Raw genomic sequence first — 57,671 nt, 5'->3', positions numbered from 1 at the left:
ACCGGAAGTGACCAGCGTCAGGCGTGCAGACTTTACCCAGGCGAGGGCATTACTCAATCGCGCCTGATAACGGCCGGGGCATATCCATGATCAGCCCCGTCCATTCGCCGATCCAATGTGCAAGTGATGGCATCAACCAAATCCTGGATAATCACCCCTGATCAGCATCGCCACCTATGCCAGTTTTTCCTGATACTCGGAAAACACCTCCGTGATCATCTTGCGCTGCTCGTCATCTTCAAAGCACTCATCCGTCATCAACTTCACCAACTCACCCATTTGCCACACATAGGCGTACTGCAAATCCGGGTCAGGCACCCGGCGTGAGGTCTGTTGTTCGAGCCAGTCCACATGCATCCAGGACTGCTGAACAACTTCCAGCAAGGTACTGATCACCGCATTGCCATCCAGGCCTTCGATCGCCAGCGTGCGGGCAACGCGGTGACAGTGATCCTCCATGCCCATGAACATCATGATGCGTTTGAGGTCGGTGATCACCGAAGCCAATTGCACATCCATGGCCGGGCCCTCAGCCGAGAGTTCGAACGCTAGGGTGCGGATCAGCGTTTTCAGTTTGCGCTTGCGATCGTGCAGTTGGCGAAACTCTTCGAACCATTGCACCAGGCGTGTACGACGTGATGTCGCGCGCTGGTAGAGCTGCTTGAGGGCGACAAAACTGCTTTTACCCGCGCTGCCGAATTCCAGGCGGTTGAACAGTTTCAATGCCCATTCATCATCGTCCATCACCGCCGACAGCGCGTCTTCCAGGCGTTTACGCTGCGCGCCACCGAGGTTTTTCCGCCCCAGCAGCGAACTCAGCAGCAATGCCATTTCGCCGGCGCCGAGTCCGCTGTCTTCCATGCTTGCAAGCAGGTCAGACGCTTCATCCAGGGCCGAGGCGTGTTTATGCAGGTCCTCCATTTGTGCCGAGGCGGTTGCCGTGACGTGCTTGACCAGTTGCTGGAGCATGGCGCGGGCACGCGGGCGTTCGGACTTGCCATCACCTGTGCCGCGGCCTGTGGCGTTTTTATACGCGCCCAGGGCGAACCCCATGTTTTCCAGGGTTTCGGACAAGGCATCGCATGATCCGGCAATGGCCACGAAGTCTATATCCATGGCCTGCAGGTCGAGTTCAGCGCGCGCCAGTTCAAGAGCCGATTGCGCTGGCAAGATTTGCGTCGCGCCGGGCAGGGGACGAGGCACCGGGGTTTGCAGCACCGGGGTGGGTTGGAGGCTGACGGAGTCGGTCTTGGTGATCATCGGCAGGTGTCTCGTGCGGGACCTGCCGCAAGCGCGCCAGGAGGGATTGAAGGTGGGCGTCGAGGTCGATGCGCAGGGTGAACAGCCGGGTCTCCAGCAACGCTTGGGTCGTCGCCAGCGAAGCGCAGCCGAGCACTTGAACCTGAGGGTGATCGGCCAGGGCGTGTCGCACCTGCTGCTCGCCATTGGGGGCAACCCGGACCGTCAGCGCGCCCTGCGTCAGAAACGTCGGCAGTCGCTGCTGCACGCGCCGAACCATCAGTTCGACGCCATCCTGCTCGCCGATGAACTCTTGCAGCACTTGGGCGACCAGCTCTCGTAACCGCGTGTCGAGGTGCTGGGCCAGGTCGGCTTCCAGCGCGGTTTCGGCCACATGCCAGTCCAGGGTTTCCTCGATCAGGGTCTGGCGCATTGCTTGCCGTTCGCTGGCCGCCTCGGCGATGCCTTGATCTCGGGCCAGTGTGCGAATCTGCGAGGCTTCTTCTTCAGCCCGGGCCAGGCATTCACGGGCTTGACGCTGCATGGCCTGGGCTTGCGCGCGAGCCTCGGCGAGCACCGTGGTGGCGCTGAAATATTCAGCCAGTTGCGAGGCGGGAATGACCACGGCGTGCGGTGTGCTGCCCGGCAAGGCAAGGCACGGAATGTTCAGCGGGTTCATAGAAAACGTCCGAGCTTGGTTAACCATTGAACCGCGTTGTCCCGGACCGAAAGCGCGGCATCGGCAACCGGCGGCAAACGCAGGGCGAGCAGATCGCTGAGCGGGGCGGGTTCGACATCCCGCAGCCACCAGCGAGTGCCGGCGTGCAAGGCCGCCTGGCTCAAGGCTTCGGCGGGGAGTGCCTGTTCGGTGCCGCTCCAGTCTCGATGCAAGGCCAGCAGTTGATCGCAGTGTCGCTCATCCAGATAAGGCTCGAGTGCCAGCCGACGGTTTTTCAACAACAGGTGATCGGGACAATTCAATGCCACCACCCCAAGGGCGACGATGAGCTGGGGCAAGCGGGGCTCCAGGGCGAACATCGCCCGTTGTCCGTCGTCGAGGCGAGCGGGCAATGACGCCCAGGCGCTGCCACGGTGTTGCAGGATCAGGCGGTCGATACTCGGGCGACAGGCTGCTCGACTTCGGTAGACGCTGCGCCAGGGGGTGAGCCCGAGCTGGCGCCACCAATCCTCATGCATCCAGTGGCCAGGTTGCCAGCCCCATTGATGCAAGCGCTGTACGGTCTGGTCGACGGTTAGCCGAGTCATTGGCGTCTGGACCGCATCCACCTACCGACCATGATCGCCAGGGTCAGCAACGCCAATGCCACCAGCAACACTATGAGCGGCAGCCGATTGTGATCGAGCCATGGTAACGGTGCATCGGCTGACGTTGACGCTGACGGCTCCGGCAGCGGCTGATAGCGGTAATCGGCAGCCTGCAGGACGATGCTGATGTTCTCGCTCAGCAGGTTAGGCACGCTGTTGAAGATCAGACTCTTGATCGCGGTTTCGCGATTGAGCAGATTGCGTTCAGGGCTGTATTTGATGAAGACCGAGGCCGACGGCTTCGGCACTTCACGGGGGTTCTGGCTGATCCATTCACCAATCGAAACCTGGGCGATGATGACGCCATCCATGGCCTGCAACATCTTCTCCAACTGCTGTTCTTTCAGGTAAAGGATCTTCGCGTGCTCCTGAACCGGTGAAGTCACCAGTTGGCCGGATGGAAACAGGTCTTCCAGGGTCGCGATTTTTTTGCGTGGCAGTCCTTCCTGGCGCAACAGTTCAACGGCGTTGATGAACTGCGTCTTGTCGACCTTGATCGTGACCAGGCCGCCCTTGGTGATTTCCTTGCTGGCGTCGATATTGCGCAGCAACAACAGCGCCAGCATCTGATTGGCGTCGGCTTCGGACAACTCACTGTACAACTCGACTTTGCAGCCGCTGAGCATCAGCACCAGCACGCCGATGCAGCCCAGGCGTAGCCAGCCGCGGGTCATTGCATGCTCACCAGCTTGTTCACCCCTTGAGCCAGTGAGCCGGCGGTCTTGGCAATCAGGTCCACTTCGACGATGGCGTGCAACATGTTCGACTGTGCCGAGAGCATTTTCAGCGGACTGTCGAGCACGCTTTCACGGGCCGTCGCCACGGCGCTGCTCACGGTGCGCGATTGACTCTGCAGTTGGCTGAGTGCCGACATCTCGGGTGGATTGTGTGCCTGACCGAACATGGCCCGGTTGAAAGCGGCAATGTCATCCGCGGCGACAGTCGTGGGCACGGGATCTGTCGGCGCGTGGAGTGCGGCCATGCGCACAGCTTCGATTTCCATAGAAAGGTCTCAGGCAAGTCGGGTGTGTGAAGAAGGGGATGTGGCGATGGGCAGCGCTTCCCGAGACGCACTATCGATCAAGCGCCGCAGCGTATTGGCCTCATCCGAGGCGTCGCCGGCCAACAATTCAAGCGCTTCCTGTACGTGTGAGAGGCCGATCAGCAAGGTCGCCTGAAAAATCCGCTGCGCTGCTGGATCGCTCACCAGGTGCGGCAGGGCGCTACGAATCGTTTCGGCCTGCTCGATAAAACCGTGATTGACCGCCGCCAGGCCGGCCTCGCAGACAATGCGACAGACATCGCGCTCAAGGACGTTCATATCTTTTGAATGATCCCTGAAAGCATGTCCTTGACCGCTTTCATCACCGCACTTTGATACGTGACAAAGGTTGAATACTGCTGAATCGCAAACTGCGCCTGAAGCATCCGCGCCGGGTCGTTCATGTCGGCGGCGGTCAGCTTGGACTGGACGTCATTGCCGGCCTTTTCGACCATTTGCGAGAGCTGGTTATTGACCGTTTCGATGTCCATGATCCGTTATCCCGCATGGCTGATGGCTGGAGAGAGGGCTGCTTGGGCACGCAGGCGAAATTGCGTCGGGTTACACAGGTAACGTTTGCGAAAACTCTCGGTGAAATGCCCGTGATTGGAGAAGCCACATTCAAGGGCGATGTCCAGCACGCGCATCGGCGTCGACAGCAGCAGTTCCCGGGCCCGAGTCAGCCGCCGTTCCAGCAGCCAGCGCTTTGCCGAAAGACCGTATTTCTCCTGGAACAACAGATTGAACTTGCGCAGCGGTATATTGAATTCCAGCGCATAACGCGCCACCGACCACTGGTTCAGTGCGTGGGTTTCGATGAACTCGAAGAACGGTTCGTCGCCGGTCATGATCTGTTGCAGCAGTGCGGTGAAGTAGCGCCGGTCCACGCCCAGGCAATAGATATAGGCAAAGCGCAGCAACGTATCGGGGGAGCCCTTGGCCAGCAGTTCCAGCACGCTGATCACGTCATCCTGCGCCTTCACTGTTCTGATCGGCGCGCGCCAAAACAGGGAACCATGGGTGACGCCGAGCAAATCCACGACATCGGCGTACAGGTGCTTGAAGTCGGCGGGGTAGAAATCGAAGTACTGAAGGTCGCTGTTTGCACTGCACGGCGCCGTTGCACGGTTGGCCACGACGACAGAGTTTGGCGGTATGAGTTGTACTGTGCCGTCAACCTGTACCTTGCCGCCGTACTTTCCAAATAGAAGTCGTACTGCCTGCATCGGTCCTCCCTTCCTGGATCACTGTCTGAGTGAGCACCATGTTCACGCGAGCGCCGGAAAATATGCATCAGGTGATTACCTGAAAGATAAGGTGTGGCCGCAATCATTTTCATCAGTTATTGAGCAAATATGTAAGGCGACGGCGTTTCGGTGAAAACCGGAATGTTTGACGGGAATTCAGAAGAGTGAATGTGAGCGCGTTGTATGATCGGGGTGTCATTGTGAAAACCTTGGGAATCCGTATATGAATATGGCCGTAACAGCAACTACCCCGAAAAGTCCGCTGGAGGACGTGCGCCCAACGCCACAGTCCGCTGCCAATCCACAATCGATGTTCAGCAATGGTTTGATGAGCATGCAAACCATCATGTTGCAACTCACTCAGTCGGGTAATGACTTGTTTGCACAGATGAACAAGAAGTCCGAGATTGCCCGCGATGCGCAAGAGATGGCTAATCAGGTCGAGGCTGTCATGTCCAGGTTGGCAAAACCAGGGGACAAGTTGCCGTTGCCGGAAAGTACAGTAGCCTATATGCGCGCCAACAATATTCTGGTGGACGGCAAGACCATTGATGAGTTCATGGGAGAACGCTCCGGCGCCCAGGCCAGCCTTGAGACGCTGATGGCCAAAATTGCCGCATCCGGCCCCGACGGCATGGAAACCCGTTCATGGCAGGAAGTGATCACCTACATGGATGAGCACGGCATCACCGTTGAGGGCAAGAAGGCCTCCGACTATGTCTGGGGACTGCCGGAAGTCAATTTCCAGAGCGGCAAAAAGGTCAGCCTGGAGCACATGAACACCCTGCGCCAGGCGCTTGAAGACTCCATGGCTTTCGACAAGGGCGACTTGATGATGGTCACGTCTTCGCTGGAAACGGTGGCGGGCCGTGCCACCGATTTCAATCAGCAAAGCCAGTTGAAACTGCAGCAAGTCATGCAGAACTTCAGCACGTCCAACCAGTTGACTCAAAGTATGCAAAGTATGTTGGCCGAAATGACCAAAGGCACGGCATCGGCTATTCGTTAATCGCAATTGACTAATAAACCTTTCAATCGATCAATAGGCAAAAAAGTAAACCCTTATCGACTTCTATAAAAGCGGGCTTGGATAACGGGCTAATCTGCTTTTGTCCTGAGGGTGGAGTGCTGAATGGACGACATGGAAAAACTCAAGGCCATGCTGGCCGAACTGGCTAGAAACAAATCGATGTTTGCTCGTCAAACACAGGAATTCGAAAAGTTGCAAGCCGAAGTGTCTCAGCTTCAGCAGCGTGCGGAGTTTGATCCGCAGGCCAGGATGAAGTTGAACAAGTTGAATGACTACATGAATCGCGAGGGAAATGACTCGCAGCGTCGATTTTTCGAAAAAATGGCCACATCAGAAACAAGCCTGAAGAAAGTGGGAGAGCAACTGCACGCGTTGTCCGCGCTTCAACAAGACGTATCAGTAAAAGAAGTACCTGCGGTAAAAAACACTGCACTGAAAAAAATCAGTCGAAACTTTGCTTGAATCCTTTGGAGAAACACGATGGATCCTATTGCCAATAAATTTAACTCGATCAACTCCCTGGGCTCGGTGCAGCCAACACCGCAGTCGATCGTCAATTCGCAATCGATGTTCAGCAACGGCCTGCAGACCATGCAGAACATTATGTTGCAGCTGACCCAATCGGGTAATGACCTGTTCTCGCAGATGAACAAAAAATCCGAGATCGCCCGTGACGCCCAGGAGAAAGCCAACCTGGTGGAAGGCGTGATGGCCAAGCTGGACAAGCCGGACAGCACCGGGGAGCTGCCAGCGAGTGTCATTGACTACATGAAGGCCAACAACATCCTGGTCGACGGCAAGACCATCGATGAGTTCATGGTAGGCAAGGGCAGCAAGCTCGATAAGGGCGACCTGATGATGGCCAAGTCTTCGCTGGAAACGGTGGCGGGTCGTGCGACCGACTTCAACCAGCAAAGCCAGCTGAAGTTGCAGCAAGTGATGCAGAACTACAGCACCTCCAACCAACTGACCCAGAGCATGCAAAGCATGCTCGCTGAAATGACCAAGGGCACTGCCTCCGCTATCCGTTGATTGGATAACGCGCTGGCCACCGGTTTTTCCAAGGTGGCCAGTCAGGGAGGGCGGTTGTTTTTGCAAGGAGTCATCATGACACAATCTATTAGCAGCGCCGGTCAGGACGACCACGAAGTGCTTCAGCATTTCTTCGCGCGCGGTGGCTCGATTCGTATGTTGGCCGATGTCACGCAAGACGACATCGACAAGCTATACGCCTACGCGACGCAGCTGTTCCACAGCGGCGATATTCAAGCCGCGCGCAACGTCTACACCTTGCTGGTGCGTCTCGATCACTGGAACTTCGAGTGCTGGCTGGCCTTGGGGCTGTGCAACCAGCGGTTGGGCCTGCATGAAGAGGCGGTCAGCAGTTTCGGTCGCTCCGGGATGATCCAGGTGGATGATCCGCGTTCCGCCTATTTCGCCGGCATCAGCCATAGCCTGCTGGGGCAGATCGACTGCGCCCGCAAAGCATTCAATGCCGCGATCAAGTGGTGCAACCAAAAACCTGAACATGAGGTTATTCAGCACAGTGCCGCGCAGTTGCTGGCTCATTGTGCGGTGGAGGGATCGGCATGAGCATCACCTTGAATACGCGCCCGCTGACGGGGCCGCAAACCGAGCAGATGCTCGTCCCGGACACCCCGAAAATCCACGCAGAAGCGCAAACAGGCACCACGGCTTCGCGCGGTCCTTCGACGGCGTTCGGCGATATCAGCCAGCAGCATTCGCGGGTCAATACCCCGCCGCCGCCCAAGCTGCAGGTGTCGCAACTTGAAGCAATGAAAGCCCTGGACCGGATCTTTGCCAACGTCCCGGCGAAGAACGACTGCGGCACACCGATCAGCCTCAAGGATCTGGAAAAGATCCCGATGGACTCGATCATGTTGGCCTCGACACTGCTGTCCAGCGAAATTCTGGGCAGCACCGCCATGGCCAAGTCCAAGGCCCTGGCGATCATGACCGATAAGCAGGAGCGGGTGCGCCAGCAAGAGGTGGTGGACTTCCGCGAGCAGATGGACAAAGCCGTCGAGCAGCAGGAGAAAGCCAAGAAGGCCGGCATCTTCGGGGTGATCTTCGATTGGGTGATCGCCGCCGTGGAAATTGTCACGGGCGTGGCGAAGATCGTCGGTGGCGCGCTGACCGGCAACGTCATGACCGCGGCCGGCGGGGCGATGGACCTGATGGCGGGGCTCGCCGGCGTGGTCAAGGCGGCCGCCAACACCATGGCCCTGATCGATCCCGACAATGCCGAAAAGTACCGGGCAATTGCCGATGTGGCGGGTAAGGTCCAGCTGGGCTTTGAAATTGCCGGGGCCGTGATCGACATCACCAGTGCCGCCCGCAACATGCTGATGACCAAGGTCATTCCCAAAGTCGCCGGAACGGTGCTCAGGGAAGGCGCCGAACAAGCGCTGGTGGCGGGTATCAAGGCCGGTAGCAAAGGCGCCATCGACCAGACCGCAAAAATGGTCGGCAAGGAAGTGGCCTCGCAGGTGTCCGCGCAAATTGCCCAGAGCCTGGGCAAGGTCGCCATGGAGGCGTCCAAGACCGCCGGCAAGGAAGCGGCGCAGAAGATCGTGCAACAGCTCGGCGTCAACCGGATGTTGGAGAAGTTTTCTCAGGAAGCCATCGAACAACTGGTGACCAAAGCGGTGCAAAAGGTCGGGCACGGTGCGATCGAAAAAGGCGTGGAAATGACCGCCAAGGAAGTGACCAAGGCCGTGACCAAAGAGATCAATCGCGAAGTGCTGCAAGTTGCGCTCAAGGCTTCGACCTATACCGCCGTTAACGTCACCCGCAGCGCGGTGGCCGGCGCCAGCCAGATCACCTCCGGAGCACTGGCCGTGGACCGCGCCAAGCTGCAGAAAGAGATCAGTCAACTGATGCTCGATCAACAATGGCTGCAATCGCTTTTCACCTTCTACAAAGACGAAAAAGACGCCGCCATGAAGCGCATTGGCGAACTGATCGAAGGACAGTCCCAGGTGGTGCAAGACGGCAGCAAAGCCATCGCACAAGCCGGTGCGGTGCAAGTACAGATTGCCTCGGCAATGGTTTGATACCAGGAGAAGAACAGATGACCACTACAGTGAATACTCAACCGTTGACCGCTGCTTTGTCCGCCCAGGACGCCGGGGACACACGTACTTTCGACACCGGGGACAACGCCTTCACGCGCATCAACGAAATCATCATGTTGATGAAGAAAATGAACATCGAGATGCGCGATACCTTGCGCGAGTTTCACGATGACATGCAAAAGAATGCTTTCGATAAACAGCTTACGGCGCTGGAGACCAAGCAAAACGCGATTGAATCGACCTTCAAGGCGGCGATGACCGGGGCGATTGGCCAGATTGTGTCAGGTGTCGTCAATTTTGGTGGCGCCCTGACCGGTAGCCAATTGGCATCGTCGGCCACCACGGGGCTTGGCAAAGTCAGTGAGGGGCTTGGCGGGGTGGCGGCGGCAGGCGTCAGTCGGGATGCGCAACAAGCGCAAATACTCGGCGAGTTCCAGGCCAATGCGGCGGAAAACTTTGCGAAAAACGTGGCGGCTACCGCCGACCGTGCTGCCGAGGCTTCGCGGCAACTGCGTGATGCAACCCGTGAACTGGTCGGCCTCTATGAGCGGATGGCCAATGCCGTGCAGATGAGGGCGAAGTGAAATGCCTGCTCTCCAGTCCATTGATCCGGTCACGCAGTTTCTCAAGTCGCAGGGTTTGCAGCCAGAGGTCGCCTATTTTGAAAACAGCGAATTCGTCATGGGGTGGCAGGTCCAGTTGGGAGATTTCGAACTGGTGTACCGGTTTGAAGACAGGATCTTGACGGTGTGTAACTTCACCGCCATCGAAAGCGCCAAAGGAGCAAGCGGAGCGGTTTCGCAGTTCATCTCGTTGATTCACCGGATCGAGCGCCATGTCAAAGAACTTTCTTCGGTGCGCGGCCGCTTCATCGACAGCCTTGCGAACGCCGAGATCAATCAGGTGCGTGAGCGACTGGCGAACGTAATGATGGCGCAGGGGGCATCCTGGGAAGAAGTCGAGGGTGAGTCCTGGCTGGTTTATCCACTCACCTCCACGACGACTCAAGCGTCATAACGTTTAAAAGGGAAGGGCACTTGAGTGGGCCCTCCACACTCTTATGCGTCATCCTCATTTACTAAAAATAATAGAAGAAATCTTGATGTCGTTTTTTCATATTGACTCCTTGCTTCGGGAAGCACTAGTGATCAGCGGTTGTACCGATACACAGATTGGGAGCTTCGATGGCTATAGCACTATCGAGTTGCGACTGGAGCAACTTCCGACGTTGAATGTTGGTAGGCTTGATAATGACTTCTGGTTCTGGAGCGAGCTGTCTGGGATTAGTGATATGCGGATGCTTCATCACTGCGAAGCATTGTTACGATTCTTAATGCACCGCTGTTGCTTTGCGCGCACCGAGCAGATGCAGTTGGTTAATTCTAATGATCAACTGGAATTGCGGGTTTTACTGGCCGACTCGGCACTCGTTGACGCCAAGGCTCTGGCCAATGCACTGAATATGTACTTGGCTGCACTGAAAGAAATTTGTCATTTATTTCGTGAATAAAAATGTTGCGTATTCTTTTATAAAAATTTTAAAGGTCGACCGTTATGCCTGTCGTGATCAACGCCTCTACGTCTAGCGCTCCGAATTTATCCCCGAAAGTTTACTCCGAAAATCAACACCTTCAGCCGCTCAATCAGCATTTGAACGGCGCTCATAATGCGACAGGCGCTAAGGGGCTGGAACGGGGAGAGCACCTAGCCCCTGCACAACCACTAACGCAATTAAAAGAAAAACTCTTGGAGGTGAAAAATCTCACGGAGCATAAGGAAAACAGCGTCGCTCTCGCGTTCAGCAAAACTAACAGTGTGCTGGTAAAGCATGATTCAATCAGCGCATCTAATAGCGTGCAAGGCCAAGGTGTCGAAGAACCTGATGCACCTGCTCGCGCCTTGCGCACAAAAGGCACCGTGAGTGTGGGTGATGCCCAGCGAGTGGCGAGCTCTGTAATGATCCTGCTGGAGAGAGCGTACCCCAAATATCCGGAAAAACTTAAGACCAGTCACTGCTTACTTGCTCATATCAACAAGATGCAGGCGGGTGTACCGTGCTCCAATAATGACCTGTATATATTTTATTCTTTTTTCAAGCGCGCAGAAGATATAACTAGTCAATTGGGCGTTATGAATAGGTTGACGAAAGAAAGCCTCGACACGATGGACCTGAGTCGCATCATGAAGTGGCACTTTCGCAGCGGTCTGACGGCGCAGATTAAAGAAGCACTTGATTTTAAACTCAATGAGCGACTTGCTTACATAGAGCAAGGCGGCAGTCGCTCAAACGACTTCGGCATGAAATATGTGCAATCATTGGATCCTGCAGGTGTGGTCAGTGCCACTGTGCAAGTTAGTAATAAAAAATCGTTATCAAGCACACCTGCGGGTGAAATAAGTGCCCGCACAGGTATCGAGTTCGCCGTTGGTGTTGAACTGTTGAGTGGCCTGGCTGAGCTAGGTCTTAACTTCGGAATGGCCCAAACCAAAAAGTACGCAAACCTGGCAGATTATGTAAGTGCCAACAGCGCCAAGCTAGGTACATGGTTCTCCGAAAGCAAATTTACCACGCTCTCTAATGTGTCCGAAATCATAAAGTTAGCCAGCAACTATGAGAAGGATATTTTCTACGTCAATATAAGTCGCCCTTTTCTAATGGAAAAGCTCACAGCGGCCAATATTAATGATGTAGAAGTCGAAACGGTCGCGTGTAAGATTCGACCGGCCGAGGTGCATTACACACAGTACAAAGTGGTGACAGGGCAAGCTTCAATTAGCTATTTTCTGACGGTTTCCGGGAAGCTCAGCATTAGTCAGGAAACGGGGACTAAAAATAAACGCATGGACCTCATTGATATTATGGCCGCCAGTAACGATGCCGCGTTGGTATTTGCAAAAAACAAGGGGACTGCCAAAGACGGGCAAGTACTGGTTCAGTCAATGCGCGATCATTCAAGGTTGCACAGCGCAGCTGTTACGACAGCGATCCTGAGGGGTGAAAATGTTTCTGTCATTAGGGCGCAAATTGCAAGTTGCAAAAACTCGGCGTCACAAATATTGGCTGACTATGTCGTATCCAAAGCGGCCAACAAAGTAGACATTGACTGTGAGCGAACCATCCAAGGCTTGCTATCAGATCACAGCATGTTACTGCGCCCTGAGTCGCTGAAGATCTATGACGTCAGTACGCCAATCAAGCGCAATGTGTGTTCGGCCACCGTAAACGTTACGGATCCGCTGAAACTCCTAGACGCTAAGGCACAGGCGAATCTCATCAGTGTGCTTCAACACGACGATCCTTACTGCGTGGGTGAGTACATCGAGCTGGAGCTGGCAGGCGAAATCAAAACAATGGATGGACTGAGTCTACTGGTCAATACATTGCTGAACAGTATGGGCAAGCCGAGCCCAGGTCTCGCTGAGCTACCTTCTTCATTAGGGGGAGCCGCGTTGCATCAGTCGCACGGGATCTCATCGACAACGCTGCTAAAAGTCAAAGATGGCACACCGATGATGCTTGTGCAGCAAATTTTTAAAACTGCCCATGATGACAGTAATGTCACAATTCCCACCACGCCAGGTAGCTCAGTAAAATTAATGACTGATGCCGCTTATAAAGTGATTTTAAACGAAACACTGGGGGCGGAGACGCTTGATTTTATTTTGCCAATTGCCAGAAAGAAAATAAAGGACAATGAACTCGGCAAAGAGTGGGATATGTATGTTGCTGCGCATATTAATGACTTCAAACAGATCATCCAGAATATCGCATCCCCTGATACACACCGTCCATTGAAATCTGAACTTGAAAAGATCAGTCAAAACAACAGTGCGGCTCAGTCTATTTATGCAGTGTTGATTGAGAGCGCGAAACAAGCTCAACAAGCACCTACAGACAAAAATTATAAAGTTGCGATTGCGCATTTAAAACATATTATCGCCGAGCATGTAGTGAGCACTTACAAGGGAAGCGTATTGGATAACTGGAGCATCCGCAAAGCATGACCCCCCCGTTACCAAATTGAGGGGACATCTAGGCTTTGTACGAAAAGTATTGTCGCAAACACCGCATGGCACAGGCCAGTGAGATCATTGCCGCAAAACTTTTTAAATGTTTGGAGAAATCCGGTGAATGTACTTCCGCGATAAGCTCTTGCTGCATCAGATAGTCAGGCGTACCGGGCTGTCGAGAAACACCATCCGAAAATTTATCGGAGTACCCGAAGCCACTCAACCAACGTACCAACGGTGCGCAACCTTCAACAAACTCAGCCCATTCCGCGAGACGCTGGGGCAGGCGCTCAAGGCCTATTCTTTCCGGCTAAAACATAACCGCAGGAGCGCCAAAGCACTTTTCGAGCAGATCAACGCCGGGGGGTATGAAGGCGGCTACAGCCAGCCCACCGCGTTTGTCCGCGCCTGACGAGGCGAGCAAGGCAAGTCTTTAGACGTATTTGTACCGATGACGTTTGCCCTCGGCGAGGCTTTTCAATTTGACTGGTGCGAAGAAGGTCTGCTGATCGGCGGTCTGTTTTGACGCATCCAGATCTCCCACAGAAAGCTGTGCGCCAGTCGCGCATTCTGGTTAGTTGCCTATCCCAGCCAAGGCCACGAGATGTTGTTCGATGCCCATACCCACTCTTTTGGTGCGCTACGTTCGTGGCGAGAGCGCTGAGATGCTGGGGTTGTTGCAATGCGTCGAGCCACATCGCGAGCAGCTTTATGGACGCTGCAAGCGATCTTGCGGAGCGCAGTATTCGGTCAGCACTTGACTTTCATCGGACACGTAGCACAGTAGGTCTGTCGGGACCGGAGGATAATGGTGTTGGCTTTTGTGACATGCGAACGGCCGTTCTTGAAGGCTCGACATTTGTTGCGCAATGCTTTTCCGGCTGGGCAGCGGTACTCCTCAGCCTCTTCATTCCAGTGGAAATCATTGCTCAAAAAACTGTCATTCTTGCGCTCGGTTTTGTCACACACCGGCACATACGGATCGATGTCTTTTTCCTACACCATACAGGCCAGCATCAGCGCGGTACCGTAAGCGATATCGCCAATGAGGCGCTCCGGTTTGATGTCGAACTGCGCTTCGACACGTGCGATCATGGTCTTGGTGCTTTCGATCTCGGCCATTCGATGAGCCGGTGTGGGTCCACATCCACGATGACGCCGTGCTCGGTATCGATCAGATAGTTGTGGAATAGGCGAAGAAAGCCGTGCCGCCTGGAGCTGCGGTCCATCGGACCTGCGGATCAGTCAGCGATAAACGCTTCGATAGAGTTTCGGCCAGAGCCTCTTCATCGAGTGCCTCAAGGTACTTACGCACGGCGCGGCTGCTCAGGGACGGATCGCTCCAGTTGACCGGTTCATCCCCTGGTACGCTGCGCTGCCGACTCGCATCCGCCTTGATGATGCTCGCGTCCACGGCAAAGCCTTCGCCTTTGACCAGACCGGCGCCATGCAGCGACGCAGCACTTCATTGAACAACCAGCGAAACAGATCACTGTCCCGGAAACGGCCGTGTCGATTTTTGGAACAGGTCGAGTGGTTGGGGAATGCATCTTCAAGGCTCCACCGGCAGACCAGCGATGCGCCAGGTTCAAATGGGCCTCTTCGCACAACCGCCGCTCTGAGCGAATGCCGTGGAATAGCTAACGATCAGCATGCGGATCATCAGTTCAAGATCAATCGACGGACGCCCAATCGGGCTATAGAAATCGGCGAGTTAATGGCGGAGGTCGCTCAGATCGAGACAGCGATCTATGCTGCGCAGAAGGTGAGTGGCTAGAATGTGATCTTCAAGGTTGAACGAGTAAAACAGCCGCTCCTACCCACTCGATAACTGCCCCATCATGCTGCGTGCTTCCCCGCTGGCCAATGCAGAGATTTTGCCGCAGGCCAGGCAGGGGAGCTACTTTTTCAACAAAGTCGGTTGTTCTCTGACTCTCGCGACGGGCAGAAAACGGCCAAAAGCGTTCATTCGCATTTTCATCGTAAATGTCGGAACCGACGAACTCGGCGGCACCTCTCTCAGCCGCAGGGCCCAACAGACAAGTAATCCGTGCGCAATTAGCGCCAGAAACGAAATCTGATGCCGAGGCAGGCTATTTTCTTGACTGTAAAGCATAGCACCCGCTTGCATAATGATGGGCTTATTGCCTTTAGTTATAGCGGCTCGCACTTAAATACAGCCCTGCTCGCACTAGGCTCAGGTTGTCTGCCAGTGACCGATGGCGACTCAAGTTATGAACGGCAGCGCTTTCTCAACGACTGCTGCCGCAGCCAAAGCAACATGCTCGTGCCAAGGCCGCGCGACGATCTGCCCCCCCACCGGCAACCCCATATCGCTAGTGCCGGCACGAATCACCACGCTGGGCCAGCCTGCCAAGCTGTAGGGCAACGTGTGACTGAAAAGGGTAGGCCGTGCTTCTCCCACGCACGGCGCCGGTGCGGCGTCGACCGGACAAAGGATGATGTCGTAGCCCTCCATAAACCCCAGCATTTCACTGCGAAATTGATCCCAGTCCGCCAACAACTGTACTAACTCCGCCCCGGAGCCTTTGCTCATGGCCCAATAGCGTTCGGTAATGGCTCTGGAGTTGGCCAATGCCTCCGGGAACGCCGTATAGAGTATGGCACCCGCTTCCTTCAATACTTCGGCCACCGACTTCAGAGTCGTCTGTGTTATATCATCAACACGCGCAATGCGCCCTCGCTGTACCAAGCCACTCTCAAACCGCGCAGTACGACAGTACCTATTGAGGGGGGCGGCATCGGTATCACGCCGGCATCCCGACCGTCCTCACCGGCGATCAACTGCAGCGCCAAAGCCAGATCCTCGACATGTCGGACCATTGGGCCAATCTGGCTGCGATAGTCACTGAACCAGCCAGGATGATCGAATACACCGGTGTTGGGTACGCAGCCACTGGCGGGTTTCAACGTGCTAACACCGCAGAAATGAGCAGGCACACGCAAGCTACCACCGGAATCACTGCCCAATCCCAATGGTGAAAGGCCAGCGGCAATTGCCGCAGCTTCGCCACCGCTGCTGCCTCCCGGGCTATGGAATAGAGAATGCGGGTTACGCGTAGCACCGTATATGGGGTTGTCGGTGACGACCCCGCCGCCCCCGGGTGGACAATTGCTTTTGCCAAGCAAGATCGCGCCGGCAGCTTTCATTCGCGTAACCACTACAGCGTCCTGCTTCGGTACTTATCGCACCCGATCGACCAAGCCGACTGCTGACACCACACCGCGAGTATCGATAACATCTTTGACCGTGAAGGGGACGCCATGCAGCGCTCCCCAGTACTCACCTTTGGCAACTGCTCGATCGGCTTCCCAGGCGCGCGCTAACGCCGTCTCGCCACACACCTGCACCAAGGCGTTGAGTGATGGGTTAAGCGCTTCGATACGTGCGAGGTAGGTGGACACAATGGATGTTGAGGAGAGCTCGCGCCGTTGAATCAATCTGGCAAGTTCAGAAGCTGAATGACGGAGTAATGAATATGGTAAAGACAATCGTGTTTGCTCCAATATTTTTACAGGCTTAAAGCATCATCGAAACGCGTAATTTCGGGCGAGGCCTGGCACCATCTGCCTGCTACGGGGCTTAATGCGGCTCATCTCGACAAAGTTTTGCGGAAAGGTTGCATTGCCGGCCTTGCTTTCTATCCTCAATCTTTACGTAACAGCACCCTCGTCACTTTCCGCTCTTCAACCTCGACAACGGTCATGCTCCACTCCTGCCAATTGTGCTTGTCTCCAATGATTCACAAGCGACCCGGCAGGTGCGTGACCAACCCTGCGAGCGTTTGTTAGTCATTGGTCGCCGTTGCTTGATAGCCATCGCGGGCAGCCCGCGATGCTTTTAACGTTTACGCAAACCTTCTAGCAACTTGGGTGTCGGGTAGCCATCCGCTGGCCAGCCGAACGACTGCTGAGCCGCACGGATCGCCTTACGGGTGTTGGTGCCGATGATGCCGTCAGCGTTGCCCGCTTCGAAGTTGTGGTTGCTCAACAGAGTTTGCAACTCCATTCGCTCTGAACGATTCAGCGGCAGGTCATCCTTGGGCCATTCGTTGGTGATTAAGCCTGCGCCTGTAAAACGCTCCGACAGCAAGTTCGCAGCTAATGCGTAGGACGACGAATTGTTGTACTTGACGGCCGCCCGGAAGTTGTCGAGGACCAGAAACCCCGGGCCGCGATAACCGGCCGGCAGCAGTAGGGCGGCAGACAGGTGTTCGGCACCTGGCGGCATGCTCGCGTTATTGGGTAGTTTCACGCCCAGTTGAATCCATTCGGCGACACTTTTGCGAATCTCGCCGTCGGCCAGCGAGTAATTGAATGTGTTCGGCAGCTCGATTTCGAAGCCCCACGGTTGACCTTTTTGCCAGCCCGAAATTTGCAAGTAGTGGGCGATTGAAGCCAGCGCATCGACAGGACTGTCCCAGATGTCTCGGCGACCGTCGCCATCGAAGTCTACTGCGAGATTGTTATAGGTGGTCGGGATGAATTGAGTCTGGCCCATGGCACCGGCCCAGGAACCGAGCATCTTCTCGGGCGTGATGTCACCCTGTTGCAGGATTTGTAGCGCCGCCAACAACTGCGCGTGGGCAAAGCCCTGGCGTCGACCTTCATAGGCCAATGTTGCCAGCGAGCGGATCACCGACTTGTTGCCCTGGAAGCTGCCGAAATTGCTTTCCATCCCCCAGAACGCCACTAGCGCCCGGCGGTCGACGCCATAACGTTGTTCGATGGTGGTCAGGGCGTCGGCGTATTGGTTGAGCAGCAGCTTACCCTTGCGAACGCGCAGTGCAGAGAGTGCGCCGTCGAGGTATTCCCACACCGGCCGGGAGAACTCCGGCTGGCTGCGGTCGGCGCGAACCACGCTCATGTCCGGTGTCACACCGGCAAAAGCACGGTCGAACAGGCTAGGATTAACGCCAGCGGCAAGTGCCTCCTTTCGGAAATCTGCCTGCCACTCCTCGAAGGTCTGCGTAGACTGGATGTCGATGTTGTCATCTGTTGACGTCACAGGCGCAACGATGGACGGGAGAGATGTGACAGGGACCGTCTGAAGCGGTTGGGCGTCGGCGACGGTTGGTTTTCCCGCGGAGACTACAAGCAAAATGAGGCTTGAGGCAGCAATCAGTTGGCACAAGTGCCAATGACGGGAAATACAAAAGGGCATGCTCAGGTCCAGAAAGTATGAATAGGGTGCCGACAATAACATATATGTGGCGTCTGTTTTAAGTAGGCGGAAAGTTATTAAGCTGAATCAATGGGGTTTTCGCTTGGATGTTGAAAAACAATAGCGGTAGTTATTTTTTGTATCAATGATCTGTATGAATTAATTAATCATTGTGATGCTTTTTTGAGACATGTCTTATAGCGCGGTGAGGCGGAGGGGTGATACTTTATTACATCTTTTTTTTCGAAAAAAATTTTAAGATGGTTTTCCCTGTGTATCGGCTATAACGATGAGGGCTTTGATCGTCTATCAGTATTGTGAGCAGCGGCGCTCAAGAAGTCGCTGGCCGAGTCAGGCATTTTTTCGCGCCACTGCCAGCGGCTTCTAAGGTTAATCGCATTGACGCATTCTTTATCGGCCTGTTTGAGCGCTTTGCCACGCTGATCGTAAACTCGAATATCTTTCCAGGCGTAATATTTATTGGTCTGATTGTCGACTTGAACAGGGGGGCGAGAGTTAGAGGGGCGAGCATTTTGATCAACTAGTTCGGCGAGCCTAAATCCCTAAGTTCTGGTCATGCTTGTTTCACTTATTGGTTTTCGATCCAGCTGTCGGGGTGGCTTTTTCTATTTACGTCACTAGCTTTAATATTCACTACAACGAGAGTGGCGTCGCGTGAATAATCGAATAATTATCGTTGAAGATCATCCAGCAGTCCGTATGGCGTTGCGCTTGCTTCTGTCGAGCGAGGGCTATGACGTGGTAGCAGAAACAGGAGACGGCGGCGAAGTGTTGGCCTTGGTCGAGCTGCATAATCCTTCGCTCATGATTCTGGATCTCGGTATTCCCACTGTCGACGGTCTGACGATTATTGGCCAATTGGCTGAGATGCAATCGCCGATAAAAATAGTCGTATTCACCGGGCTACCTTTGGAGGGGCTAGTCGTCCGCAGCAGACAAATGGGCGCCCATGGTTTTGTCCAAAAGAGCAGTGAGTTATCTGAATTGGTGTATGCCGTAAGAGCGGTACGGGCCGATGATGAGTATTTTTCGTCTGCACGCGGCTTGTCGCAAAACCACGAGATTGCGCAAGAGCAAGTATTGATAGAGCACTTATCGGCCCGCGAAAGTAACGTGATGAGGTGTCTGTTGCAGGGAAAGAAAAATAGCGAAATCGCCGAAATCATGAATTTGAACCGAAGGACGGTCAGTACATATAAAATGCGTATGTTCCGCAAGCTTCAGATCGCGGGAATGGCAGATTTGTACGCAATGGCAAAGCGCAACGGCATGCTTTGAACGGGGTATCGCCGTTCAAAGCTCCTTCAGGTGTTGATGCAGCTTGAATAATTCGATATCAGTACGGATGCCCAGTTTTCTGAAGGCGGACTGCTTTTGGCCGCTGATAGTTTTCCGGCTTCGGGAAAACTTCTCTGCCACTTGAGTGACTGACAAGCCCTCAAGGCAGCAGCGCAGGACCTCGCGCTCCTTGGGGGAAAGTCCGGGGTTGTCGACGAGGGTTTCATCCCAATTGTCGAGCTGTTTTTCTGCGCCGATGGGCTGTAGAGGTTGTTTGTCAAGCTCTGCCGTGGTGGTCGGAGCCATGTAAGTACGATCCATGGCCGCCATCCGCACGGCCTTCAGCAAATCCTCGGCCGGCTGTGTTTTTCCAACAAATCCATTGACCCCTGCGCGAATGCACATATTCACCGTGGCAGGCCTTTCAGTGGCCGAAAAAATCACGATCTTCACACTTGGGTGGCGCGAGCGTATCGATTGAATCAGGCGCAGCCCGTCAACCTCGCCGTCGGCCAGTTGATAATCGAGTATGAGCAAGTCCGGGGAGTGGAGGCGCAATCCTTCCAACAGGTCGCGGCTCGTGGTGTAAACGCCGGTTACTTTGAAGTCGGGTTCCATTGACAGGCGAATTTTCAACGCCTCACGAATCAACGCATGGTCATCCAATAGTGCAATTCGCAATGGTGAAATTACCGACCATCTCATCTTTTGGCCTCCTGGGCACGATGGGTAGGAATCGACTTACGTCGTTCGCAAGGCGTGAATCTTAATAGGGTTTAGCGTCGCCCTCAAAGAAATCAATAGCCTTCAGTGCCTCAGCTTAAGCGTTCTGTATTTTTCGTATCGTCCAGCAATGAGGTTTTCGTTCAATTTTGAGACAAGTCTCGTTTTTGCCTTGTTGTGCCTTAACCGGGCTGTGTCTGCGGCGACCGATAGCGTTTCCATGTTTTTGGTTGTGGTTGAACAGCCAACTCCCTGTTGGTAGTAGATCGCGGGGCGCAAGATGGGTGTCTACAATATTTATCCGCAGGCAACTTCATCCCGGCGACAGAAGACATCCTATTTTTGCAGTTAGGTGAGAGCAAATACGGCCGGCCTGTTCTGGATCGTAATCTGTCATACAAGACTTCGATCGAGAAAGGTCTGCGTTGTGGCCTGACCTGCTTCGACTCGACCATGCAAAGTAACCTGTCGGTGGGCATGCCTCTGGATGTGCTGGTGTGCAGAAAGGACGGCTTTGCCGAGGCAAAGAGCTACCGCATTACCAGCAGCGACTCGTACTTCGTTCGTCTCCGTGCGCAATGGGCCGCCGGACAGCATGACATGCTTGTCGAGCTACCTGATCCACCTGATGTTTACATGAGCACTTGCGCGGGATAGAGCTTTCTTTTACTGGATTTCAAAACAAAAACACCCGATGCACTGCATCGGGTGTCGGGGTTGCGTTTATTTATTTCCGGTTAGTCTTCAATGGCGGTCTCAGTCGTTGCGACATGCGTCAGCAGATCGCCTGGCTGACAATTCAGATAGCTGCAAATCGCATCCAGAGTCGCCAGTCGAAACCCCTTCACTTTGCCTTGTTTAAGCAGGGATAGATTCTGTTCCGTGATGCCGATGGCAATTGCCAGATCCTTGGATTTGACCTTGCGTTGAGCCAGCATCACATCGAGTTTTATTTCAATGGTCATGGCTTGGCCCTAGATGAATTGCTTGTTTTCTTGAGCCAAGGCGCTTCCTCTTTGATGAATGCGGGCAACGACCATCAGCGAGGCAGCGAGGAAGAGACTGAGCAGATCCGATGCATTAAAGGCGATCGTGAGAAACCCTTGGCCTGGAGGTTGAAGCAAGGTCATCCAGACGCTCATTGCCGGAGTCAGCACGAAACTCACAAGTACCCACAGGATCACAGCGAACCCTACCTTGCCGAGCAGAGTGGCTGATCTCTCCGCGAAATATTGCCCTTCACCGTACAGCTCAAACAAGCGGCACAAGGAGATCAAGCCATTAGCCAGAATCAGCAAAGGAATACTGGACAGGAATAAACCACCTGCAATTTGCCACCAAGGCATGTTCCCGACATCGACATTCAGGTTTGCATTTAGGCCTGTCGCCGTCAGGTTGAAGCCCATGTCGTACTGCCGCGCAAACTCCGGAAAAATCCAGAAGGCGGTGTTCAGTACGAGCATGCCGACTATCAAAAATTTAGTGAGCTTTGCCATCAAGCGACTGCGGCGGGCTAATTCATCATTGGTCATCGAAAAAGCATCCTGTTCGGTTCAGTTTTTGTTCCCTTTACTCCGATCTATCGTGCTCGTTCGCGGTGAAGACTGATAGAGGTGAGGGGATTGTTATGACTGTGTTGCAGTCATAAATTACTGTATTGCGATAATTTATCAATGTCAACGTGTTTGCCCGCTTCCAATCCACGCTGACTGCAAGCTTCTTCCGTTTACCTGCCGCGCGCATCTGTCTGGCTTGTTTTGAGACACGTCTCATATCGGCTGAGCCTCGCGCCAAAGATCATTGCCATCACTGACTTATGTATTAAGCAGCAATGTGAAATTTGATCAATCAAGCCAACCAATCACCTCGGATTCTTCAGGAGAGGCGGTTCGAAGACTTGGCTAATTTGGCCCGAGAGGTATCAAAGTTGAGCACAAACGCAGTCAACGTAGCCGTCGTGGATGGCAAGACTATTAGCGAAGCGACAGAGCTTCGAGTCGCGAAATCGGGTGAGCCCGTCCGGATCAAGGCGGTCACCAATGGCAAATACGTACTCGCCGAAGGTGATAAGGGGGTTGCGCCTGAAAACATTACCGTCAAACGGGTCGGCAAGGATCTGCATGTCGCGCTGGAAGGCACCAACCCGGATCAGCCACAGCTGATCATCGAAGGGTTCTACGATACTCAGGGCCAGTTGGTCGGCATGGCAGAAGACGGCTCTTTCCACGAATACGTTGCCTCGAACGCCTTGCAAGACCACAGCGCGGCGTTCCTCATCGAGGACGTAGCCGCACCGCAAGTGCTCGCAACGGAATCGATGGCCAGCATGAGTGGCGGCTTGGTTTCCGCCGGCGGTATGAGTTGGGTCGGCGGTATGGGATGGGTTGGCGCTGGCCTGATGGGATTGGCAGGCATAGGCTTGTTGGGGGCCGCTTACGCGATGACCAACAACGATGACGAGAAAGACGATTCGCCTCCGTTGAGCACGCCAAACGTCAGCGATATCACAGACGATGTCGGCAACAAGACAGGCCCGATCAAAAACGGTGACTCCACCGACGACACCACGCCCACTTTCAACGGCACGGGCAACCCGGGAAATATCATCATTATTCGCGACGGCGACAAGATCATTGGCGAAGCGGTTGTCGGTGCGGATGGTACTTGGTCGTTCACGCCATCAACGCCGATGGGTGCCGGGGCGCACAGCATTACCTTTACCGAGAAAAATCCGCTGGGCATTGAAAGCACGCCTTCGACCAGCGTTGACTTCACGATTGACCTGGCGGCACCGGGCAAGGTCGCGATCAACGAAGTGCTGGATGACGTTGCTGGCTCGCAAGGTCCGTTGGCGCAAAACAGCGTGACCAATGACAGCACGCCGACGCTCAGCGGCCAGGCGGAACCTGGTTCCACAGTCGATATTTACGCCAACGGGGTAAAAATTGGCGAAGCCCCGGTCGATGCCAACGGCAATTGGGTGTTTACCCCGTCGCCAGCACTTGCCGACGGTACTTACGAGTTCTCGGTGGTTGCCGTGGATGCCGCGGGAAACAGTGGGCTGGCGTCCGATCCCTTCGTGCTGACCATTGATGCGTCCGCGCCGGGCAAACCGGGTGAGGGTGGCCTGGGTGGCATCGATAGCGTCATCGATGACGTTAATCTGGTTACCGGTCCGATCGCCAACGGTGGTTTGACCAACGACAGCACCCCGACCTTGAGCGGTGGCAATCAACAGCCGGGCGACATTGTGAACATCTTGAACAATGGCGTTGTTATTGGCACCGCGACTGTCAAGAGTGACGGCACCTGGTCGTATACCCCCGGTCAACCGCTTGCTGATGACACGTATAACTTCAGCATGTCAGTGACCGACGCTGCCGGAAACACCAGCCCGCCTTCCGATCCCTACGCCATCATCGTGGACTCCCTTGCCCCGGGCAAGCCGGGCGCGGGTGGTCTGGGTGGCATCGATAGCGTCATCGATGACGTTAATCTGGGGACCGGTCCGATCGCCAATGGCGGCATTACCAACGACAACACCCCGACCTTTAGCGGCAGCAATCAAACGCCGGGCGACACGGTCACTATCAGCGACAGCAACGGCATGATCATCGGCACCGCAGTGGTGCAACCCGACGGTAGCTGGTCGGTTTCGACGACCACGCCATTGGTTGACGGTACGTATGACATCATCATGGTTGTCAATGATCCGGCGGGCAACGCCAGTCTTCCCTCCGACCCGCATACAATCACCGTCGAAACCGCGGCGCCTCTGGCTCAAGCCATTGTCGAAAGCATGGACAAGGATGCCGGCGCCAGTGACTTCCTGACCAATAACGGCAGCGCCGGCCGCTTGATCGAAGGCTCGCTGACATCAGCACTGATTGCAGGCGAAAAGGTTCAGGTTTCCACCGACGGTGGTACGACCTGGTTCGATGCACTGCTCAATGCTGACGGTACCTGGAGCTTCCTCGACCTGACAGCGCACACGGGCGACTGGACTATCCAGACGCGGGTGGTGGATGCAGCGGGCAACTTCACTACCAGCAGCCAGGATGTCTTTCTGGACACCGTGGGCCCGAGTGCACCGACTTCCCTGGACTTCAATGGCTCGGTGGTCACCGTTAACTTCGATGGGAATGGCTTAGAAGTAGGCGACAAGGTTCAGATCGTGGTCGGGGATCAACGTTTTGAAGTTGAGCTGACGCAAGCGCAGATCGATGCAGGATCAGTGGACGTCACGACGGTTGCTGGCGCGGCGATGACCAACTCCGAAGCACTAATCATCGATGCGGCGGGCAATGCTTCTCAGCATCTGATGCCTGAATTGGAGACGGTTGACTTTGAGGCTGTGCCTGTAGGTGGCGTGCCTGCCGGCGGCACACAGAATTTTGGTGGCTTCACATTTGACTGGGGGGGCGCTCCAACAGATACCAGCCATGGAGTCCTCGCAGCAGGGGTGTCTTTCAGTGGCATCACAACTCCATCACGGGGATTAGGTTTTACTACGACGGCCTCCGCTGGCAATCCGACCATCACCCTGAATAATGGTGTGGAGGCGGGAGCAATGTCATTTCTGGTTGGGCAGGCTACTCGCCCCATCACATTGAACTTTTATGACGCCATTGGTGGTCTGGTGCACACAGTGGCGTTGCCTCCTGTACCGGCAGGTTTTCAGGAAGTGAATTTCCAGCTCCCGAACGGCCTGACATTCACGACGGTGGAGTTCGCTGGAACGGATAGTGATTGGCTGTGGGTTGATGATTTCAAATTCTCCAACGGCAGCTTCAACTACATGGATCCCCCGGCCACTCAAGAGATCGATGGCACCGGTGCCTACTATGGCGACGATGTAGACAACGTATTTACAGTGAGCGACACCGCCCACTTGAATGACGCCAGCAGCGTCATCAACGGCGAAGCCGGCGTCGATACCTTGAGCCTCACCGGCGCTGGCCAGGTTCTGAATCTGGACAGCATCGCCGGCAAGCTGGAGTCCATCGAAGTCATCGACATCACCGGCACCGGCAACAACACGTTGAATCTGTCGTTGGGCGATGTCCTCGCACAGGGCGAGACCTCGTTGTTTGTTGATGATGGCCATGTGCAAATGATGATCAAGGGCAACGCCGGCGATGTGGTCAATCTGGATGATCTGCTGTCGGGTACCAACGATCCGGGTGACTGGTCCGCGCAGGGCAACGTGACCGTCGGTGGTGTGGTGTACGACGTGTATTCGCACTCTTCGGTGGATGCAGAATTGCTCGTGCAACAGGGCGTTACCACCAACCTGGTGTAAGCCGGGCGAGCTTTCCGTTTCTTTCTATTTGAATAATCTCAAGCGGGCACCGGACGGTGCCCGCCGTGGAGTCATGAGCATGGTCAAGCGTATTTCTCTGTTAAAAATCGCACTGTTGGGAATGGCATTGTGCAGCGCGCCCAAGGTGTTGGCTGTTGAAGCCTTCGGCAGCAACTACTCGGCAGTTGCCCCGGTGTCTTCTGCGCAAGCGCAAGTAGTGGTGTTCCGGCCTGCGACGAGCGATTCCCCAAACGACGCGATCAATGTGTATGTGGACCGTAAGTTCCACACAGCGCTGTTGCCCGGTGGTTTCTCGACATTATGCGTTGCCGCCGGCGCGCACACACTCAGTGCAAGCCGACACGATGCGCATTCCATTAACCTGGCAGGTGGCCTGACCTATTTCCTTGAGCTCGATGACGACATCACTCAACCTTCGCAGTTCGTCAGACAGGACAAGGCCGAACAACAGCTGGCCGGTATGCGTCAGCAAATTCAGGCGCTGTCTCGGGCATCGACTGTGCAGACTTGCAACTATCAACAGGAAGCCGTAACTGCCTTGAATTAAGTCCGGCAGTTTCAACGTGTGGATAGCACTGCCGCGAAACGGTGGGCTATCCGCGAGTTGGCAAGTGCAAATCAGGATAATTCCTGTATCGCTAAAAGTGCGGCGCCGTTATTTTTCGGTCGTTACATCATTGAAGACTAGCGGTGGACATGGGTGCATCATTGACGTCGGATCGAACGCGACGCTCGGGCAAATTTGACTGGTCAATGGGAGCGAGAATACGTTGATTATCTACTATGTTGGGTAGGTTGGAGCTTCATGGAACTCAATCGGAAGAAGCCTAGTGAGCTATTATCTATTTTTGGAGTGCTACGGAAAGACCGGAAACCGCTTGCTACCGGCGCGCTCAGGGGCCCTTTTATCAGATACTGGTTAGTCCATGACCGGTGTCCACCAATCCGGTCTTTTGTTCCATCAGCTGAACTGCAAGTGTGCAAATACCATTGAGTCCGGTTGAGCGATCAGCCTTTGGTGCGATGGGATAGCCGGGTGGTCCAGTTGAGACACGCAACATACCTATACACATATCGCTTAGACGAAGTACATACTTACGCAATCACAATATGGTTGCTGTTCATATCCCATGCTCTTAATGTAGCCCTGCAGAGCACTACGTCGTCAAAAAATTGAAAACGAGAGGTGTGCCCGCATTCGTGTCCCGAAGCGCTCTCATGAGAGCCGCATGCAGTGGTTCTAGGATCGAGAGGATCACCAGTTATATGCAGGGCCAGCGGGTGGTTGTGCGTGTCGACGCGCATCGCTGATGATGCATACGGTCAACAGCGTCGGCGCTATATACGCCGGTCATTGTTTTACATTCACGACTTTAAGACAGGTCTTGCATCGCGGTTCGCAAGGGTCAGAGTATTTTATGGGTGCCATTTAAATAATTGAGCATCAATCATGAATTACTCATTACCTACCAGCAGTATGATGAGAGTGTTGGTCGCCGATCCTAACTTCGAACAACGGGTTGTCATTGACAAATCTTTAGGGTTTTTAGGGTATTTTAGAGTCTGCCCTGTTGCGTCTTTTGATGAATTGATCAATCTGACCCATTACAGTCCAAATTTTTATGATCGTTTTGATTTGCTGATTATCAATGCTGAACTTGTTTCAAGTGCGGGGCGTGACGTTGTTAACTTTGTCATGAATAATCCTCGCTTGAAGCATGTGCTTATCTCCGGCCCTCATGGTCGGCCAAAGGATTACCAACCATTAACCAGCGGTCCGCAGCATCAGGTGCGGCTGGTCGATACGGTCAACTACTATGTATTGGTCGATTTTCTCTTGTTGATAGATAAAACCTTGAAATATAGAAGAGTGAGTGAAATCCGTGCCTGTGTTGCGGATGCTCAGTATCCGGTTACGAAACATCGGATAGCGGGTTTTCAGTCATGAGTGACGGTTGGAGGCATCCTGGCAATCTTGCAAGTCATTACGCGATGAATAATCGAATACTCATCGTCGAAGATCACCCGGCCGTTTGCATGGCGCTGCGCATTTTGCTGGCCAGCGAAGGGTTCGATGTCGTGGCAGAAACGGGTGATGGTGCGCAGGCGCTGGAATTGTTGGAGACACTTGCGCCCTCCACCATGATATTGGACCTGGGCATCGCCTCGATGGATGGGCTGACAGTTATCAGTGAGGTCACCGCCAAACGCTTTCCAGTGAAAATCATTGTGTCGACGGGGCGGTTGTCCACCAACCTGGATGTGCATTGCATGCAGCTGGGCGCTCACGGGTTTGTCGACAAGAAAAAAGATTTGTCGCAGTTGATCCATGCGGTGAGGGCTGTCCGAGTCGGTGAACTCTATTTTCCGACTTTATCCCCGTCACAGAGCAATACGAGCCACTGGATCAATTAGCGTCCCAGGCTCAAAGGCTTTTTCAATCGAGTTGTTAACCCATCAGGGCCCTACCACTTTTCTGCGCTACCGTTGGCGCCTGCGCAAATGCATAGGGTGACGATGCCCAGCCCCTCCTATGCCGACTCAATACCCATCCTCAATTTCAGCGCCTTGGTTTAAGTCCCCCTTATTTCGGTTAGTCCCCAGCTGTCAGTTCTTGGGTGCTTTTTGAGACAAGTCTCGTTTTCGTGTCTGGGCGCGCGGGTCAAAATCCCCTTCACCCAGGAAACATCATGATCCGAAGGCAACGCCACTCCAGGAGCATTTGATTTCTGAGTGTCACCCATGAGCGTCGCCGCAGGCTTACCAAAACTCAGGACTTCGTGAATGTCGACTACTAGCTCGTCCGAAAACCCAGTCACGGATGCTCAACCCGCACCTTTGCCCCAGGCCGAAACTCAAGCCCATACTCAACCCCAAACCCAGGACACCTTGCTGCAGTGTGTTTCCTGGCTATGTGATTACTACTCAACAGGGCGTTCGTATCAGGTATTGACGGCGGGGCTGCCCAAGGCCGGGGTGCTTTCTCCTTCTTTGGCGCTTGCAAGCTTGGCCAACGCCGGGCTGTCGGCGGGGCTGGTGGAGCGTCGGGCGCAGGCGTTGCCGGCGCAACTGGTGCCGATGATATTGCTGCGCAAGGATCATGGCGGCTGCATTTTGCTGGAGCGCCGCAAAGATCCGGCGGACAAGGATAAGCGTGCCTTTGTGTATTCGGTGATCCTGCCCGAGATCAGTAATGACCCCGTCGAGTTAAGCCAGACCGACGTGGATGAGCTGTACGCAGGCTTTGCCATTCTCGCCAAGCTCAAAGCCAAGGTAGACAAGCGCGCCGGGGAAGAACTCGCGAAGCCGGCCGGCCATTGGTTGTTGAGTACCCTGTGGCGTTATCGCCGTTATTACCGCAGTGCCGCGATCGGTGCGGTGCTGATCAACGTCCTGGCTTTGGCCAGCATCTTTTTCACCATGAACGTCTATGACCGCGTGGTGCCCAACCAGGCGTTCGTGACCTTATGGTCGCTGGCAATCGGTGTCGCCATCGCGATGGTCTTCGAGGCCATCGCCCGTTACGTGCGCGCGCATCTGCTGGACGTGGCGGGAAAGAAGGCCGACCTGGTGCTGGGGACGTTGTTGTTTCGGCAGGCCCTGTCGATTCAGATGGAACACAAACCGGCGTCTTCCGGATCCTTTGCCAACCAGTTGCGCGAATTCGAAGCGGTACGTGATTTCGCGACCTCGGCAACTTTGGCGGCGATCTCGGACCTGCCCTTTGTCTTGATGTTTGTCGCTGTGATCTTCGTCATCGGCGGCCCACTGGGTTGGATTCCGTTGTTACTGATTCCTTTGATCATCGGCATCAGCATCATTATCCAGTGGCCATTGGCACGAACCATGAAGGAAAACCTGCGCGAGTCCTCACTTAAACAAGGCGTGCTGATCGAGTCGATCGAAGGCCTCGAGACACTCAAGGCAGTAGGCGGTGAAGCCTATATGCAGCGTCGCTGGGAAACCTTCAGTGCCTTGTCGGCTGCGACCTCCATGAAGTCTCGGGAACTCACGAGCATAGCCACCGGTACGGTCGCATTCTTTCAGCAGATTCAGACCGTTGCCTTGATTGTGGTCGGCGTCTACCTGATTGATGCGGGCGACCTGACCATGGGCGCCTTGATCGCCACAGTGATGCTCGCCGGTCGAGCTACGGCGCCGCTGGGGCAGGTGGTGGGCCTGGCTGTGCGTTTTCAGCAAGCGAAGGCGGCCATGCAATCGCTCAATGGTCTGATGGCGTTGCCGGTTGACCGCGATAGCCTGCGTGAGTACCTGCCCAAACCCATGATCGAAGGCCAACTGACGCTGAAAAATGTCGGCTTTGCTTATCCGGCACCACCAATGCAGCCAAATCCTCCAGTGCTGCAAGGTATCAACCTGAGCATCGAACCGGGTGAGCGAGTGGCGATTCTCGGCCGCATCGGGAGTGGAAAATCCACGCTGCTGCGCGTGATGGCGCGTCTGTATTCACCGGTCGACGGGCAAATGTTCAGTTCAGGGTTGGACGTCAATCAGATCGACCCGGCCGACTGGCGCAAGGCATGTGGTTACGTAGGACAAGACGCTCGCCTGTTCTACGGTTCATTGCGCGAGAACGTCATGATCGGCCGCCCTGAAGCGACCGCCGATGAGTTTCTGCGGGTGTTGCGATTGAGTGGGCTGGACCAGGTGGCCGCCCGTCACCCGCAAGGCATCAATCTGCCGATCGGTGAAATGGGTGAAGGTTTGTCGGGGGGGCAAAGGCAGTTGGTGTCCCTGGCCCGCACGCTGCTGGCGCGTCCGCAGCTATTGCTGCTGGATGAGCCGACCAGTGCCATGGATACCCAGACCGAGGCGATGTTTTTGCAACATCTGCAAAGAGCGACGCAAGGGCAGACCCTGGTGGTGGTGACGCACCGTCCCTCGCTGCTGGCCCTTGTCCAGCGCATCGTCGTGGTCGAGGACGGCAAGGTCGTCGCCGATGGGCCCAAAGACACTGTCCTTGCCGCGATGAACGCCAATAACCGCAAACCGACGGCTGCGAAGGGCGCTGCCGAACGTCCCGCTTCCGGCAGCGCGTCATCCATGACTGTGCACGCGACAAGACCTGCAGCTGTGCCGGTTGCCGAGGCCGGATCGACAACATCGCAGGTGGCTCAATGATCAGGAAATTCTTTGGGCGCAGTGAGAGCGCCGCGCTGCAACCCGGCGATGCCGCGTACATGAACGACATTCAGGAATCGCTGCTGACCCAGACCACGCCCGGTTCGAAATTGATATTGCATCTGATCGGCGCCGTCCTGATCGGGGCGCTGGTGTGGGCGTATTTCGCCCGAGTCGAGGAAATCACCATGGGTGAAGCGAAGATCATTTCCAAGAGCCGCGAGCAAATCATCCAGAGCCTCGAGGGCGGGATCCTCGCGGAAATGAACGTGCGCGAAGGCGACGTGGTGGAGAAGGGGCAGGTGTTGCTCAAGATCGATCCGACCCGTGCCCAGGCCAGTTATCGCGAAGCCTTGTCGAAGGTCATTGGTCTGAAGGCCAGCATCACCCGGCTGCGGGCGGAGGCTTATCAGCAGCCCCTTGAGTTCGAAGAGATGGTGAAAGCCGACGAGGCGGTGGTGCAGCAAGAAACCCAAGCCTACAACGCACGTAAAAATGCCTTGAACGAGAGCATCAGCGCGCTGCAGAAAAGCTACGCGCTGTCCAGCCGGGAGATTCAGTTGGCGGAGCCGCTCGCGGCAAAAGGATTGATGTCGGAAGTGGAAATCTTGCGTATGCGCCGTCAGGCCAACGAAATCAAGTCGCAGATCGTCGAGCGGGTCAACCGCTATCAGGCCGAGGCCAACTCGGACCTGGCCAAGTTCGAATTGGAGCTGTCGCAAACCAGCGAAAACCTGGTCGGCCGGGCTGATGTGGTCGAGCGCACAACGGTGACGGCGCCGGTGCGTGGCACGGTGAAGAACGTGCGTGTGAATACCCAAGGCGGTGTGATCCAGCCCGGCGAGCCCATTCTGGAAATTGTGCCGTTGGAGGATCAGTTATTGGTTGAAGGAAAAATCCGCCCGGCCGATGTTGCGTTCCTGCGACCGGGCCTGCCGGCCACCGTGAAAATCACGGCTTACGATTACAGCATCTATGGCGGCCTGAAAGGTCAGGTCGAGCACATCAGCCCGGATACTTTGAAGGATGATCAAAAAGCCGCTGCCGGTCGTCCCGACGATACCTATTACCGGGTGCTGGTACTGACTGAAACCAGCTCGCTGGAAGCGGGAGGCAAGTCCTTGCCGATCATTCCCGGAATGGTCGCCTCTGTGGAAATCCGCACCGGCGAGAAAACCATTCTCGACTACCTGCTCAAGCCCGTGCTCAAGGCACGGGAAGCTTTTCGGGAGCGATAGACATGGTGCGTAATTCTTGCAGTTTTCCACTGAATTCGATTGCTCGGTGGGTATCGGTATGGGTACTGGCCGGGATGCATGTCGGTGTCACGCAGGCTGACGACGAACTGTTGCAGTTCACGCCGGAACCGACGTCAGCGGAACAGCGCCGGCCCGCCGCTGCGAGCAGTGCGGCAAAGAAAGTAGCCAATGACGGCACGCTTGCATTCACCCAGGTGGTGCCGGCGGGCAGGGCGTCCATTGAGAAGGCCTCTGAGGTCGATTCCGTTGTATCGGGCAAGTCAGGCGGGCGGGTTACTGCCCGGGAGCCTTTGCGTCAGGCGGACCCAAAGGTCGGCAGCGTCTCCGCCCTGGCTTATACCGGTCTGCCGAGTCGTATGGCTGAGCGTGCACGCAATGGCCATATAGTCGTCGGCCCGTCGGAGCGGGAGTTGCAGGCGATTTTCCGTCGAGCGGTGGAGGCCGCTGTGGCGCGCAGCCCCGCCGTGCTGCGTTCCAGCGGACAGCAACAGGCCGCGGTTTCCGATGTAGAAGCGGCAGAGGGTCAACGTTGGCCGCAGATTGATGTGGGCACCCAGACCCAGGCCTTGCAGTTCGGCAAAGGCTCTGAAAACGAGCAGGGTTCCGGCGGCGTCAATGTGGCAGTGTCCACCATGCTGTATGACTGGGGGCGGGTCGACAATACGATTGAAAGTCGCAAACGGTTGGCCTCTGCCGCCGATGAAAATCTCGCCGCCGAAAAGGAAAACATCGGCTTTGAGGTGGTGATGACCCTGGTCGAACTGGGCAAGCAACGCATCATTGGTGATCTCAGCCAGGACTTCGCCAACCGCATGACAGAACTGGTGGATATGCTGGCCGGCATCGTGGCTGTGGACCCCGGCCGCACAAGCGAATTGACCCAAGCGAAGGCGCGGCTACTGCAAGCCCAGGCCCTGCGCGATACGGCGGGGGCGAAGGCGAGGGATGCTGAAATCACCTTGCACAAGCTGGTGGGCGAGCGCCAGGTCGCCATTCCGGACAAGCGCGAATGGAACATCGGACTCACTGATCTGCAGCGATTGCTGGCTGCCGCGCAGAATCACCCGACCATTCTTCAGGCTGCCGCGCAGGCAGAATCGGCGGAGCTCGAGGCAAAGGCTGTGCGAGCGTCGGGTTTGCCGCAACTGAACTGGATCGTCAGTAAGAACACCGCTGAAGATTCACTCGGCCGCGAGCAGGCGTGGCAGACCAATCTGAGCATGAGCTGGGCCGCGTTCCGCGGTGGCTCGACCCGCGCCTCGGAGCGGGCGGCCCTTCAGCGTGCCGACGCCAGCCATCACGAAACCGCTCAGCAGCGTCGGGATTTGGAATTCAAGATTCGCACCGCTGACAATGATGCACGTACTCAACTGGAGCGGGCCGAGTTGTACCGCAATCTATCGGTGGAATCAGATCGTATTCGCGAAGCCTTTTACTTACAGTGGCACCATTTGGGAAAGCGCACCCTGCTTGACGTTCTCACGGCCGAAAACGACCATTACGGCAATCAGGTCAGTGAAATCACCAATCGCTTTGATGGCTATCAATCTATCCTGCGCCAATATGCCAGTGCCGGGACGCTCACACAGTGGTTGCAAGGCAAGGAATGAACTTCAAAAGCCGTGGACGCACATCTTACGTCGTACCCATGACTTGTGTTTCCGCTTATTCAGGATCTAGATTCCTTTGAAAAAGATGCCCGTTTTCCACTTGTGCATTTCCCTCAGCTTGTGATCTTAATTATTAAAGTCTGTCGCGAAAGAATAAAGTCTGTAGGGGGGCTAAGCACCCTGAGTGCCTGATACATCGAGGGAGATTGCTCGATTTTTTACTATGCGAGTCAGAAAGGAGGCTAATTTCTGCGGATAAGTGTGATATCCGGGGATCTTGGGAGTAGTAGCTAGGTGATTTAATTTATTGGAGGGCAAGCTACATGCTAATAGTCATGCGCTTACAAATGTACTGGAATGTCTGCCCCAGGTGATTCTCATTCATTTTTCATTCGGCATGATAGCCAAGCTTTGATAGATGTGATCGATATGACCATCATCCGAGGTAGCCATTATAGAGGTGTCAAGTTCAGGCTCCAGCTTTCTCGTGCTGCACGAATGAAATCGCCTCGTAAGGTATAAGGTTGGTGTTGACCATCATCAATCTTCCCAAGCGCCAAATTCTCATGTTCGAGGCTACACCTCGAGAGCTGCGCTTGTCCGCTCGGGAAAGGTCGGAGTTACTCGTGTTGGCGCAATATGAAAGTTAGTACAACCGACGCACTGGCTGTGGCGACTAGTGGCTATTGCCTAACAGATTGCGATCACACCAATCTTAGAGTCGAATTTGAGACGAATCTCATTTTTTGATGGAAGGGAACCTGTCAAAGTTTCACTCGATTGGCATGTACCGAAATATTCACGACCGCACAATTAGGTCTTGCTACAAGGCTCGCTTATTTCGCGCATATTGTGAGAACCCTCTGTGGCAACGCAAACCGCGGTCATCCTCATAGTGCAAGGCGACCCTTTCAAGGTAAGCACGCCGCGATACTGCCTTTCAGATAAATAGCGCGCAACCAAACGTGACAAGGATCATTATTATGAAAAAAGAACTCATTGCTCTTGCACTGCTAGCCGGTTCCACCTCCGCCGGTGTCGCCAGCGCCGCTGACGGAAAACTAAACTTCACCGGTAACATTAGCGCTACCACTTGTACTATTACACCGGTTACCGGAGTGCAAACGGTGGATTTCAAAACGGTCAGTGCGGCTGGTCTGGCCAACGTGGGTGATTCTTCTTCTCCAACTAAGATTGAAATCGTGCTCACCAGCTGCCCTGTCGCACTGACTTCGGCCACTGTAAAGTTTGATGGTCCAACGGATGGAGCGAACCCAAGTCTGTTGGGCATTCCAACGGGAAGCGGTGTCGCCACTGGCGTGGCTATCGGTTTATATGAGGACGATTCCTCCACCCTCATTCCAATTGGCACCCCATCTGCCAGCAATGCGCTTTCGTCCTCTGGCGATACTACCTTGACTTTCTATGCCAAGTTGGTGGCTACCGGAACAGTCGTCCCAGGGTCGACGATTGCCTCCAGCGATTTCACGATCAATTATAACTAACAGGCTCGGTGTGCCGAGCGCCTAAATAACAGGGGGCTCGGCATAGCATTTTTTCGTCAAAGACAAATGATTTGTCTCTGGAGCCTTCTGGAAAATTTGTATGCAAGGAGAACTAATCAATGAATTGGCCAAAGTCCGTTTGCGTTGCCGGTTGTCTCATTGGCGTGGCTCATAGCGCTTGGGCAGGCGTGATTGTGGGGGGAACCCGAGTGATTTATGACGGTTCGAAAAAAGAAGCCTCCATCTCCGTTAGTAACCCTGAAAAAACAACCCCCTATCTGATTCAGTCCTGGGTGGAGGATTCATCGGCTGTGGGCACGGGAAAAGCCCCCTTTATCATCACGCCACCGTTGTTTCGCCTGGACGCCGGACAGGAGAACATGCTTCGCATCATTCGTACTGGAGGACAGTTACCTGAGGATAAAGAGTCGGTTTTCTGGATGAATATCAAGTCCATTTCTCCCTCTGAAGAGTCGAGTACCAACCAACTTCAACTGGCGGTGAAAACACGTATTAAGTTGTTCTATCGCCCGGCCGGTCTGCGTGGAGAACCCGCCGAAGCTTATAAGGCGCTGACATTTTCTCGCGTCGGAAATCAATTGAAAGTCAATAATTCGACGCCCTACAATGTTTCTTTTTTTCGCGTAAGTGTGGGTGATAAAGAAGTCAAGGATGCAGGCATGGTGGCCCCGCAAAGTTCACTGACTTGGACATTGCCACAAGGCGCGGTTGGCCCGGTCGGTTGGCAGGCGATTAACGATTTTGGTGGTGTGACTCCAGCCGCCGGCGCGCCTCTCTGAAACCTGGTTTCTGTTTATCCCCCCTATTTAATTCCCGTTCGCTGGAACAACTACCCGCTTTTGTGTGGATGTCGCTGTGCTGCATGAAGTTGGGTGGAGATCGTTAGTATGAGAAAACATTGTAATAATCACGCGCCCTTTCGAGAAGAGAGCGGCTTACCATTTGTTTTCAAGCCCACTCCTCTAGCGTCGTTGATCACCGCACAGTTGGTTTTGGGTGTGGTAGTGCTGCCTTCATCAGTGTTGGCGGCGGATTATTTCAATCCCCAAGCGTTGGAAATTGGTGCGCCAGGACAGAAGTCTATTGATCTAGGGCAATTCTCCAAGCAGGGGGGGCAGCTGCCCGGCACTTATAGGGTCGATATCTATATGAACGATAATCGGCTCACCACGCGAGACGTCAACTTTGTCGATATCGATGGTCAGTTGCAGCCCGAGTTGAACCCGCAGCAATTGCAAGAGATGGGGGTAAAGCTGGATGCCTTTCCGACGTTGAGTCAACTGCCTGCATCAAGCATCATCAGTAAGTTGTCCGACTATATTCCAGATGCCAGCAGCCGCTTTGATTTCACTCAGCAACGCTTGGATGTCAGCATACCTCAGGCGGCACTTACCAGCGAGGCCCGAGGGTACGTGGACCCCATGCTCTGGGATCAAGGGCTTACAGCCGGGCTGTTGAATTACAGTTTCAGCGGTGCCAATACTTCACACAACGACAATTCGGGTACCGATGACAGTTATTACCTGAACTTGCGCAGCGGGTTGAACCTGGGTGAGTGGCGATTACGCAACTACTCCACCTACAACGCCAACTTCGGCAAGAGTAACTGGGCGACCCTTGACAGTTACGCCCAGCGCGATGTTCACGCGTTGAAAGGCCAGCTGACGTTGGGTGACAGCTCAACCCCCAGCGATGTGTTCAACAGTGTTTTGTTTCGTGGTGCGCAACTGGCCTCGGACGACAACATGTTTCCCGACAGCCTCAAAGGGTTTGCGCCCGTCGTGCGCGGTATCGCCAAAAGCAATGCCCAAGTTACCGTGCGGCAAAATGGCTACATCATCTATCAGACGTACGTACCGGCAGGCGCTTTCACGATTACCGATTTGTATCCCACGTCATCCAGTGGTGACATGGAAGTGACCATTACCGAGGCGGATGGTAGCGAGCGTCGTTCTGTTCAACCCTTTTCCGCAGTACCGGTCATGGTCCGCGAAGGGCGCTTGAAGTATTCGTTGACCGCAGGTGAGTACCGTTCGAAGAACACTGAGAGCAGAACGCCGACCTTTGCACAAGGTACGCTGATTTATGGCTTGCCCCATGGTTTCACCATGTATGGTGGACTGTTGAAGTCAGAAAGTTATGCCGCAAGTAGCCTTGGCGTCGGTAAAGGATTTGGTGACTGGGGGTCGCTTTCTGTGGACGTGACTCAAGCCAAGACCGGACTGCTCGATGGCTCTGACCACAGTGGTCAGTCCTATCGTTTCCAATACGCGAAAGATATCGAGGCCACGGGCACCAGTTTTACCTTGGCGGGGTACCGTTACTCCACCAGCGGTTACTATGACTTTCAGGAAGCCAACGAGATCGATCCGGCGAACTTCAACGACTGGCGTGGAACCTACAACAAACGCAGCAGGGCCCAGCTCTATATCAACCAAGCCCTAGGCGATTACGGTAACTTTTACGTCAACGGCTATCAACAGGATTTCTGGCGCCAGAGCGGGTTCGAGCGCAGCGTGACGGCGGGCTATAACCTGAGCCATCGCGGCGTTACTTACGGAGTGAGCTACACCTACACCCAGGCACCCGGCAATAGCGGCAACAATGACAATGATCAGCAGTTGGCATTCAGCGTGCAGGTGCCCTTGGGCAATACCCTGCCTAACAGCTGGGCGAGTTACAACCTCAATACCAACAAACAGGGGCAAACGTCTCAAGATGTGGGCCTGAGCGGCACTGCGCTGGCGGATAACAACCTTAACTACAACGTACAACAGGCCTATGCCAACCAAGGGGTGGGCAGTAGTGGTAGCGCCAGCGCCAACTACCAGGGCACCTATGGTGAAGCCCGAGCCGGTTACAACTACGACTACAGCTCGCAGCAGTTGAACTACGGGCTGCAAGGCGGAATCGTGGCGCACCCTTACGGCGTGACGTTCTCTCAACAACAGGGTGAAACCCTTGCCCTGGTGCGCGCACCCGGTGCCGCTGGTGCCAAGGTTCAAAACAATACCGGTGTTAACACTGACTGGCGTGGTTATGCCGTGGTGCCGTATGTCAGTACCTATCGCCGAAACCGCGTGGCGTTGGACACGGAGTCGCTGGCTGACGACGTCGATATCGATACCAATACCAAAACGGTGATTCCTACCAAGGGAGCGGTGGTGTTGGCCGATTTCCAAACCCGGGTCGGCAGCCGTGCTCTGATCACCCTCAGTCATTTGGGTAAACCTGTGCCATTTGGAGCCAGTGCCACTTTAGTGGAGGTTTCCACCGACTCACCAAACAGCGCGGTGGTTGGTCTGGCCGGTGAAGCTTATCTGAGTGGTGTGCCGGAGTCGGGGAAAATATTTGTGCGGTGGGGGGATGGGGTCGACCAACAATGTACGGCGGACTTTACCTTGCCTTCTCAGGTTGAAAAACAAGGGGCTTTCAGCGCCATCCGTACATTATCGACAAGCTGCAGATAGGGGAAACAGATTCATGACCATTTTTAAAATTAATTCCTTAATTAGTCCCATGAAGCTCCTGGGTTATACCGGTGTCGTAGTGCTTTTAAGTACCTTCTCGAACGCAGTTTTGGCAGCATGTTATTTTACTAATGGTGTAACTTCGGAGTTGAGCAGGACTGTCAATTTTGGTCCGGTTGTCGTACAGCGAGACAGCCCGATTGGAACGGTCTTAGCGAAAAAAAATACCGGTGCCTATAATGGTGCAGTCTCATTCTTTGGCTGTAGTACAGCTTGGACATATCAATGGTCGCCTTGGCGATTTACCACTGTTAGCAGCTACGGTAATAATGTTTATAATACTAATATTGATGGTGTCGGTATTCGTACAACAAATACATCTTCTGGTGCGGTTGTGCCTTATCTTCAACCTGCTCCAGGTAACTCGTTTGTTTCTATTGAGGGGGTGCAAGTTGAACTTGTTAAAACAGTAGCGGGTGCCGTTGGGGCGGGAACGCTTACGCTTGGTAGCGTGGCCAGAGCCTCTATCTGGAATCAGTTTTATACAGCAAATGTCGCATTGTCCGGTACTAATACGATCGTCCCGGTGGCGTGCTCGGTCACGAATAGCTCCATTCCCGTCCCCATGGGAAATAATATACCGCTCACCGATTTTACAGGACCTGGAAGTACGGTGGCCGAAAGGTCGTTCGATATTCCGCTGGATTGTGATGCCAATACAAAAATCCAACTTACACTTAATGGTAACCCAGACGGTTCCGGTGTTGCAGGAGTATTGGCGCTGGATCCGTTTCCCTCTGAAACCGTCGCAACTGGTGTGGGGCTGCAGTTGCTCCACAATGGTACGCCGGTCACGCTGGGAACCCCTATTGCGGTAGGGACAGTGCCCAGCAACGGCATGTACTCCATCCCTTTAGTGGCGCGTTATTACCAGAGCGGCGCGACCGTCACTGGAGGGAAGGCCAACAGTACGGCAACTTTTACCCTGACTTATAACTAAGAGAGTTAAAGGGCTGTTTTAATGTGCAAGGTGGCGTGGCTGGCAATTAGAACCTGTTAGTCACGCAAGCAGTTTTTGCATGTTGTCTCTCCCCTTGGCAGCAACGAATACGTTGTGAGGCCTCTGGCTAAGGATGTTGGGTTCCTCTCGTTCAACGGAAGTGTTTGACATTACCATGTTCAGGGACCTGTTTGGGCACTGCAATGGGTGCTAGCGGCAGTAAGACTTCTCTAAATGCAACTTAGAGGATGTTTACCATGGAGTTGGCCTTGTATGGAAACGATGGCGGCAAAGTAGCGAAGCGGATGATTGCTATGGCTGTGTTGTTCGGATTAAGTTTGAGTTTCCCTTCGTATGTCTTGGCATCGTTCATTGACTGGAGTTTTAGCGCTATGAGTGGTCGGTAGTTGTCGCCGTTGCGAATTGTTCTGGTCGATGATCATGCGTTGATTCGTCAAGCGTTGGAGAACCGTCTAGCGCTGGAGCCCAACTTCAATGTCGTGGGGGGCTTCACACGAGTCGTGAGTTGATGGAGGGGGGGCGTGACGAACCAGCCGACCTGCTGATACTTGATTATCAGTTGACCGATGGTGCGCTCTATGGGTTAACACCAACGGCATCATTGGGACCACTACCCGCAAGGCGATCGGTACTACTCGCAGTCGTTCGACTTGCCGGCTGACGGCTACCCGACTCCCGAGTTTCTGGAAGCTTTGTCTAACCGCTAAAAGCATCGAGGCATCATGGCTTTGCCGTCATAAAATCCGCTACAGTTGGCTATGGTCCACAAGACGCCCCGGTTACCAAGTGGCCCTGAGCGCACCGTGGCCATTCCTGACAAACGCGAATGGAGCATCGGACTCACTAATCTGCAGCGATTGTTGGCTGCCGCGCAGAATCACCCGACCATTCTTCAGGCTGCCGCGCAGGCAGAATCGGCGGAGCTCGAGGCAAAGGCTGTGCGAGCGTCGGGTTTGCCGCAACTGAACTGGATCGTCAGTAAGAACACCGCTGAAGATTCACTCGGCCGCGAGCAGGCGTGGCAGACCAATCTGAGCATGAGCTGGGCCGCGTTCCGCGGTGGCTCCACTCGAGCGTCGGAGCGCGCGGCCCTTCAGCGTGCCGACGCCAGCCGGCACGAAACCGCACAGCAGCGTCGCGACCTGGAATTCAAGATTCGCACCGCGGATAATGATGCGCGCACTCAACTGGAGCGGGCCGAGTTGTACCGCAATCTATCGGCGGAATCAGATCGTATTCGCGAAGCCTTTTACTTACAGTGGCACCATTTGGGAAAGCGCACCCTGCTTGACGTTCTCACTGCCGAAAACGACCATTACGGCAATCAGGTCAGTGAAATCACCAATCGCTTTGATGGCTATCAATCTATCCTGCGCCAATACGCCAGTGCCGGGACGCTCACACAGTGGTTGCAAGGCAAGGAATGAACTTCAAAAGCCGAGGACGCACATCTTACGTAGTACCCATGACTTGTGTTTCCGCTCACTCAGGATCTAGATCTCTTTGAAAAAGATGCCCGTTGCCCACTTATGCATTTCTCTCTGCCTGCTGTGTTTTTTGGCTCTCGGACAAGCTGCTGCCTTTGCCGCCACCGAAACGCGACTGATCGTGCGTACGCCCGAGCTGGCGCCGTCCGTGACTTTCAGTGCCGAGACTCAGGCATGGCTCGCTTCCAGATCTTCGGTACGGATAGCCTATTGGGGGAGGACGCGCCCGCCGCTGTTCTTGGGGCTCGACCCCGACGGGTTCGAAGGGGTGACAGCCGACATGCTTGGGTTGTTGCAGCAAATGTTGGGAATACCCTTTCGGTTGCTACATTACCCGACTCGAGATGAAGCCTTACAGGCGATGGCGAAAGGTGAAGTGGACATGTTGGCCTTGAGCGATGTCGCCGAGGATGACAACCTGCTGTACACCGCATCCAAACCATACCTGCTGAACCGCGAGGTCATCGTCCGACGGGTCAATCAAACCCACAAGTCGACCTTCAACTTGAGTGGTGAACGTCTGGCCTATATTGCCGACAGCAGTACATCCGTGAGCCGACTGAAAGAAAAATACCCTAACAGCAAGCTAGTTCCCTATGCCGACTATTTGAATGCGATAGCGGGCGTAGCCTATGACCAAGCTGATGTTTTTATAACTGACTGTGTAACCGCGGACTTTCTGATTTCGCGCTTTTACCGTAATGAAGTTTACATCGCCGGTGACGCTTCCAGCGGCAGCGTTACCGATCTGGACTTTGCTATCAGCAACGGTCGGCCGCAATTGCTGGAGGCAATCAACCAATCGCTTGGCGCCATTCCAGTTGCTAGCATCTTGCGTATCACCTCGCGCTGGGGTTTGAACAATAGCTTTGTGGTTGCTCGTCCTTCGTTGAATCTGACACAGGAGCAATCAGACTGGATCGCGGCACACAAAAATCTCAAGGTTGGGGTCTCCAGTTCTTCTGCGCCGCTGACTTTCTTTGACGAAAATAATCAGTTCAAAGGCTTTGGGGCCGATGTACTCAACAAAGTCAGCCAGTTGACCGGCTTGAAGTTCGAGATTGTCCGCCACAACGGTGTCAACGAAATGGTAGATCAATTACAGGAAAATAAGGTCGATTTAATTGCGGCGTTAAGCAAAGGGGAGCATTCGATTAACCCGAAACAGATCAGTCGCTCGTATCTCGTCAGCCCATTCGTTGTGGTTACGCGGCGAACCGAGGCAGGCATTCGCAGCCTGGATGAACTCAATGGCTTGCGCCTTGCGATGGTATGGGGCAATCCCGTGTCACCCTGGGTCCAAGAGCACTATCCCAAAATCCATCAGGTGATTGTGCGAAGTGCAACCCAGGGCATTGAGATGCTTGCTGATAAAGAGGTCGAGGGCACTGTCGGCATCAAGTTCAGTGCCGACTATTTCATCTCGCAGCATTTCAACGCCGATCTGCACGTCGCGTCGGTCATCGGGTCTCGCCCGGCAATGATCTCCATGGTCGTATCGCCCGCCAATCAGACCCTCAAGGACATCATCGATGTCGCGTTGTTGGCCATCCCGCCGGAAGAATTGTCGGAAATGTCCGATCGCTGGCGTTACAACGCTGCACCGGCTGTGGCCAGTCCGTGGAACACTTATAAGGATCATGTTGTCCGGGTGGTGATTGGCGCGGCCTTATTGCTTCTGGTATTTCTGGCATGGAACTACTATCTGAGGGTGCAGATCCAGAAACGAGAAAAAGCCGAGCGTGATCTCGAGGATCAACTGCAATTCAACCGCACGCTTCTCGATGGCGCGCCAGTGTCGCTTTATGTGCGCGACATGCAGGGGCGACTGATTCAATGCAATCAGGCCTACCTGAATTTCTTCAATGCCACCCGCGAAAATCTGATGGGTAAAACCCTGATGGAAAGCCAGGTGTTCAGTGACGAGCTCAATGCCAAATACCATCAGACTTATCTCAACACCCTGGAACACGGGCAATCCGCATTTGCCGATATTGACGTTGAAATACAAGGGCAACGCCATCGTCTCTACCACTGGCTGCTGCCATTCCACAATGCCGATGGCCAATACATCGGGGTGATCGGCGGCTGGCTCGATATCACTGAACGCGAACACTTGATAGAGCAATTAAGCCTGGCCAAGGAAATGGCGATGGAAGCCAATCGCTCCAAGTCAGTATTCCTCGCCAGCATGAGCCACGAAATTCGTACGCCCGTCAGTGCTTTGGTGGGCTTGATCGAACTGCTGCGCCTCAAAGGCGCCAATGCCGAGGATATTGAAGAGAGCCTGGAGGTCGCTCATCAGTCGGCCAAGTCCTTGCTTTCACTGATCGGCGATATTCTCGACCTTTCCAAGATCGAAGCAGGCGAAATGAGCATGGCGCCGCGGCCGACGCATCTGGGAGAGATGACTCAATCGATATTCCGCCTGTTCGACACCAATGCGCGCAAGAAGAATCTAGACTATCGATTGGTCACCGAGGTTCAGCATAGTGGCGTCATGATCGATGCGTTGATGCTCAATCAGATCGTCGCGAACTTGTTGAGCAATGCGATCAAATTCACCGATCGGGGCAGCGTGCAGTTGATGCTGCGCGAGTTGCCAAGCGAGACGGAATCCGGTCGTGCCCGTTATGCCATTCAAGTCAGCGACACAGGAAAAGGCCTGAGCGAGACCCAATGCCAGGAAATATTCGAGCCCTTCGTGCAGGCCGATCCGCAAGCAAACCGCGCCGTGGGTACGGGCTTGGGCCTGAGCATCTGTGCCAGTCTGGCGAAGCTGCTGGACGCGCAACTCAAGGTCGACAGCCAGTTGGGGCTGGGTTCGAGCTTTACCCTGATTTTCGAGGCTGAAGTGGTGCAGGTTGAAGACAGTCTGGCATCGCCGGCACTCGAATCCTCCCATGACCACAAACTGAAGATTCTGGTGGTAGAAGACCACGCGCCAAACCGCTTGTTGCTGTGCCGGCAGCTGGAGTATCTGGGGCATGAGGCTTGGCCTTGCGACGATGGCGAAGCGGCGCTGGCTCAATGGAGAAGCGCGCAACCGCCTTTCGACCTGACTATTACCGACTGCAACATGCCCCGTATGGACGGTTACCAATTGGCCCGTTTGATGCGTGAGGATGAGCAGCAGCGAGCAGTGCGTCTGCACCCGGTGTTTGGTCTGACGGCCAACGCTCAATCGGAAATCATCGAGCGCTGTCTCGAGGCAGGAATGACCCGATGTCTGTTTAAACCGGTGGGAATGGAAACCCTTGCGTTACTGGTTGCAGAAGTGGAACAGACCAGCAAGCGTCGAGTCCAGGCAGAGATCGGTGGTGATAGCGAACTCGACAAAATCAGGCTGCTGAGCCCCGAGTCCTATGCGCCTCTGGTGAACGAAATCGTGCAGACGCACCGTTTGGACGCTGACGAACTGGAACGCTTGGTAAAGGAAGGCAATTGGGATGATTTAGCCAGACGCTCCCATAAAATCCGGGGCGGCGCGCATCTGACGGGCGATCGTGCATTGGACGCCGCGTGCCTGGAGCTTGAGAGACTGGTTACGGAGGAGGGCGAGCCGTTGCGGTGTCGGCAGCAGGCGCAGGCCGTAATCGCTTGTCTTCAGGCTCTTGAGGTCCAGTTGCTGCAGGGCTTGCCGTCGTAAAGTCCGCTGCAGTTGGATAAGGCATACAAGAGAAAAATGTTCAGACGTCTGAAGAACTTTGGCACGCGGGTCTACTCCCGCTAGGCCGTGGAATTGTTTTTGAACTCGCCGAGTATTTTGAGATAAGTCTCATACCACTATCTTGAGGTAGTTAACTATCCTCGAGCTCACGAAGTCTTAATAAACGTTGCTCAATTGCAATCGCTACCCCATTTCCACTAATGGAGGTTTTTCATGGCTATTCGCGCAGTAGTATTTGATTTCGGTGGGGTTCTTTTCGATTGGAGTCCGCACCATCTGTATCGCAAACTGATTACTGATGACCACGAGCGCCAGTGGTTTCTGGAGAACATCTGCACTCAAGTCTGGAACACCGAACAGGATGCCGGACGAACCCTGGTCGAGGCGACTCACAGTCTCACCCAGCAGCATCCGGAGTATGAGTTCTTGATCAAGGCTTACTACGACCGCTGGCACGAAATGTTGAAGGGGCCGCTATCCGCGGGAGTGGACATTCTACTGGCGCTGTACGAAGCGAAAATGCCATTATTCGGCTTGACCAACTGGTCGGCGGAGACCTTCCCCTACGCCCGCAAGCACTATCCGTTCCTGACCTGTTTTAGCGACATCGTGGTATCCGGCGAGGTTAAGCAGATCAAGCCGGATGCTGCGATCTACCACACCAGCCTTGGCCAGATACGCACTCATCTGCCAGATATCCAGCCTTGTGAAGTGGTGTTTATCGATGACGTACTCGGCAATGTCGAGGCCGCTATCGCACTCGGCTGGCGCGGCATTCACCACGTATGTGCCGAACAGACTCGTGGAAGTTTAGAGGCATTGGGCATCAGAGCTTGGTAAAAACTTAAGCGCAACATTCCGGCGGTAGTTGTGGCCTTGACGCCGCCGATATCTCAAATGTTTTCAGACCGTTCCTACATTCGCGAGCGTGCTCTTTTGGGATTAATAGTTTTGTTCGCCTCTAGCAAGTTACAGGTGAACAATCTCCATTAATCTACTGGTGATAAATATCTTATGGATACCCCAAAAAAGAGCCCGGATACGCCTGATACATCAAAAAATACGAATGATGCTGAGTTTCGCGGCACAGTCATTCCTTCGGTTGGTAGTGCTCCCTTGCGGGATAAAATTGCCGCGGAGCAGGATAGTTTCGCCGGTGACAGGCTCATCAAGCAAACCGCTGAGCAGATGCAGACGGGTTCCAGCAATTCGGCAATGACCGATGTTGTAAACAACTCAATTGATACCTCAGTGAGCAAATTGGGCCTGTCGATCACCAGTGCCATTGATAATGCCGGAGGTGGGGCTGTTCAGGTCGGCAATGGCGCCACAATTGATGACGTACGTCCAACACTCAGAGGCGAGGGCGAGCCTCTCACTCGGATTCAACTCTTCAGCGATGGCAAGCACGTGGGCAATGTCGTTGTCGACCAACTGGGTTACTGGCAAATAACGGTATCCAACATTTACGCTCTTGAGCCTGGAGAGCATGTGTTCACGGTGGTTGATGCCGCGGGCAATGTCTCCGAACCTTTTACGCTCATAGTCGACATCCCTGAATCGTCTCGACCAGTCATCGATGTGGTGGTTGATAACGCTGGTGTGCCGGTTGACATCGCTAATGGTGGTACGACAGACGATAGCACTCCGACGATCCAGGGGCGCGGAGAACCGGGCAACCAAGTGTTTCTGTATGACGAGGATAGGTTGATCGGTTCTGCATTCGTCGGGCCGGATGGCAGGTACTCCATTGAACCTGGCAGCCGGCTGGCGCCGGGCGAGTACAACCTCAGGGTGTTCATGAACGGCATTCCATCGCATTTATTCACACTGAATGTGACCGATGAAACCGAGCCATCCAAACCGATGATCGACTCAGCTTTTGACGATCATGGAATGGTGGGTGAAATTGCCATTGGCGGTACCACTGACGATACGACACCAACCTTGCATGGCAAGGGTGAGTCAGGTTCTCAGATTAGGGTTTTCGACAACAATAGTTTCATCGGTTACGTCGATGTGGACTCTGCGGGAAACTGGACCTTCATTGTTCCGCCGCGGGTACCGGGTGAACACGTGTTTACCGTAGAGAACACGACAAGCGCAGGAATTGTAACGTCCGATCCGTTTACTTTGAACATAGACGCACCGGACTCGGCCAAGCCGGTGATCGAGTCGGCCTTCGACAATTTCGGTGTGATCGGTGATGTCGCCAACGGCGGCACGACCGACGATAAAACCCCGACCTTGAGTGGCAAGGGCGAGCCGGGTACTCAAATCAAGATTTACGACAACGGTCGCCACATCGGTTATGCCATGGTCCAACCTGATGGCAACTGGATGTTCCCCATTCCCCAGTCGCTGATGCCTGGCGAGCACGTGTTCACGGTAGTGAATGCTGGCGTCAGCTCTGATCCGTTCACCGTGAACGTTGGCGCACCGGACTCGGCCAAGCCGGTGATCGAATCGGCCTTCGACAATTTCGGTGTGATCGGTGATGTCGCCAACGGCGGCACGACCGACGATAGAACCCCGACCTTGAGTGGCAAGGGCGAGCCAGGTACTCAAATCAAGATTTACGACAACGGTCGCCACATCGGTTATGCCATGGTCCAACCTGATGGCAACTGGATCTTCCCCATTCCCCAGTCGCTGATGCCTGGCGAGCACGTGTTCACGGTAGTGAATGCTGGCGTCAGCTCTGATCCATTCACCGTGAACGTTGGCGCACCGGACTCGGCCAAGCCGGTGATCGAGTCGGCCTTCGACAATTTCGGTGTGATCGGTGATGTCGCCAACGGCGGCACGACCGACGATAAAACCCCGACCTTGAGTGGCAAGGGCGAGCCAGGTACTCAAATCAAGATTTACGACAACGGTCGCCACATCGGTTATGCCATGGTCCAACCTGATGGCAACTGGATCTTCCCCATTCCCCAGTCGCTGATGCCTGGCGAGCACGTGTTCACGGTAGTGAATGCTGGCGTCAGCTCTGATCCATTCACCGTGAACGTTGGCGCACCGGACTCGGCCAAGCCGGTGATCGAATCGGCCTTCGACAATTTCGGTGTGATCGGTGATGTCGCCAACGGCGGCACGACCGACGATAAAACCCCGACCTTGAGTGGCAAGGGCGAGCCAGGTACTCAAATCAAGATTTACGACAACGGTCGCCACATCGGTTATGCCATGGTCCAACCTGATGGCAACTGGATCTTCCCCATTCCCCAGTCGCTGATGCCTGGCGAGCACGTGTTCACGGTAGTGAATGCTGGCGTCAGCTCTGATCCATTCACCGTGAACGTTGGCGCACCGGACTCGGCCAAGCCGGTGATCGAATCGGCCTTCGACAATTTCGGTGTGATCGGTGATGTCGCCAACGGCGGCACGACCGACGATAAAACCCCGACCTTGAGTGGCAAGGGCGAGCCAGGTACTCAAATCAAGATTTACGACAACGGTCGCCACATCGGTTATGCCATGGTCCAACCTGATGGCAACTGGATCTTCCCCATTCCCCAGTCGCTGATGCCTGGCGAGCACGTGTTCACGGTAGTGAATGCTGGCGTCAGCTCTGATCCATTCACCGTGAACGTTGGCGCACCGGACTCGGCCAAGCCGGTGATCGAGTCGGCCTTCGACAATTTCGGTGTGATCGGTGATGTCGCCAACGGCGGCACGACCGATGACACCAAACCACTCTTGAGTGGCCAGGGCGAACCCTTTACCCAACTCAAGGTTTACGACAAAGGCAATTTCCTCGGTTATGCCAATGTCGACCATATGGGCAAGTGGATTTTTAATGTGGTGTACCCACTCGGGAAGGGCGAGCATGTATTCACGGTGGAAGGCGCTGGCGTCAACTCGGACCCGTTTACACTGACCATCAGCGAACCGGATTCAGTGAAGCCTGTGGTTGATACCGTGATCGACAATATCGGTGACACGAGTGTCATTGTGAGCGGTGGCACTACTGACGATGCGCGGCCCACTTTCAGTGGCCACGGTGAGCCGTCCACGATTCTCTTTGTCTATGATAAAGGCGAGCCGATCGGCAGCGTAGAGGTAGGGGCGGACGGTAGCTGGAGTTTTACCAATCATGCCAAAAGGCTGGGCGAGGGTGAGCATGTGTTCACTTTTGTTGGCGCTGGAGTGACCTCAGATCCGTTTGTGTTGAATGTGGAAAATGTTCCAGAGTCGCGTGCTCTGACCATCGATAGTGCTTTCGATAGTGAAGGTCTCGAGACCGGGACTGTTGAGAGCGGTGCGACGATCGATGACCAACTTCCGATGTTCAGCGGGCGCGGAGAACCTAATGCGCTGTTGTGGATCTACGACAACTATCAACTGGTTGACCAGGTTATTGTCGATGCGCAAGGCAACTGGACATTCGAGCCCGAGAAGCTCAATATCCTGGATCCGGGAGAGCATATTTATATGGTGCTCTCTGACGGGGTGTATTCCGAGCCATTCGTGTTGAATGTAGTTGAGGCCGGCGCCATGGTGGGGGGGGAGGAGGTTGAGGTGTTGACGTCCGATGACCTGCCATTGATGTCTGAGTTACTTCAACCAACTGACGAACTGTTTGCTGGCGAAGCTGACATCTCGCCAGTGGGTGAAGGTGGTTTGGAGCTGTCCGCCGATGAATTCGACGCTAGCCTGAATCATGGCGGATCACCTGTCGAAACGAATGGCAGCATTGTTGTAGCAGTCCCACCTGTAGAGTCGGTGGAGTTGTGGCAGCAGCAACCGTATACGCTCTAAGGTAAGGCGTTGGGACGGCCGTCCTGCAATAGGACGGCCGTTTTTGCTGTACCCCCCCCCGCCTTGGTGGGAGGTGCTGCAGGCTGTGATTTTTGATCTTTCTTTTGAGTAGATCGCGGTGGCGTTGAATTCGACGGTCCTCAAGCATGTTGTGGCGCTGTGGGAGCAACTTGGAGACACATCTTATATCGGCGCAATTGCATTGGTTGTGACCAATGAAATCTATCCCTTCATCCTTCATATATTGCTGACTTGCCAGCCACGTAAGCGGCTGGCGATTCCATCTTGCTGACTTGCGCCGGTTGAGCGCCCGATCTTACTCCCCCTGTAGGAGATATCGGCCGCCCTCGGCGAGCCAAAAACTTGTGGCAACCAGTTAGTGGGTTTCCAGGTTCATCAAACCACTACAACTGAGGTCTTCCTTAGGCCCCTGCCTTGTGGCGTCAATTACCAGAGTGGAGCCGCATCTTTCATTGGTGTGCCTCGGATAAACGCTCAAGGTCGCTGGTATCAGGCAGCTCACCGGCGATGGATTCAAGAATGTCGGTCACGGTCAAGAGACCGATAAATCTGTCACGCTCGTTGACCACAAACGCGATATGAGTCGACTCTCTACGCATTTGCTCGAGTGCATTAAGAATCGTGAGGCTTCCCGACAATCTGAGCGCGGGGCGTGCTAACTCTACAATCTGCAACTCACTGCCCGCGAGTAACGCTTTGAGCACATCTTTCTTGTGAACGAAAACCTGAATTGAACTCAAGCGTCCATTGCTGCTGACCGGCAATCTGGAATGGGTAGATTGCATCAAGGCACGTTCCAGATATGTTCGCGGACTGCTCAGATCGAGCTGATCGATATCATCGGCAGGTGTCATGATTGTCCGAATGCTACGTTCGGCCAGCCTTAGGACCCCGCTGATCATGACGCGCTCGCGTCGATCAAACACCGGTTCTTCGCTCTCGCTGTCGACCATGTCAACGATCTCATCACCAACCTCATCGAGCTCCAGTTTTTTACCTCCCAACAGACGCATAACGGCGTGTGCCGTTCTGACGCGCATCGAGTGCTGCCCCTGCAAAGACTTTTTGCGACGTGCACGGGCAATCTGGTTGGACAACTCGATGAGGATTGAGAAGCCAATGGCCGCGTAGAGATAGCCCTTTGGAATATGGAAGCCAAGACCCTCAGCCGTAAGACTGAAGCCGATCATCATCAAGAATCCCAGACATAGCATGATCACCGTGGGGTGTGAGTTGACGAAATGGGTCAACGGCTTACTGGCGACAATCATGATACCGATGGAGAAGATAACAGCGATCATCATGATCGAGAGTTCATCAACCATCCCTACGGCGGTGATCACGGCATCCAGCGAGAAGACGGCGTCAAGCACCACAATCTGCAAGACGATCGGCCAGAACAGCGCATAGCTGACGTTGCCCGTACGTTGCGCTACATGCCCTTCGAGGCGCTCATGAAGCTCCATCGTCGCTTTGAACAGCAGGAACACACCGCCGAACAGCATGATCAGATCTCGGCCGGAGAACACATGATCAAATACCGTCACCAATGGCTTGGTCAGCGTTACCATCCAAGAAATACCCGCAAGCAGGCCCAGCCGCATAAGAAGTGCAAGCGAAAGCCCGATTAGTCGTGCCCGGTCGCGTTGCTCTGGCGGCAATTTGTCAGCAAGAATTGCAATAAAAACAAGATTGTCTATTCCGAGGACCAGCTCCAACACGATCAGTGTCAGCAAACCAAGCCAAGCGGTAGGGTCAGCAATCCATTCCATAATTAGTTACTTGCTCTCAGAGGGAGGGGTATTTTTATTAGTCGTTAAAGATGTAGCACGCAGAGAAAATACCCGCTAGAGAGCGAGTGTTTTCTCTTCGTTAGCAAAGTTCCGTCAGCGCTCTTCGAATTGTTCGAGCGCTTGAGCCAGGCTTGCATCTGAAAGTTCCCCTAGATGACTGCTAAGTAATTTTCCATCTGCACTGTAGAACAGGGTCGTTGGTAACGCCATCGAACCCACGACCTGGCCAAGTCGTCCGCCTCCGTCAAATAAAATGTTACTCAGGTTTAGCTCCTGGCTGGAGAGGAACTTATTGACAATGTTCGATCCCTCACCTTGGTTCACGAAGAGAAAGTTCACGTCTGGACGCTCTTCCTGAGCTTTCTGCAGCACGGGCATTTCACGACGGCACGGTGGGCACCAGGTGGCCCATAAGTTGATCACTAGTGGACGCCCCTGGTAGTGCGTGAGTTGTACGGTCTCCCCTGTGGTCGTGCGCACAGGTATTTCCGGTAAGCGCGTACCTTGCTCGTAGACACTCAACGATAGTGTCCCGAAACCCCACAGGAGCATGCCACTGATCACCGACGCCGCCAGTGGCCGACGCAGGATGGCGCTTTTCCAACCCAGGATCAGAGCCCCCAATACCCCCGCGATAATGCCCGGCAACGGGAGAAAACCGCCATCACGCATATCGATGATGCGCCAGAGGTCAGTCCCGTAGTGTTCCCTGTAGATCAGAACAAAGCTCGCTCGGGCTACCAGAAGCCCCAGCATCAACAGCCAGAAAAGTACCGAGTCCAAGCGTTCCCCACCCTTTTTGGCCACTTGACGTCCAATCAGGGTAGCGACCACTAACGCGCTGATCAGCAACAGATGGCTCAGCGAAATGACAAAACTGCCAATATTGAATGTAAGCATCAACGACCTTCCTTAGCTTGGTTCCAGCTCTGAAGAAACGCCTCGGCGTCAACCTGCCCGGTAATACGCTGACTACGACGCTCCTCTGCGTCCGGCCCGATCCATAAAAAGCTCGGAGGGCCCGGTACCTTGTAGCGGCTTAACAACTTACGGCTATCAGCGTTGTCAGCGGTGACGTCCAGGCGTAGCAGCCGTACATCCTTCAAAGCGTCCATGACGGGGGTTTTGCCGAACACTTCCTTTTCCATCACTCGGCAAGACACACACCAATCGGCGTAATAATCTAACAGCACCCATTGACCACTTGCCTTCGCCGAGTCCAGTTCATTCTGTAACTCAGTTGGAGACTTGATGGTGGAAAATGCATCATGCCCAGATGGTTGCGACGCAGTGCTGGCAGTGCTGGCAGTGGTTGCGCTGTAGACCTTCAAGGGGCGCCAGAGATCATCGGAGCCGCCGGCAGCACCGACGGCAAGCAAGCTACCCCAGACACCGAATACGACCGAAGCTATACCGAACATATGAGTCGTCCGGGTTGCTGCCTGGCGTTGATGCCAGGCAGCATAAGCCAGGATCAGCGAAAGCGTGCCCCACAGACCGATCCAAAGCGATTCATCCAACACCGGGCGCAACATGTAGATCGCTGTAGCCAGAAACAGGAAGCCGAAAGCGCCTTTGAGCAGGTTCATCCACGCCCCTGGCTTGGGCAGGAAGCGGTTGCCGACAGTGACGAGCAATAATAAGGGCAGGCCAATGCCTAGGCCCATGGCAAATAGAATAAGACCGCCGTGCAGTCCGTTACCGCTTTGCGCGATGTACAACAGCGCACCGGCCAGGGGGGCGGTCATGCATGGCCCCACCAATAGTCCGGACAACGCGCCCAAGATGCCGGCCCCCACAAGGCTGCCACCATTACGCTGGCGGCTGGCGTTTTCCAGGCGATCGCGAAGGGCAGCGGGTAACTGCAATTCGAAAAACCCAAACATCGGCAACGACAGCAGGATGAAGATCGCAGCAAAACTACCCAGCACCCACGGTTGTTGTAGTAACGCCTGGAGGTTGGCACCCAGCATGGCGGCGAGCACTCCCATGGCTGCATAGACCAACGCCATACAAAACACATAGCTGCCAGCCAAGGCAAAACCGCGCCACGGGCTTGCGCCGCTGCCAACTACCAACCCTGCAAGAATCGGCAGCATGGGAAGAGAGCAAGGGGCAAACGCCAACAGCAAACCCAGACCGAAGAAGATTAGCAGGCTCCAGCCAAGAGCTCGTTGCTGAAGGCCACTGGCAAGCGCCTGATCGGGTGCTTCGGCAGGAGTGGTTGCTGGCGGGCTACCGCCTAGGTCAACGACCACCGACTGCGGTGGATAGCACAAGCCGGCATCGGCACAGCCCTGCCAGCTGACTTTGATTTTACCGCGGGCCTCGGCTGGAAGCTTCAACTCCAGCCCCTGCCGATAGACTTGCTGGGTGCCGAAAAACTCATCGCTGTGAACTTCACCGTCAGGAAACGGCGGAGCGTTTTCTTGGGCCAAGCCATCGAATGTTAAACGTTGTTGATACAGGTAGTACCCGTCGGCGACTTGCCAGTAGAGCTGAGTTTCCCCTGAGGAAAGACGCTGAGAACTGAACGTAAATGCTTTTTCTGCGGGAAGAAACTCAGGTTTAACATCAAATAGACTGTCTCCTGCATGGGAAAAGCCTGATAAGAGCATTAACAGTAGAGTAAACAAACGGTACATAAGTAGGCTCTTTCTTGAGAACTTGTGAAGGGTAGCACGAGGTGATTAAGCTGAAATTAAAAATAAACTGTTATTAGTCCGTGCCCGCGCACTACTGCAGCGCTATATGAAATTGATGAATACCAATCAATGGGATCTATTTAAATTGTGACCGCTAGGTATTACTTGCGCGGCATGAGTCATTTCTCGACGGCCACCTGGTAAGTTGGACAGCGTCTGTCCCCCGCCTGCATTCCGCCGCACTGCATAGGAATGAATAATCGGTTGTTATTTACTAACTTTGACGCGATTGCGGATCAACTTCATTACGGTCAGAAGGAAGCCGGTACAAATACGACCGCTAGCGTCGCAGTTATCCTCCCTCTGATCACCGCGGTGCCAATAGCCTGCTGGTTCGCCGAGCGGGTACCGGTGGCTATTGCCAATGGCACCTGCGTCCATTAAGAAATAAAGTCGCGATGAAAGAAATAGCAGACATGCCTTGTCATGGCGGCCATTACCAATAAATTCGCTAGTTCAGGAAAAGTGGTATATCGGAGACTGCTCGACTGACTACCTCTGACCTTTTGCTGCCTGCCGCCGGGGCGCGATCTGAAACTCTAGTTCGCAACCCTTTCGAAAAAATTGATCAGCCTAATCTAAGCCCGGTCATTCCACACATTATCGCTGCCGAAATCACGGCGCTCAGCAATACTCCAGACCACCAAAGTCGATTTGCTGTCGAAATTTTAGCGCCATGGGCAAGCATCAGTACGCGCAGTCCGCAGACTAAATGTGCCAACACGAAGAAAACACCAAGCGCGTAGTGCGGCAGAAGCCTAATGTTCCAGGCATCGTGAATCAACCCAGTAGGCAGTCCCGCGGCGAATGCCCAGTCGGTAGGGATGTCTAGCCAAGTCCTGGCGAAGATGAATACCGAGTTCATGTGTCCCAGGATAAATATTGACATGAACACTCCTGTCGCAATCTGGAACATCCGATAACGATCAGCTGATGTTTCGCTCCATGTCCATACGAGGCGCAGACCGCTGAATATCTGGAACAGCATTACGACCACTAAAAGTGGCTCGAAGACTTTTGCTCGATAAATTGTCCGGCCGATATCCATTACGGCTGCGTGTGCTTCGGGGCTAATGAGGCCAAACAGATGGTTGAAAATATGAAAAAGAACGTAAATCGCCGCAATAGATCCTGCGATCCCATGAGCCACTCGCAGACGTGAAGACTTATGGGGCTGCTGTACGATGACAGCGCTCGTGCTTCGAGACGCCCAATATCCAAATAACAACCAAGCAGGTGTCCAGATCCATGTGTCTGGAATTTTGCTGCCGCCCATATAGGTGAGCACACCGAAGAAGACATAAACCGTTGGTGCGGTCACTGCGAACAAAGCAAATCGCCGCGCGCGAACATTTTGCGCAGTTGTGGTTGAGGTTTGCTGGGGACGACTCGCGATCAACAAATTGATCAGCGGTACGGCGAAGGCTGCGACCAGCAGCAAAGCTGCCAGTAAAGTAGCGCCAGCGGGGATTGGAGCGACTTGGGTATTAGCGACTGATGGGGTGACGGACCAGTGGAAGGCATCGAGAATCCAAGGATAAATAGCTGCCGTTAATGCCGCTATCCACACCGTCAAGGTTGTACCAATAAATGGCTTGCTGCTTACGAGCGCACCCTCCAGTTTTGAGTAGGTCGGCATCGTGGTGCTCCTGCTGCCGACGCACTACGGCCTTCGACAATCTTCAGTAGTTATTTTTGGAACCGCTTACAGTTGCTGGACGAAATGCATTCCTTTCGCCAACAAACCTTCACGAAAATAGAAACGTTGTGCCAGATGCCTATCCAGTCCGGTATCGAGTACGAGGTAGTTGCAACCAAGTTGCTTGCCTTCGTCGCGCACGCTTTCCAGCAGTCTCGCTCCCAGTCCTGAATTTCGTAGTGCAGCATCGATAACCAGATCGTCGACGTAGATAAAACGCCCATAGAGCAGGTTTTCGGACTCCCGAAATCCGATGAGTCCTGCCAACTGCTGGTCCTGCCAGAGTCCTGATAATCGATACCCCTCATGGGATTGGCGATTGAACTGTTGGGTAAATGAGGTCACGTCGCCCAAGTTAGGCCGTAGCTGGCGCATTAATTCAAATCCAGCAGTGATCTCAGCTTCGCTTTGCAGCATTTTGAACACCCACCGTTGCATACGCGCCGTCTCACCGAAGATTAGGCGTTACAGCGTATCGATCTTATGGCTTATCCTGTAGGGCCAAAAATCGTAAAAATGACTAGGACATTCAGGTGGACAATCTGCTGCTTAAGGGCGAAGTAGTACCTGCACTCTATCGTCAAATTTACTTGCGCTTCCGTGCGTCGATCGCTGACGGTAGATTGAAACCTGGCGATCGAGTGCCTTCAATCCGGGCGCTAGCATCGGAGCTGAATCTGGCCCGAGGCACTATCGAGTTGGCGTATCAGCTATTGATTAGTGAGGGTTACCTGCTTGCACGTGGGGCGGCTGGAACGGTTGTTTCTCCGCTGATTAAATCGATACCAATTTCTTCTAAATCATCACATGTCTTATTGCCGCAGTATTCACTCATCCATTCCGGGGAGCTTCCGCAGCCATTTCAAATGGGATTGCCCGCCCTGGATGCCTTCCCTCGAAAGCTATGGAATCGAATCGCTTCATACGAATTGCGCAACTCATTTTTGGATGGCGCAATTTACCCTGACGCCAAGGGGCATGCGTCGTTACGAAGGGCGGTCGCGGGCTATCTAGGAGTTTCCCGAGGGATAACCTGCACCCCGGAGCAAATTTTTATCGTCGCCGGCTACCGCGCAGGTCTTGATCTGATAAGCCGCAGCCTTTTGCAACCGGGCGATAGCTGCTGGGTTGAAGATCCAGGATATTTTGCAACTCACGACTTTCTTCGAGAGGCTGGCGCCACCTTGGTACCGGTTCCGGTTGACAGTGATGGGATGGTTGTCGAAGCTGCTGTTGAGCACGTTCCTGATGCTCGTTTTGCAGTAGTGACGCCTACTCACCAAAGCCCACTGTGTGTAGCGCTGTCGATGCCGCGCCGCCAAGCATTGTTGGAGTGGGCAAACCTTAAGCAAAGTTGGATAATTGAAGACGATTATGACAGTGAATATCGCTATCACGGTCGGCCCATACCCGCACTCAAGAGCCTGGACGTGCAAGACCGCGTTTTATACTGCGGTACATTTAGCAAAGTGCTGTTGCCGGGGCTGAGATTGGCTTATTTGGTGGTGCCAGAAACACTAGTTCCACGCTTCGCTGAGCTGGCCGACAAAATGCAAAGTCATTGCCCTCAGCTTTGGCAGGTGACGACTGCTAAGTTTATTGAGGAGGGACACTTCGGGCGACATCTTAAGAAAATGCGGAATTTGTACGCGCATCGGCGACAGCTGCTGGTAGATGCATTAATCGAAAAACTGGAGCATCGCCTGTGTGTCGATCATCAAGTAGGGGGGATGCATCTGCTGGCGCGTCTTGATAAGGGCGAGGACGACCGCGAAATTTGTAGACGAGCTAAACTCGCCGGGCTTCGTGTTGAAGCCTTGTCTAAATGGTACCTGAAAGCAACGTCTGTACATGGCTTGCTCTTGGGTTTTACCAACGTAGTGGACAAGGAGCAGGCATCGGAGCAGGTAGAGCGACTTGTTCAAATAATGTAGGGAGAAAACTTAATAGCGATGCTCTAAATAGTAGACCGATTATGATG

The 57,671-nt window shown here is 54.4% G+C and carries 45 protein-coding genes and 4 pseudogenes (1 of these 49 cut by a window edge); 28 read left to right on the top strand and 21 right to left on the bottom strand.

All coding sequences use genetic code 11. From position 1 onward, the window contains the following. Nucleotides 1-67 carry the 3' end of an anthrax toxin-like adenylyl cyclase domain-containing protein gene (locus tag ACA043_RS19130; RefSeq protein ID WP_497657697.1) on the top strand. The gene continues 1,163 nt to the left of window position 1, outside the view, so the window shows 67 of its 1,230 coding nt (coding positions 1,164-1,230); its start codon lies beyond the left edge, outside the window; it ends in the stop codon at nt 65-67. Nucleotides 68-174: 107 nt separating this feature from the next. Here ACA043_RS19130 and sctW read toward each other — a convergent pair whose 3' ends face one another. Genes sctW through ACA043_RS19090 form a run of 8 tightly spaced genes read right to left on the bottom strand, consistent with a single transcriptional unit; the run spans nt 175 to nt 4,833 of the window. Beyond that, a complete protein-coding gene (sctW, locus tag ACA043_RS19125; RefSeq protein ID WP_497657696.1) occupies nt 175-1,260 on the bottom strand; it encodes a type III secretion system gatekeeper subunit SctW in 1,086 nt (361 codons plus the stop codon). Then, nucleotides 1,148-1,918: a hypothetical protein gene (locus tag ACA043_RS19120; RefSeq protein ID WP_497657695.1), complete on the bottom strand. Its 771-nt coding sequence runs from the start codon at nt 1,916-1,918 to the stop codon at nt 1,148-1,150. Before ACA043_RS19120 ends, sctW begins: the two co-directional genes overlap by 113 nt. Beyond that, complete coding sequence (locus ACA043_RS19115; RefSeq protein WP_497657694.1) at nt 1,915-2,505, bottom strand: type III secretion system domain-containing protein; 591 nt, start codon at nt 2,503-2,505, stop codon at nt 1,915-1,917. The genes ACA043_RS19120 and ACA043_RS19115 overlap by 4 nt, the downstream gene beginning before the upstream one ends. Then, nucleotides 2,502-3,239 (bottom strand): type III secretion system inner membrane ring lipoprotein SctJ, encoded by a 738-nt coding sequence (sctJ, locus tag ACA043_RS19110; protein WP_497657693.1) that lies wholly within the window; start codon nt 3,237-3,239, stop codon nt 2,502-2,504. Before sctJ ends, ACA043_RS19115 begins: the two co-directional genes overlap by 4 nt. After that, on the bottom strand, nt 3,236-3,568 hold the full coding sequence (gene sctI, locus ACA043_RS19105) for a type III secretion system inner rod subunit SctI (protein ID WP_497657692.1): 333 nt from the start codon (nt 3,566-3,568) through the stop codon (nt 3,236-3,238). Before sctI ends, sctJ begins: the two co-directional genes overlap by 4 nt. A gap of 9 nt (nt 3,569-3,577) precedes the next feature. Then, the gene (locus tag ACA043_RS19100) at nt 3,578-3,886 is read right to left on the bottom strand and encodes an EscG/YscG/SsaH family type III secretion system needle protein co-chaperone (protein WP_497657691.1); all 309 of its coding nucleotides are present in this window, start codon (nt 3,884-3,886) and stop codon (nt 3,578-3,580) included. Beyond that, the gene (gene sctF, locus ACA043_RS19095; RefSeq protein WP_075120821.1) at nt 3,883-4,098 is read right to left on the bottom strand and encodes a type III secretion system needle filament subunit SctF; all 216 of its coding nucleotides are present in this window, start codon (nt 4,096-4,098) and stop codon (nt 3,883-3,885) included. Before sctF ends, ACA043_RS19100 begins: the two co-directional genes overlap by 4 nt. Before the next feature lie 6 nt (nt 4,099-4,104). Continuing rightward, a complete protein-coding gene (locus tag ACA043_RS19090; RefSeq protein WP_497657690.1) occupies nt 4,105-4,833 on the bottom strand; it encodes a helix-turn-helix transcriptional regulator in 729 nt (242 codons plus the stop codon). 244 nt (nt 4,834-5,077) lie between these two features. Here ACA043_RS19090 and ACA043_RS19085 point away from each other — a divergent pair, with 244 nt between their 5' ends. The 10 genes and pseudogenes from ACA043_RS19085 to ACA043_RS19040 all read left to right on the top strand — a co-directional run. Then, on the top strand, nt 5,078-5,863 hold the full coding sequence (locus tag ACA043_RS19085) for a hypothetical protein (RefSeq protein WP_497657689.1): 786 nt from the start codon (nt 5,078-5,080) through the stop codon (nt 5,861-5,863). Nucleotides 5,864-5,986: 123 nt separating this feature from the next. Next, a complete protein-coding gene (locus ACA043_RS19080) occupies nt 5,987-6,346 on the top strand; it encodes a hypothetical protein (protein ID WP_497657688.1) in 360 nt (119 codons plus the stop codon). A gap of 18 nt (nt 6,347-6,364) precedes the next feature. Beyond that, nucleotides 6,365-6,916 (top strand): hypothetical protein, encoded by a 552-nt coding sequence (locus ACA043_RS19075; RefSeq protein WP_497657687.1) that lies wholly within the window; start codon nt 6,365-6,367, stop codon nt 6,914-6,916. A 75-nt stretch (nt 6,917-6,991) separates the two neighbouring features. Then, nucleotides 6,992-7,477 (top strand): SycD/LcrH family type III secretion system chaperone, encoded by a 486-nt coding sequence (locus ACA043_RS19070; protein WP_497657686.1) that lies wholly within the window; start codon nt 6,992-6,994, stop codon nt 7,475-7,477. Then, a complete protein-coding gene (gene sctE, locus ACA043_RS19065; protein WP_497657685.1) occupies nt 7,474-8,961 on the top strand; it encodes a type III secretion system translocon subunit SseC family protein in 1,488 nt (495 codons plus the stop codon). The genes ACA043_RS19070 and sctE overlap by 4 nt, the downstream gene beginning before the upstream one ends. Nucleotides 8,962-8,978: 17 nt before the next feature. Then, on the top strand, nt 8,979-9,566 hold the full coding sequence (gene sseD, locus ACA043_RS19060; protein WP_497657684.1) for a type III secretion system translocon protein SseD: 588 nt from the start codon (nt 8,979-8,981) through the stop codon (nt 9,564-9,566). Between the two features lies 1 nt (nt 9,567). Continuing rightward, nucleotides 9,568-9,999: a type III secretion system effector protein SseE gene (gene sseE, locus ACA043_RS19055; RefSeq protein ID WP_497657683.1), complete on the top strand. Its 432-nt coding sequence runs from the start codon at nt 9,568-9,570 to the stop codon at nt 9,997-9,999. An 85-nt stretch (nt 10,000-10,084) separates the two neighbouring features. Further along, nucleotides 10,085-10,492: an InvB/SpaK family type III secretion system chaperone gene (locus ACA043_RS19050; RefSeq protein ID WP_497657682.1), complete on the top strand. Its 408-nt coding sequence runs from the start codon at nt 10,085-10,087 to the stop codon at nt 10,490-10,492. Between the two features lie 44 nt (nt 10,493-10,536). Beyond that, nucleotides 10,537-12,987, top strand: a complete 2,451-nt coding sequence (locus ACA043_RS19045; RefSeq protein WP_497657681.1) for a hypothetical protein — start codon at nt 10,537-10,539, stop codon at nt 12,985-12,987. Nucleotides 12,988-13,114: 127 nt separating this feature from the next. Then, a pseudogene (locus ACA043_RS19040) lies at nt 13,115-13,636 on the top strand (IS21 family transposase); the annotation flags it as partial. On the opposite strand, the pseudogene ACA043_RS19035 reads toward ACA043_RS19040, so the two are convergent. From ACA043_RS19035 to ACA043_RS19015, 5 genes and pseudogenes are all read right to left on the bottom strand, one after another. Continuing rightward, a pseudogene (locus ACA043_RS19035) lies at nt 13,636-14,803 on the bottom strand (transposase); the annotation flags it as partial. The pseudogenes ACA043_RS19040 and ACA043_RS19035 overlap by 1 nt on opposite strands. Before the next feature lie 417 nt (nt 14,804-15,220). Beyond that, complete coding sequence (locus ACA043_RS19030) at nt 15,221-15,646, bottom strand: amidase family protein (RefSeq protein WP_497657680.1); 426 nt, start codon at nt 15,644-15,646, stop codon at nt 15,221-15,223. Nucleotides 15,647-15,666: 20 nt separating this feature from the next. After that, a pseudogene (locus ACA043_RS19025) lies at nt 15,667-16,419 on the bottom strand (amidase). A gap of 242 nt (nt 16,420-16,661) precedes the next feature. After that, a pseudogene (locus ACA043_RS19020) lies at nt 16,662-16,838 on the bottom strand (transporter associated domain-containing protein); the annotation flags it as partial. Nucleotides 16,839-16,855: 17 nt separating this feature from the next. Beyond that, on the bottom strand, nt 16,856-18,178 hold the full coding sequence (locus ACA043_RS19015; protein WP_497657679.1) for a lytic murein transglycosylase: 1,323 nt from the start codon (nt 18,176-18,178) through the stop codon (nt 16,856-16,858). 675 nt (nt 18,179-18,853) lie between these two features. Here ACA043_RS19015 and ACA043_RS19010 point away from each other — a divergent pair. Beyond that, nucleotides 18,854-19,477 carry a response regulator gene (locus ACA043_RS19010; protein ID WP_497657678.1) on the top strand — a complete coding sequence of 208 codons (624 nt, stop codon included), beginning with the start codon at nt 18,854-18,856 and terminating at the stop codon, nt 19,475-19,477. Nucleotides 19,478-19,492: 15 nt separating this feature from the next. Here ACA043_RS19010 and ACA043_RS19005 read toward each other — a convergent pair whose 3' ends face one another. From ACA043_RS19005 to ACA043_RS18995, 3 genes are all read right to left on the bottom strand, one after another. Then, nucleotides 19,493-20,182 (bottom strand): response regulator transcription factor, encoded by a 690-nt coding sequence (locus tag ACA043_RS19005; RefSeq protein WP_497614751.1) that lies wholly within the window; start codon nt 20,180-20,182, stop codon nt 19,493-19,495. A gap of 755 nt (nt 20,183-20,937) precedes the next feature. Beyond that, complete coding sequence (locus ACA043_RS19000) at nt 20,938-21,165, bottom strand: helix-turn-helix domain-containing protein (protein ID WP_497614749.1); 228 nt, start codon at nt 21,163-21,165, stop codon at nt 20,938-20,940. A 9-nt stretch (nt 21,166-21,174) separates the two neighbouring features. Further along, on the bottom strand, nt 21,175-21,732 hold the full coding sequence (locus tag ACA043_RS18995; RefSeq protein WP_497614747.1) for a DUF2975 domain-containing protein: 558 nt from the start codon (nt 21,730-21,732) through the stop codon (nt 21,175-21,177). Between the two features lie 425 nt (nt 21,733-22,157). Here ACA043_RS18995 and ACA043_RS18990 point away from each other — a divergent pair, with 425 nt between their 5' ends. From ACA043_RS18990 to ACA043_RS18920, 15 genes are all read left to right on the top strand, one after another. Further along, a complete protein-coding gene (locus tag ACA043_RS18990) occupies nt 22,158-25,502 on the top strand; it encodes an Ig-like domain-containing protein (protein ID WP_497657677.1) in 3,345 nt (1,114 codons plus the stop codon). A gap of 79 nt (nt 25,503-25,581) precedes the next feature. Further along, nucleotides 25,582-26,070 (top strand): hypothetical protein, encoded by a 489-nt coding sequence (locus tag ACA043_RS18985; RefSeq protein ID WP_497657676.1) that lies wholly within the window; start codon nt 25,582-25,584, stop codon nt 26,068-26,070. A gap of 903 nt (nt 26,071-26,973) precedes the next feature. Continuing rightward, nucleotides 26,974-27,471: a hypothetical protein gene (locus tag ACA043_RS18980; protein ID WP_497614739.1), complete on the top strand. Its 498-nt coding sequence runs from the start codon at nt 26,974-26,976 to the stop codon at nt 27,469-27,471. After that, nucleotides 27,468-27,938 carry a response regulator gene (locus ACA043_RS18975; protein ID WP_497657675.1) on the top strand — a complete coding sequence of 157 codons (471 nt, stop codon included), beginning with the start codon at nt 27,468-27,470 and terminating at the stop codon, nt 27,936-27,938. The genes ACA043_RS18980 and ACA043_RS18975 overlap by 4 nt, the downstream gene beginning before the upstream one ends. A gap of 369 nt (nt 27,939-28,307) precedes the next feature. Next, nucleotides 28,308-30,665 carry a type I secretion system permease/ATPase gene (locus ACA043_RS18970; protein WP_497657674.1) on the top strand — a complete coding sequence of 786 codons (2,358 nt, stop codon included), beginning with the start codon at nt 28,308-28,310 and terminating at the stop codon, nt 30,663-30,665. Continuing rightward, the gene (locus ACA043_RS18965) at nt 30,662-31,903 is read left to right on the top strand and encodes an HlyD family type I secretion periplasmic adaptor subunit (RefSeq protein ID WP_497614734.1); all 1,242 of its coding nucleotides are present in this window, start codon (nt 30,662-30,664) and stop codon (nt 31,901-31,903) included. Before ACA043_RS18970 ends, ACA043_RS18965 begins: the two co-directional genes overlap by 4 nt. A 2-nt stretch (nt 31,904-31,905) precedes the next feature. Continuing rightward, entirely contained in the window at nt 31,906-33,534 is a 1,629-nt protein-coding gene (locus ACA043_RS18960) for a TolC family protein (protein WP_497657673.1), read from the top strand. 983 nt (nt 33,535-34,517) lie between these two features. Continuing rightward, nucleotides 34,518-35,039: a fimbrial protein gene (locus ACA043_RS18955; RefSeq protein ID WP_497657672.1), complete on the top strand. Its 522-nt coding sequence runs from the start codon at nt 34,518-34,520 to the stop codon at nt 35,037-35,039. Between the two features lie 119 nt (nt 35,040-35,158). Next, nucleotides 35,159-35,839 carry a fimbrial biogenesis chaperone gene (locus ACA043_RS18950; protein WP_497657671.1) on the top strand — a complete coding sequence of 227 codons (681 nt, stop codon included), beginning with the start codon at nt 35,159-35,161 and terminating at the stop codon, nt 35,837-35,839. 108 nt (nt 35,840-35,947) lie between these two features. After that, nucleotides 35,948-38,530, top strand: coding sequence for a fimbria/pilus outer membrane usher protein (locus tag ACA043_RS18945; RefSeq protein WP_497657670.1), 2,583 nt, complete (start codon nt 35,948-35,950; stop codon nt 38,528-38,530). Between the two features lie 13 nt (nt 38,531-38,543). Then, complete coding sequence (locus ACA043_RS18940; protein WP_497657669.1) at nt 38,544-39,530, top strand: fimbrial protein; 987 nt, start codon at nt 38,544-38,546, stop codon at nt 39,528-39,530. Between the two features lie 824 nt (nt 39,531-40,354). Then, nucleotides 40,355-40,978: a TolC family protein gene (locus tag ACA043_RS18935; RefSeq protein WP_497657668.1), complete on the top strand. Its 624-nt coding sequence runs from the start codon at nt 40,355-40,357 to the stop codon at nt 40,976-40,978. 85 nt (nt 40,979-41,063) lie between these two features. After that, nucleotides 41,064-44,687: a transporter substrate-binding domain-containing protein gene (locus ACA043_RS18930; RefSeq protein ID WP_497659664.1), complete on the top strand. Its 3,624-nt coding sequence runs from the start codon at nt 41,064-41,066 to the stop codon at nt 44,685-44,687. A gap of 234 nt (nt 44,688-44,921) precedes the next feature. Then, the gene (locus tag ACA043_RS18925) at nt 44,922-45,548 is read left to right on the top strand and encodes an HAD family hydrolase (RefSeq protein ID WP_497657667.1); all 627 of its coding nucleotides are present in this window, start codon (nt 44,922-44,924) and stop codon (nt 45,546-45,548) included. Between the two features lie 174 nt (nt 45,549-45,722). Beyond that, on the top strand, nt 45,723-49,472 hold the full coding sequence (locus ACA043_RS18920) for an Ig-like domain-containing protein (RefSeq protein WP_497657666.1): 3,750 nt from the start codon (nt 45,723-45,725) through the stop codon (nt 49,470-49,472). 470 nt (nt 49,473-49,942) lie between these two features. Here ACA043_RS18920 and ACA043_RS18915 read toward each other — a convergent pair whose 3' ends face one another. The 5 genes from ACA043_RS18915 to ACA043_RS18895 all read right to left on the bottom strand — a co-directional run bounded on the left by ACA043_RS18915 (nt 49,943) and on the right by ACA043_RS18895 (nt 56,107). Next, nucleotides 49,943-51,265 (bottom strand): TerC family protein, encoded by a 1,323-nt coding sequence (locus tag ACA043_RS18915; protein ID WP_497657665.1) that lies wholly within the window; start codon nt 51,263-51,265, stop codon nt 49,943-49,945. Nucleotides 51,266-51,379: 114 nt separating this feature from the next. Beyond that, nucleotides 51,380-52,186 carry a prolipoprotein diacylglyceryl transferase family protein gene (locus ACA043_RS18910; RefSeq protein ID WP_497657664.1) on the bottom strand — a complete coding sequence of 269 codons (807 nt, stop codon included), beginning with the start codon at nt 52,184-52,186 and terminating at the stop codon, nt 51,380-51,382. Further along, the gene (gene dsbD, locus ACA043_RS18905) at nt 52,186-53,931 is read right to left on the bottom strand and encodes a protein-disulfide reductase DsbD (protein WP_497657663.1); all 1,746 of its coding nucleotides are present in this window, start codon (nt 53,929-53,931) and stop codon (nt 52,186-52,188) included. Before dsbD ends, ACA043_RS18910 begins: the two co-directional genes overlap by 1 nt. A gap of 628 nt (nt 53,932-54,559) precedes the next feature. Further along, nucleotides 54,560-55,630, bottom strand: coding sequence for a succinate dehydrogenase/fumarate reductase transmembrane subunit (locus tag ACA043_RS18900; protein ID WP_497657662.1), 1,071 nt, complete (start codon nt 55,628-55,630; stop codon nt 54,560-54,562). A gap of 66 nt (nt 55,631-55,696) precedes the next feature. Then, nucleotides 55,697-56,107, bottom strand: a complete 411-nt coding sequence (locus ACA043_RS18895; RefSeq protein ID WP_497614719.1) for a GNAT family N-acetyltransferase — start codon at nt 56,105-56,107, stop codon at nt 55,697-55,699. Between the two features lie 116 nt (nt 56,108-56,223). On the opposite strand from ACA043_RS18895, the gene pdxR reads away from it, so the two are divergent. Beyond that, the gene (pdxR, locus tag ACA043_RS18890; RefSeq protein WP_497657661.1) at nt 56,224-57,624 is read left to right on the top strand and encodes a MocR-like pyridoxine biosynthesis transcription factor PdxR; all 1,401 of its coding nucleotides are present in this window, start codon (nt 56,224-56,226) and stop codon (nt 57,622-57,624) included. The last annotated feature ends 47 nt before the right edge of the window (nt 57,625-57,671 follow it).

The sequence above is a fragment of the Pseudomonas sp. LBUM1648 genome, assembly GCF_059716145.1.
Note: the sequence above shows the minus strand (reverse complement) of the source record. Positions and strands in the feature narration are given on the sequence as shown.

Coding starts and splice junctions, on each gene's coding strand:
- sctW (WP_497657696.1), bottom strand. CDS start 1,260: ATGATCACCAAGACCGACTCCGTCAGCCTCCAACCCACCCCGGTGCTG.
- ACA043_RS19120 (WP_497657695.1), bottom strand. CDS start 1,918: ATGAACCCGCTGAACATTCCGTGCCTTGCCTTGCCGGGCAGCACACCG.
- ACA043_RS19115 (WP_497657694.1), bottom strand. CDS start 2,505: ATGACTCGGCTAACCGTCGACCAGACCGTACAGCGCTTGCATCAATGG.
- sctJ (WP_497657693.1), bottom strand. CDS start 3,239: ATGACCCGCGGCTGGCTACGCCTGGGCTGCATCGGCGTGCTGGTGCTG.
- sctI (WP_497657692.1), bottom strand. CDS start 3,568: ATGGAAATCGAAGCTGTGCGCATGGCCGCACTCCACGCGCCGACAGAT.
- ACA043_RS19100 (WP_497657691.1), bottom strand. CDS start 3,886: ATGAACGTCCTTGAGCGCGATGTCTGTCGCATTGTCTGCGAGGCCGGC.
- sctF (WP_075120821.1), bottom strand. CDS start 4,098: ATGGACATCGAAACGGTCAATAACCAGCTCTCGCAAATGGTCGAAAAG.
- ACA043_RS19090 (WP_497657690.1), bottom strand. CDS start 4,833: ATGCAGGCAGTACGACTTCTATTTGGAAAGTACGGCGGCAAGGTACAG.
- ACA043_RS19085 (WP_497657689.1), top strand. CDS start 5,078: ATGAATATGGCCGTAACAGCAACTACCCCGAAAAGTCCGCTGGAGGAC.
- ACA043_RS19080 (WP_497657688.1), top strand. CDS start 5,987: ATGGACGACATGGAAAAACTCAAGGCCATGCTGGCCGAACTGGCTAGA.
- ACA043_RS19075 (WP_497657687.1), top strand. CDS start 6,365: ATGGATCCTATTGCCAATAAATTTAACTCGATCAACTCCCTGGGCTCG.
- ACA043_RS19070 (WP_497657686.1), top strand. CDS start 6,992: ATGACACAATCTATTAGCAGCGCCGGTCAGGACGACCACGAAGTGCTT.
- sctE (WP_497657685.1), top strand. CDS start 7,474: ATGAGCATCACCTTGAATACGCGCCCGCTGACGGGGCCGCAAACCGAG.
- sseD (WP_497657684.1), top strand. CDS start 8,979: ATGACCACTACAGTGAATACTCAACCGTTGACCGCTGCTTTGTCCGCC.
- sseE (WP_497657683.1), top strand. CDS start 9,568: ATGCCTGCTCTCCAGTCCATTGATCCGGTCACGCAGTTTCTCAAGTCG.
- ACA043_RS19050 (WP_497657682.1), top strand. CDS start 10,085: ATGTCGTTTTTTCATATTGACTCCTTGCTTCGGGAAGCACTAGTGATC.
- ACA043_RS19045 (WP_497657681.1), top strand. CDS start 10,537: ATGCCTGTCGTGATCAACGCCTCTACGTCTAGCGCTCCGAATTTATCC.
- ACA043_RS19015 (WP_497657679.1), bottom strand. CDS start 18,178: ATGCCCTTTTGTATTTCCCGTCATTGGCACTTGTGCCAACTGATTGCT.
- ACA043_RS19005 (WP_497614751.1), bottom strand. CDS start 20,182: ATGAGATGGTCGGTAATTTCACCATTGCGAATTGCACTATTGGATGAC.
- ACA043_RS19000 (WP_497614749.1), bottom strand. CDS start 21,165: ATGACCATTGAAATAAAACTCGATGTGATGCTGGCTCAACGCAAGGTC.
- ACA043_RS18995 (WP_497614747.1), bottom strand. CDS start 21,732: ATGACCAATGATGAATTAGCCCGCCGCAGTCGCTTGATGGCAAAGCTC.
- ACA043_RS18985 (WP_497657676.1), top strand. CDS start 25,582: ATGGTCAAGCGTATTTCTCTGTTAAAAATCGCACTGTTGGGAATGGCA.
- ACA043_RS18980 (WP_497614739.1), top strand. CDS start 26,974: ATGAATTACTCATTACCTACCAGCAGTATGATGAGAGTGTTGGTCGCC.
- ACA043_RS18975 (WP_497657675.1), top strand. CDS start 27,468: ATGAGTGACGGTTGGAGGCATCCTGGCAATCTTGCAAGTCATTACGCG.
- ACA043_RS18970 (WP_497657674.1), top strand. CDS start 28,308: ATGTCGACTACTAGCTCGTCCGAAAACCCAGTCACGGATGCTCAACCC.
- ACA043_RS18965 (WP_497614734.1), top strand. CDS start 30,662: ATGATCAGGAAATTCTTTGGGCGCAGTGAGAGCGCCGCGCTGCAACCC.
- ACA043_RS18960 (WP_497657673.1), top strand. CDS start 31,906: ATGGTGCGTAATTCTTGCAGTTTTCCACTGAATTCGATTGCTCGGTGG.
- ACA043_RS18955 (WP_497657672.1), top strand. CDS start 34,518: ATGAAAAAAGAACTCATTGCTCTTGCACTGCTAGCCGGTTCCACCTCC.
- ACA043_RS18950 (WP_497657671.1), top strand. CDS start 35,159: ATGAATTGGCCAAAGTCCGTTTGCGTTGCCGGTTGTCTCATTGGCGTG.
- ACA043_RS18945 (WP_497657670.1), top strand. CDS start 35,948: ATGAGAAAACATTGTAATAATCACGCGCCCTTTCGAGAAGAGAGCGGC.
- ACA043_RS18940 (WP_497657669.1), top strand. CDS start 38,544: ATGACCATTTTTAAAATTAATTCCTTAATTAGTCCCATGAAGCTCCTG.
- ACA043_RS18930 (WP_497659664.1), top strand. CDS start 41,064: ATGCCCGTTGCCCACTTATGCATTTCTCTCTGCCTGCTGTGTTTTTTG.
- ACA043_RS18925 (WP_497657667.1), top strand. CDS start 44,922: ATGGCTATTCGCGCAGTAGTATTTGATTTCGGTGGGGTTCTTTTCGAT.
- ACA043_RS18920 (WP_497657666.1), top strand. CDS start 45,723: ATGGATACCCCAAAAAAGAGCCCGGATACGCCTGATACATCAAAAAAT.
- ACA043_RS18915 (WP_497657665.1), bottom strand. CDS start 51,265: ATGGAATGGATTGCTGACCCTACCGCTTGGCTTGGTTTGCTGACACTG.
- ACA043_RS18910 (WP_497657664.1), bottom strand. CDS start 52,186: ATGCTTACATTCAATATTGGCAGTTTTGTCATTTCGCTGAGCCATCTG.
- dsbD (WP_497657663.1), bottom strand. CDS start 53,931: ATGTACCGTTTGTTTACTCTACTGTTAATGCTCTTATCAGGCTTTTCC.
- ACA043_RS18900 (WP_497657662.1), bottom strand. CDS start 55,630: ATGCCGACCTACTCAAAACTGGAGGGTGCGCTCGTAAGCAGCAAGCCA.
- ACA043_RS18895 (WP_497614719.1), bottom strand. CDS start 56,107: ATGCTGCAAAGCGAAGCTGAGATCACTGCTGGATTTGAATTAATGCGC.